The following is a 56213-nucleotide window of genomic DNA, read 5'->3' on the forward strand; positions in this document are numbered from 1 at the left end:
AGATCATCGTCTTCCATGCGCTGGGCAAGGAGGAGATCCGCCATATCGTCGGCCTGCAGCTCGATCGTGTGGCCCGCAACGCCGCCAGCCAGGGCGTGACGCTGACCTTCGATCAGACCTTGATCGACCACTTCGCGGAGGAAGGCTACAAGCCCGAGTTCGGTGCGCGTGAACTCAAGCGCCTGATCCGCAGCGAGCTGGAAACCGCGCTGGCACGCGAGATGCTCGGCGGCGGAATCGGCAAGGGCGATCACGCCAGCGCACGCTGGGACGACAAGGCCGAACGGGTGGTCTTCGAGCGCCAGGAGCCACCCGCAAAGCCGGCCGAGCCTGAGAAGCCCGATGCCGCGAACGTGGCCGAGACGCCGCCGAGCGACGCGAGCAAGCCTGCGCGCAAGAAAAAGTCAGCGGGCGGCGAATCTTGAGTCATGGGGAGGCTGTCGTGATCCTTCAATTGACCCAAGGACTTGTTCTTGATGGAAACGAAAAGTAGTAGGCGCTATTCAGAGTGCGCCGGCGGCTCTGTTCGGTGCGTCATCCAATTCGCCGGCATTGTTCAAGGAGAACCGATATGTCTGCATTGACTCCGTGGGACCCCTTCCGGGAACTGGATGAATTGCAAAACCGCCTGGCGACGATGTTGGGACGGCCCCCCCAGCGACAGGGCGCCCGTACCGGCAACGAAGCCATGACCACGGCGGACTGGGCACCAATGGTGGACATCAGCGAGGATGAGAACGCATTCCTCCTCAAGCTGGATCTGCCGGAGGTCCCCAAGGATGCCGTGCGCGTCAGCGCGGAAAACGGCGTACTCACCATCAGCGGCGAGCGCAAACTGGAAAAAGAGGAGCAGGGCAAGAAATTCCACCGCATCGAACGTGCGTATGGCCGCTTTGTGCGCAGCTTTGTCTTACCTGACAACGTTGATCCGACCAAGGTGACGGCTTCGATGAAAGACGGCGTGCTGGAAGTGCGGCTTGTCAAGGCCGAGCAAGCCAAGCCGAAGCAGATTGAAATTTCAGTCAATTAACTTCAATTGGAGTCCAACATCATGAATATCAAACAGCCCCAATACATCCGTTCCGCACTTGCCCTGGCGGTCTGCATCGGACTGAGTGGACCGGTTTTGGCCCAATCGGCGGCAAGTCCAAGCGCTGCAGCGCCCTCTGTCGCACCCAAGGCGGCGCAGCCACAAGTAGACGACAAGGCCGCCCAGGAAGCCGAAAAAAAGCGTTCCGAGCTCACTCAGGACGCCATCACGGCGCTCACCAAGACCCAGGAGGCTTTGACCCTCCTTGATGCAAATAAGACCAAGGAGGCGCTCGCTGCGCTGGAACTGGCCACCGGAAAGCTGGAACTGGTATTGGCACGCGACGCCAAACTTGCTTTGGCGCCGGTCGATGTACGCGTCATCACCCATGATATCCACGCCAACGTGGAATCGGTAAAGAAAGCGGTCAAGTTGTCTCGGGAGTTGTTGGGTGATGGCGAGGTGCAAAAGGCCCGGCCCATCGTTGCCAATCTGGCCAGCGAAATCGTGATCGAAACCGACAACCTGCCCATGGCAACGTACCCGGCAGCGATCAAGTCGGCTGCACGGCTCGTCGACAGCGGCAAGATCGACGAAGCCAAAGCAGAGCTCGCCCGAGCACTGAACACGCTGGTGGTCATCCAAGTTGTACTCCCTCTGCCCGTGCTACGGGCCGAGGCCGCGATAGCAAAAGCTGAAAAGCTGGCCGAGACTGACAAGCGCGATGCCAAGCAGAACGAGGAGCTCAGCACCTTGCTGTCGTCCGTGCGCACGGAGATCGAGCTGGCGCAAATCCTGGGTTATGGCAAGAAGGAGGACTTCAAACCCATCTTCGATCAGGTGAAGTCCATTGAGCAAAAGTCGGCTGGTGGCAAAAGCGGCAATGGATGGTTCGACGAGTTGAAGACGCGCATCCAAAAGCTGTTTTGAGGTGATGAAGGGGCCGACTGCTCCATCGGTCAGTCTCGCGATATTCGCAGTAGGCCCCAATAGATTCCCCTATTTTCACTATCTCATACGAGGCATATCACCATGAATGAGCAAACATCGAATCCCAACGCGATCAACGAAGGCACGAACGAACAGGCCGCGGTAAGCAGCCTTCCTGCCAGACCAGAGCCCAAGCCTGAAGTCGTCACGGAGGTACAGCCTGAGGTTCAGAAGGAAACGGACTCGCAAGCGGCAGACAAACGTAAACAAGTCCTCGATGAGGCCGTCTCGGCCTTGGCGCTGACCAAATCAGCGCTGGCGGCCCTGGACGAAAAAGAATCCGCGCGAGCACTGGCAACGCTGGCCGAAGTGACGGGAAAGCTGGAGCTGATCGTTGCACGCGAACCCACGCTCGCCCTGGCCCCCGTTGATGTGCGCACCATCGTGCACGACTTGTTCGCCAACACGGAAACCGTTGAGGCGATGACTGACGAGGCGCTGGATGCCCTCAAACATGGCGAGGTGCAACGCGCTCGTCGCGTGTTGGCATTGCTGGCCAGCGAAATCGTGATTGCGGTCACCAACATCCCTCTGGCGACTTACCCGGCAGCCGTGAAATCCGTCGTGCCGCTGATCGATCAGGGCAAGATCGAAGAGGCCAAGGCCGCGCTGCAGTTGGCGCTCGGCACGCTCGTCGAGACACTCAGCGTCATCCCGCTGCCCATCCTGCGCGCCAAACTGCTCGTCAAGCGCGCCGAGACCTTGACAGAAGATGGCCAGCGCAGCGAGGCGTCCGGTGAACGCCTGCAGGACTTGTTAAACGAAGCCCGGCAGCAGTTGGAAATGGCAGAACTGCTGGGCTATGGTAAAAAGAAGGACTTTGAGCCCCTGTACTCTGAACTCAAGAAAGTCAAGGAAAAGACGGCCGGAGGCGGGAGCGGAAAAGGCTGGCTCGATGAAATCAAGGCGAGACTGTCAAAGCTGTTCTAAAACCGCAAGAGAGGGGCGAATAGCCCCTCTCTTCGCCATGAAGGCTTGATTTTCCTGATCTCATGATCCATCAAGGAGATATCGCATGAATGCAAATACCATCGCCGATTCGAATGCGGATAACCCTGCCGATGCCGTGTGTTCACTGACCCAAAATTGGTGGTTGTTTGCGCTGCGCGGCATATTCGCGTTGATTTTTGCAGTCCTCGCATTCTGGATGCCACACTCGGCTTTGTTCGCCATGACGATAGTGTTCGGCGCATTTTCTTTGGTCAATGGTGCGTTCAACCTGGTTGCAGCGGTGCGGCAAATGCGGCAAAAGCAGCGCTGGGGCTGGCTGTTGTTCAGCGGCATCGTCGGCATACTCACCGGTGTCGTTGTGGTAGTTGCCCCTCTGGCTGCCACTTTGGCGTTGGCCTATTTCTTGTGGGTAAGCGTGGCATTCTGGGCAATTTTCACCGGTATGCTGGAGATATCCGCCGCCGTTCGTCTGCGCCGGGAAATCAAGGGCGAGATCTGGCTTGCCCTCAGCGGGCTGCTTTCCGTGCTCCTCGGTGCGATCATCCTATGGATGTTTTTTACCCGCCCGATCGAATCATTTCTGGCCGCGGGCTGGGTATTGGGTTTCCATGCTGCGATCTTCGGTATGACTCTTTTGCTTCTTAGTTGGCGTTTGCGCAAAGCGCGTCAGCGGTAAGGGCGTGAAAAACCAAACCGTAAGATCATCTTTGAAAATCAACATATCCAATCACCCGGGTCCACTCACCTGGGCGGACAACCCTAAAGGGCTTGAGCATGCGTATACAATATAGCTATCGACTCGTCGAAAAAGAATTTCATGAACCTTGGCGAATGTCTGTAGAAAAAGCGGTTGAACCCGCTCTCAAGCCGCTGATCGAAAAGCGCTCCGAAGATTCGGTACGTCTTCAAATCGTCCTCGAACGCGCGAAAAAAGGATCTCGCTTAACGGCCAGTGGCCACATGCACTTGCCGGGCAAAAAAATCGTCAGCGTCACTGCATCGCATAACGATCTGACGCCTCTCGCGCACATGCTAGCGCAGGCGTTGTTCCGGCAGGCCAAGAAGCACTTTGATCGGCTGAGCGCTCAGGATCAAATCAAGCGTAAGGCGCGTCGTGAACGCTTGCGCGAGCTCAAGGCGCGGATCGACACTCAACCTGCCTCTGTCGTCCAGCAAGCACGCGGGATAATCGAGACGCTGCTGCCGAAGGTTGAGGCCGTTGCGCAACGCGAGTTGGCTTATCTGCATGCCGCCGGTGATTTGCCTCGCGATTATCCGACGCTGCACGACGTGGTGGACGAAGCGATTGCTCTGGCTGAATCGGTATGGACATCCGTTCCAGAAGAAAATGCCGCTTACCTCGATCTTTTGAAGCATCTTTTTGCCGTCATTGATCGCGAAGTGGCAAACAGCCGGCAATATGGCGAGGCCGTTTCGCTGGATGCGCCGGTCGAAGCGGATGCGCAGGACATGGCGGAGGCCATGGTAGAGGAAGAGTTCTACGAGTTTTATCAGCCTGATGACGCACTCAGCCTGGCCGACGTCATGGCTGATAGTCGGCTTCCCGACCCAGCAGCAATCGCCGAACAGGAGGAAATTGGTGACAGATCGAGCGAATTCGCATTTGCATTCGACCTGATGAAGGGTATGCCGCACTTGTGGCGCCGCATTTTTCTGCTTATCCGGGTGGATGGGCTGGATGCAGGCTGCGCTGCTGAAATCCTGCGGATGCCTAATAAGATAGATGCTGTCAGAGCGGGGCTCATTCAAGCCGAAGCCTTCATTGCGGCTCACGTGGAAGATGCCGGCGTGAGCGAAGACGGGAACGATTGGATCAAAGGCGTAAATTGGTCGGCGATGTCGGTGATCCGAAGCGAGGCAACCTCACCGCAGTCCAAGGAAGCGAACCATGAAAAATGAACTCCACATCGTCTGCCCACATTGCCAGTCCATCAACAGCGTGCCGGCCGCCAAGCTCGCGGATCGTCCCAACTGCGGCCGCTGCCAGCAGCCCTTGTTCACCGGCGAGCCCATCGAGTTGACGACGGCGACGTTCTCGCGCCACGTGGAGCGCAGCGATCTGCCGCTGCTGGTCGATTTCTGGGCGCCCTGGTGCGGGCCGTGCAAGATGATGGCGCCGCAGTTTCAACAAGCCGCGCGCCAGCTCGAACCCGGGATCAGGCTGGCAAAGGTGAACACCGAGGCTGAGCCCCACCTGGCCGCGCAGTTCGGTATCCGCAGCATTCCGACGCTCGCCCTGTTCCAGGGCGGACGTGAGATCGCCCGCCAGGCAGGCGCCATGGGCTCGCAGGACATCGTGCGCTGGGCCTCTGCACAGGTGGGACGCTGACCGATGCAGGATTTGCTCGGCACTACCCTGATCCTGCTGGCGGCGTGCAGCCTCGCGGTGGTGGCGACGGCGGCGTTCAGAGTACCCGCCTTGCTGGGTTACCTCGCCGTCGGCGCCTTGCTGGGCCCCTCGGTCAGCGGTGTGATCGCGCCGGGAGAGGCGTTGACTTTCATATCCGAACTGGGTGTGGCCCTGCTGCTGTTCATGGTCGGACTGGAATTCTCGCTGGGGCACTTCTGGCTCACTCGCAAGACCGTACTGGCGTCCGGCAGCTTGCAGATGGTCGTCGTGGCCGCGCCACTGACCCTGGTGCTGATCGGGTTGGGTCAGCCAGCTCAGAGCGCTGCACTGCTCGGCGCCGCAGCGGCCATGTCGTCCACGGCGCTGGTCAGCCGACAGCTGGCCGACCAAGGCGAGCTCACCACCCGCCACGGCCGCAGTGCCATCGCCGTGCTGGTCTTTCAGGACCTGGCCAGCGTGCCCCTGCTGGCCCTGCTGGCGATCTGGGCGCGCGGCGACTCGCCGAAGATCGAGAGCGTGCTGCTCGAAGTGTTGGGCGTGCTGGTGTTGTTCGCGGCAGCGGCGGTTGCCTCGCGTCGTCTGTTGCATGGCCTGCTGGGCTGGGTGGCGCGGCAGGGCCACGAAGAATCCTTCGTGCTGGTCTCCTTGTGCGTGGTCGTGGCGGCAGCCGCTGCTGCTCACGCCGTCGGCGTATCCGCCGCCCTGGGGGCCTTTCTCGCCGGCATGGTCCTGGGCGAGAGCGACTTCCGGCACCACATGGAAAGCCACCTCAAGCCCTTTCGTGATGTGCTGTCGGGCCTGTTCTTCGTGACCATTGGCCTGCAGCTGGACACCGCGCAGATCGTGGCCGCACCGCTGGCGGTACTGGGTTGGCTGTTGGCCTTGGTGCCTCTCAAGATGGGGCTGAACTTTCTGGCGCTGCGCGCAACCCGCCTGTCGGCGCTCGACGCCTGGCGCGCAGGCATCGTGCTGGGTCATGGCGGCGAGTTTGCGCTGCTGCTCCTGGGCATGGTCATGCAGCAGCACCTGATCGCCGCCACCATGGTGCAACCGATGCTGGTGGCGCTGGTGTTGAGCATGGGGTTGGCACCGCTCCTGATCCGACACCATGACCGATGGGCGCGGGCTTTCAGCCGCTCGGGCGCACTCGGTCAGCCACCGCAGGCCGAAGAAGGCGAAGTCGCCGAGCGGGCGCGGTCGTTACGCGACCATGTGATCATCTGTGGGGCGGATGACGTCGGGCTGCTGCTGAGCCGAACGCTGCGCCTGGCAGGCATACCGCATTTGCTGCTGGAATCGGACCGCCAACGGGTCGAAGCGGGGCGTGCGATGGGGGCGCCGGTGTCGTATGGCGATGCCAGTCGGCTCGACACCCTGGCCGCCGCCGGATTGGCCCATGCCCGCCTGGTGGTGCTGACGTTTGCCCGTCCGCAGACGGCCCTGCGTATCGCTCAGGCGGTTCTCGACCGCCGCCTGAGCTTGTCCGTGGTGGTGGCCACTGAGCGCGTAACGGATGCCCAGCTTTTGCGTAATCTGCCCAATGTCAGACTGTACCCGTTGTACCTGGCTGCTGGACTGGGACTGGCCGAGCAGGTACTGTTGATGTTGGGCATCAACGCCGACCAAGTCGACCACCGGATCGAGGAATTACGGCAGACACTCAGTGAGTCAGGTGGGGATAGACCATGAACGGGCCGACCATTTGGCTGATGGTGTCGCTACTTGCCAATATTGGCATGGCGGTTGCGCTATGGCGTTTTGTTCGTACCAATCGCCAGAGGCGTGACGAGCTGAAGCATCGCCAACAAGCGCAAATCGATGACAAAGAACGGATCGCCATCGCCCTGGAGGGCGCAGGGCTGGGATTCTGGGAGTGGGATATCGCTACCGACAGCTTCAGGCTTTCTGCCCGCAGTCTGGCGATGTTCGGCTTGACCTCCGACGAGGAGGTTGGCGCCACCCATGCCGCATGGCAAGCGCGTACTCACCCGGAGGATTTGCCGGTCGCTCTGGCAAAGGTGCGCGCTTACCAAGAAAACCCGTCGGAGCGATTGGAGTGCGAGTACCGCGTTCGTCATCGATCTGGCGTTTGGATTTGGGTGCTGGATCGCGGCCGTTGGCTGGGTGGCGCGGGCAGGCAACTGATAGTCGGCACTCTGCTCGACATCTCTTCTCGCAAGGAAATGGAGCAGCAGTTGCTGCGTATGGCGATCACCGACCCCTTGACCGGCTTGTCGAACCGGCGGGCTTTTAACGAACGATTACAGCTGGAATGGGAGCACCTCAAACGCAGCCCCGAGATACAAGCAGCACTTTTGCTCTGCGACATCGATCACTTCAAGCGTATCAATGACACCTATGGACACGGATGCAGCGATGAGGTGCTCAAGCACTTTGCTTCACGGTTGAGGGAACATGTTCGCGCAACCGACATGGCTGCCCGGATTGGGGGGGAGGAATTCGCTGTGTTGTTGGAAGCGGCATCGATAGAAGACGCCCAAGTATGGGCGGAGCGATTTCGTCAGGACACTGCGGCGACAGCGGTGGTGTGTGGAGAGGTGTCGATCAGCTATAGCGCCAGCATGGGGGGAGGCTCTCCTTGACCCCCGTTTGCACTCTGTCGAGCAGGTGATGCAGCAGGCGGACAGCGCGCTCTACCAGGCAAAAAGACAAGGGCGCAACCAAGTTGTGGGTGCACAAGTATTTCAGAATTGAGAGGAGTGGCGATGAAGGAAAAGCAAGCAGACCCGATCAAAACATTTCGCGCCCAATGGGCAGTGATGACGTTCTACGAGCGCTTCGAACAGGTGATCGCGCTCGCGCTGTCCGCAATCATTGCCGTGATTATCGTGGTCTCGCTGCTGCAGCTGATCTCGATCGTCTTCAGCCTGCTGATCATTGATGCGTTCAATCCGCTCGATCACAAGGTCTTCCAGACCGTGTTCGGCATGATCATGACGCTGCTCATCGCCATGGAGTTCAAGCATTCCATCGTGCGGGTGGCCTTGCGGCGCGACAGCATCATCCAGGTCAAGACGGTGATCCTGATCGGGCTGATGGCCCTGGCGCGTAAATTCGTGATCCTCGACCCGGAGACCGGCCCCGCCAAGGTCGCGGCGCTCGCAGGCGCGACACTGGCCCTCGGGGCGACTTACTGGCTGCTGCGCGAGCGCGATGACCGGACAGCCGGGGAAAGCTCAGATGATCAGTCGTGATCTGCGCCACGCGCAGAATGTCGGCGCGCGGCATCGCTGGCTCAATCGCCTGCAAACCGCGCTGTTGGTGCTGACCCTGCTCGGGATTGCCGCCGTCGCTGGCAGCCTGCTGTTGGGTGACGGCGGGCTTTGGCTGGCGCTTGCGGCCGCGGGGTTCACCCTGCTGCTTGAACCGGCGGCCGCCTCCGGGCTGACCTTGCGGCTGTATGGCGCACGCCCCCTGCACCCGGATGAAGCGCCCGATCTTTGGGCTGTGTTGCGCGGAACTGGCGGCGCGGGCCGGGCTGCCTGCCGTGCCGGTACCGCACTACGTGCCCAGCGGGGTCGTCAAAGCCTTCGCCACCGGTTCGAAGCATCACGCGGCCATCGCGCTGACCGACGGCCTGCTGCGTAGCCTCACGCCCCGCGAGTTGACCGGCGTGCTCGGCCACGAAATCGCGCATATTGCGAACGAGGATTTGCGTGTCATGGGCTTGGCCGATTCCATCAGCCGGCTCACCCATCTTCTAGCCTTGTTGGGGCAGCTTGCGATCGTGCTCAGCTTGCCAGCGCTATTGCTTGGAGTCACGGAAGTCAATTGGCCCGCGTTGCTTCTACTGGCGGTCGCGCCACAGCTGGCCTTGCTGGCTCAGTTGGGCTTGTCCAGGGTGCGCGAATTCGACGCCGACCGGCTCGCTGCCGAATTGACCGGCGACCCGCACGGGCTGGCCTCGGCGCTCGCCAAGATCGAGCGGGTGAGCCGCTCCTGGCGCGCCTGGCTGCTGCCCGGATGGGGCAATCCGGAACCCTCCTGGTTGCGCACGCATCCGGCGACGGCTGAACGCATTGAGCGCTTGCTGGAACTTGCTCCGCCGCCCGCGATGCCGCCGTTTCCATCGGCCCGTTTCGTCCCCGAGGTGACCGTATCACCACGTCCGCCACGCTGGCGCACCGGCGGCCTTTGGCGCTGATTTCAACATGGAGAATGACGTGACCTACCCCGACCCCTACAGCCGCCCGGCGCCGGATCGATTCATCCGGCGCTGGCTCGTCATCACTGGCTGCATCGCCGCACTCATGCTGCTGTGGCAGTTCCTGCCCGCCATCGAAGCCTGGTTCAGTCCCCACGAAACGCAGGAGCGCACGGTGACGCCGCGCGGCGACCTGGCCGCCGACGAAAAAACCACCATCGAGCTGTTCGAGAAATCGCGCGGGTCGGTGGTTTACATCACCACGGCACAACTAGTGCGTGACGTCTGGTCGCGCAATGTCTTTTCCGTGCCGCGCGGCACCGGCTCCGGCTCCGGCTCCGGCTTCATCTGGGACGATGCCGGCCACGTGGTGACCAACTTCCACGTGATCCAGGGGGCATCGTCTGCCACGGTCAAACTGGCCGACGGTCGCGATTATCAGGCTGCGCTCGTTGGCGCCAGTCCTGCGCACGACATCGCGGTACTCAAGATTGGCGTCGGCTTCAAGCGCCCGCCGGCGGTGCCGGTGGGCACCAGTGCCGATCTCAAGGTGGGGCAAAAGGTCTTTGCCATTGGCAATCCCTTCGGGCTCGACTGGACGCTCACCACCGGCATCGTCTCGGCGCTTGACCGCACCCTTTCCGGCGACGCCAGTGGCCCGGCCATTGACCACCTGATCCAGACCGACGCCGCTATCAACCCCGGCAATTCCGGTGGCCCGCTGCTCGATTCGGCTGGGCGGCTGATCGGCATCAATACCGCCATCTACAGTCCGTCTGGCGCCTTGGCCGGCATCGGCTTTGCGGTGCCGGTCGATACCGTCATGCGCGTGGTGCAGCAACTCATAAAGACCGGCAAGTACATCCGTCCGGCGCTGGGCATCGAGGTGGATGAGCAGCTCAACGCGCGTCTGCAGGCGCTGACCGGCAGTAAGGGCGTATTCGTATTGCGCGTGACGCCGGGCTCGGCGGCGCACAGGGCCGGGCTCGTCGGCGTCGAGGTCACCGCAGGCGGCATCGTGCCCGGCGATCGCGTTATCAGCATCGACGGTATCGCCGTCGACGACGTCACCACATTACAGGCCCGGCTAGACGACAAGAACGTTGGAGATGTTGTGGTCTTGTTAGTGGAGGGGGCCGGCAAGACTCGCGAGATGCTTGTGGAACTACAACCGGGAGTTTGATGGAAAGTGGGTCATGGATCTGCACAGCGAAGCAGCCAAGCGACTTCAGCCTTGCGCCGAACTACGAGCCCTAGCTAGTGCAGTGGGGGGAAGGCTGTTTAGGTTAAATGGATATAAGGGTGTCATTTTTGATTGTGTTTTTAAAAGAAGGTGTTGATTTTTTTGGGTAAGCATTTAGGGCGTCCAAGGGTTGGAGCAGTTGGCACGGATGAGAGAGCTCAATGCTCGCTAGGGATTGGATCTATGTGTTTTTTCTGACTGACTGCTTACGTGTTGGAACGGGCAACATCGGAAAAGGATGAATCTTTATTTTCACCATTTACCGTATTTTTCGAGCCTGGGCGAAAATTAGGATGATACTTTAGCGCCCTTAATCATTCTCCCATGAAAGGCAAAACGATCCAGTCTCGGGTGTAAGTGCTCACAACATACTGATATAAAAGGGATTTTTTATGAATAGGAGAGCGCGCGACGTTTCTCTCTGTTTTTAGGGTTAGGATGAAACTTTATTTGCATCCCACACTAAGCACCTTAAGTCTCTATTTCCGTTGAGCTTCGCTTAACACCTCTCGCCCGGTTCGCCGGGCCTCTAACTCTCATTAGGGAATTAAGTATGAAGCTCATCGAAAACTGCAAAAAAATTAAAGCTGCTGGCATCGTTCTTAAAAAAATCAAGCGCCTGCAGGGCTTGGATGGTTGGGTGTGGTCCTGTGATGTGCATCTGTAAGCGTACGCCGAACTCACCTTGCGCGACTCAGGCAGGCGCCCACTGATGCGGCAGCAGTTGGCCGACCTCACTCGCCCGTTGCGTCGGCAGGCGTGTCAGCACGTCCTTGAGATAGGCATACGGATCATGCCCGTTCATGCGGGCCGACTGGATCAGGCTCATGATCGCCGCCGCGCGTTTGCCGCTGCGTAGCGACCCGGCAAACAACCAGTTCGAGCGCCCCAGGGCCCATGGACGAATCTGGTTGTCGGGTAGTCAGACGCGGTTACCCGCGTCCAACCCCCTAAGAACCGTGCATGCGAGTTTCCCAGCACACGGCTCAAGCCTCTGCTAAGGCGCCATTGGGCACCCGGTTATACATCGTCGACATTGGCAAATTGCACATCCCTTGGGCAACGCAGGTGGTAGATCTCAAGATTAGCGGCCGCATCCGTCCCACCATGGCTCAGCTTCACAACACGGCGGCTGTGCCATGGTGTGTCTTTGGTGACCGGTTTAAGGCATACGCAGCAGCGGCCACCTTGCTGTAGCCACACCCGATACAGCTTGGCTCGACCCTTTGGGGAGATAAGCATTTTTTTGCCCCATCGGGATTCGAAGTACTCATCCCATGCGGGGTCGTGAGGGTTGGCAGCAGCCTTGATCTTGATATGTCGCACAATTGGCGTGTCCGAGGCGTCTACTAGCGTGTACTGACGCTTCCGACCATCGGCGGATTTTTCAGCACATGAGAATACCCATCGACGCGCCCCTTGTACTTTGAAATACCGATCCTTCACCCATCGGCGTGTCTTGCGAGGGTGGCGACGTACCGCCCATCGCCAAAGCATTTCCCACACTGCGCTGTCCACCTGGTTGAAGACCTTCTTGGCGACGACATGACTGTGATAGTTCGCCCAGCCACGTAGAACCGGGTTGAGCAAACCTATCAAGTTAGCCTGCCGTATCGTTTTGTTGGTCTTGATCAACTCTCGCAGCTTGGCAAGTAAAGCCCCGATGTTCGCCTTGGACGGCTTGATCAGGAGCTTGCCGTTGTACTTGCGCAGGTTCCATCCGAGGAAGTCGAACCCGTCCCCTATGTGCGTTATTTTGGTTTTTTCTGGAGAGAGGAGAAGTCCACGTTCTGCCAGAAATTCAACCACGGCGGGCCTGACTTCATTTTCCAGCCACTCTTTCGAACAGCCAGTGATGATGAAGTCATCTGCATAACGCACCATCTGCATTTTTCGGGCTGTCCACTTTGCATTGGGAAACCTCTTCGCCAGCATCGCTTCAAACCCGTCCAGCGTCATGTTCGCCAACACCGGGGAGATGATGCCTCCCTGCGGAGTTCCGGCGTGGCTGGGGAACAGCTTGCTTTGGTAGACATAACCGGCCTTGAGCCATTTCCGTAAAATCGCCTTGTCCATGGGGATGTTAGCGATCAGCCAGTCATGGCTGATATTGTCGAAACAGCCTTGAATATCACCCTCAAACACCCACTCCGCGTTTGCTTTTCGTGACAGCACACCAAAGCACTGTGCGGCGGCATCCGCAGTTGAGCGTTCCGGTCTGAACCCATAAGAGTTCGGATCGGCGGCGGTCTCCGCGATGGGTTCCAGAGCCAGCAGATGCAGCGCCTGCATGGCCCGGCATTTCATCGCGGGTATTCCGAGAGGTCTCGTCTTACCGTTTTTCTTCGGAATAAGGACTCTCCGAAGCGGAAGCGGCGAGTAGCCTCGCCTCTTCAACGACGCAATCGCGCAGATCTTGGCCCTCGGTGTATTCCAAGTGACCTTGTCCACCCCAGGGGTATTTTTGCCTTTGTTTTCAGACACCCGTTTCACGGCCGATGCTTTGCCGCTGAACGAGTGAGTCAGCAGCCATTGCAGGGCTTTCGCCTTGTTATGCCTGCCGTCTTGCACGGCCTTCACAATACGCGCTTGCAGCCCTCTGACACGACGCTGTACGGCAATCCAATCGATGCTGTCCCACGACGTGCCGGAAGGTGCACACGCCAGTGTTGCTGCGTTCATTTGCTCTCCCTCCGTTGAAAGGGTTCTACACACTCTCTTGTGATGAGAGACCATGAGGACGTCAGCCCGCTTTCGCGTAAGGTGATGTTTCAACCTCTATCCAACCCATTACAGGCTGGCGTTCGCTTTTTCCTCGTTCCTTCGCCCGCACCGCCATGGGCAGTTTTTACAAACGGCTTTCCCTGACGGGAGCGATACGGGATTTCCACGTTCCGCTTACTGAAGTACGTCGGGTTAGGTGCCTGCTATCGACCGGGAGGCATGTGGGTCACGAACGCGTAGTCGAAAGACGCAGTTCCCACCTCCATTACCATTTTGGTTCGAGCGTGTAAGCCATTTCCGCTCGCTCAACTTAACGATCGTTGCGCAGATTCACATGCGTTCACCATACCGACTATCTAGCCCTTGTCCGGCTATGGCTGCCAGAAGGGTACGCCTCTCACGATTGGTACCCCGCACCTTGCGGTGCCTCGTTCCATTGTCGAAGGCGCTCTTGATTCAGCCTTCTAGATTCACCCGGTGACACGGGTGGTTCCCGCTGGGGGGAACAACTTCATTAAGCGACTTCGTGTCGCACCTCGACCTGGTTATTGTCGATGGGCACAGCACCATCCTCGACATAGCGAGTCAGTGCCTGCCAGCGTTTAAGGCTGTAATCCAAGGCTTTCGCCGTGGCCGATCCGTTGGGCACAAGATCACGCTGGGCCAGTATCCAGTCATGCAGTGTATCGAGGATCGGTGAAGCCTTTTCCTGTCGTATTCGCCAGCGTTCTTCATCGCTCATGTCCCGTGCTTGCCGTTCGATTTCGTACAGGCTGCCCATCGCGTGCAGTGCTTGTTCGGCCAACTGGCTTTTGTTTGCAGCGTGCAGATCGAAGAACTTGCGGCGGGCGTGGGCCATGCAGCCGATTTCGGTAATGCCTTGCTCGAAGCTGGCCTTGTAGCCAGCGAAGTCGTCGCAGACCAGCTTGCCATTCCACTGACCAAGAAAATTGCGCGCATGCTCGCCGGCACGGCTGGGACTGAAGTCATACACCACGGCCTTCAGATCGGCGAAGGGTGTGGTGCTGTAGGCCCAGACGTAAGCCCGATGGGTTTTCTTCTCGCCTGGGGTGAGCATTTGCACCGGGGTTTCGTCAGCGTGGATCACGCGTTGGCCCAGCACGGCTTCGCGCAGGGCATCGACTAGCGGCTGGAGCTGCACGCCGGTTTGTCCGACCCACTGCGCCAGTGTCGAGCGAGCGATGGCCAGGCCGGCACGGCCAAAGATTTTCTCTTGCCGATATAGCGGCAAGTGGTCGGCGAATTTGGCCACCATCACGTGAGCCAGAAGGCCGGCGGTGGGGATGCCCTTGTCGATCACCTGGGCCGGCACGGGGGCCTGGATCAGTGTTTCGCACTGGCGACAGGCCCATTTCCCACGCACATGCTGTTCGACGGTGAAAACGCCCGGCGTGTAATCCAGCTTTTCGCTGATGTCTTCACCGATGCGTTGCAGCTGGCAGCCGCAGGCGCATTGGGTGTTCTCCGGTTCGTGGCGGATCACGGTGCGCGGAAATTGTGCCGGCAGCGGTGTGCGCTTGGGCTGTTGGCGGGGTTCGGCTGGAGCAACCGGGGGATTGACAGCTTTCAGCTCCGCCTCGATGGCGGCGATGTCAGTGTCGAGCAGGTCGTCCAGCAAGCTACCCTGGTCAGGGCTCAGTTGCTCGCTACGCTTGGCAAACTTGTGCCGTTTGTACCAAGCGATTTCGTGTGTGAGCTGCTCAATGATGGTTTGATCACGGTGGATTTTCTTGCCCATCACGTCGACCTGCGTCAGCAACTGCGCGGCCAGTGTGCGCAGTTGCTCAGCTGTCAGTTGGTCGAGATTGGGCGAGGAGTTCATGCTGCTGATTGTGCCAGAGCAGACGCTCTGCGCAGATACACCGATGGGCTAATGGCCGGTGCTACAGCACTGTGATCGCGCCGCCCGCACCGACCCGCTGCCAGGGCAGCCCCAGTACCAACGCCTGAAGTTGCTCGGTGTCGAGTTCAACTTCCGAGCCGTGGCGGATGCCTGGCCAGTGAAACTTGCCCTGGTTCAATCGCCGCGCGGCCAGCCAGATACCCACGCCGTCATGCACCAGGACTTTCATGCGGTTGGCGCGGCGATTGGCGAACAGATAGGCGCAGTGCGGCTTCGCCGCACCGAACACCGCCACCACGCGGGCCAACGCGGTTTCAGTGCCCGCGCGCATATCCATGGGTTCGGTGGCGAGCCAGATACTATCGATACGGATCACTGGGCGAGCCCCCGGACAAAGCGGGCGCATCCTTCAGGATCGGAAGCTGGCCATTTCACTGTGATCGATTGCTCGCCCAGCGGTAGCTCGATAATCACAGCTGGTTCAACTGGTCGTTTTGGCGTAACTCTCGCAGGAACGAACGCCGGCAACGCCGCTGGCAGTTGATCTCGATAAAGCGGTAGCCACTTGCGAATGACGTTGGCATTGATGCCGTGGCGGATGGCAACGCTGGAAACGGTCGCACCGGGTTGCAGGCACTCCTGAACAACCTGGGCCTTGAACGGTTTGGGGTAAGAGCTTCGTTGGCGCATGGAAATCCCGGCGATAAGGGCTATCGCGTCCGCTTAAAAATGATCTGACCCCGAAATGTTGGACATCAACATTGGGGGGTGTCATGAAAAAATACACAGAGCAGACGAAATTGTCGGTTGTTGAAGATTACTGCTCGGGGAGCGCAGGTCACAGAGAGGTCGCGCATCGTCATGGGGTAGATGCTTCATCGCTTCGAAAGTGGATCGCGGCATATCAGGCGCTTGGTGCCGCAGGCCTCAAAAGTAAGAGAAAGAAGAACTACAGCCCTGAGTTCAAGCTGAATGTTTTGCAGCGCATGCGAGAGGAAGAGCTGTCCTATCGCCAAGTCGCTGCCCTGTTTGATATCCGGAAATCCGACATCATTGGCGAATGGGAGCGCAGGTATGATGAAGGCGGTTTGGAGGCCTTGTCCCGGCAGCCAGGAAGCGGACTTCACAAAAAAATGACAAACCCCATCCCGTCCATTCAGCTTGAATCTTCGGACGATGACGCTCGTACGCGCGATGATTTGCTGGCCGAATTGAGCCAGTTGCGGATGGAAATTGCTTATTTAAAAAAGCTCGATGCCTTGGTTCAAGCGAAGGAACGAGCAGCGCAGCGGAAAAAGCGCAAATCGTGATTGAACTGAGGCAGGAGCACCCTCTGGAAGGCCTTCTGAAATTGGCTGGCCTGGCCCGTAGCACTTTTTACTATCAACAAAAGGTGCAGCAATCCGTTGATAAATACGCGGTGCTGAAGTCCAGAATTTGCTCAATTTTCGACGAGCACAAGGGCCGATATGGCTATCGCCGTATCACTGCTGCCGTTCGGCGAGCTGGCCACCTCGTGAACCACAAGACTGTTCAGCGCCTCATGGGCGAGCTTCAGTTGAAAAGCCGTGTGCGCATAAAGAAATACCGGGCCTACAGAGGCGAAGAGGGTCAGGTAGCGCCGAACCTGCTGAAACGGAAGTTCGATGCCAAACGACCGAACCAGAAATGGGTAACCGATGTGACGGAGTTTCGGGTCGGGGGGCAGAAGCTTTATCTCTCGCCGATCCTTGACCTCTATAACGGCGAAATAATCGCCTTCAAGACCGCGAGGCGCCCGCTGTTCGACATGGTTGGTGCGATGCTACGGCAAGCTTTTGAGAGGCTGCGGCCACGCGATAAACCAATTTTGCATTCCGACCAGGGATGGCAGTACCGGATGCCTATCTACCGCCGCGTGCTGAACGAGCGTGCGGTAAAGCCAAGCATGTCCCGCAAAGGAAATTGCTATGACAATGCGGCTATGGAAAGCTTTTTTGGCACATTGAAATCCGAGTTCTTTTACCTGAACAAATTCAACAGTCTCGATGAGCTTGAAGCAGGTATAGAGGACTACATACACTACTACAATCATTCGCGAATCAGGCTGAAGCTAAGTGGCCTGAGCCCTGTGGAATACAGGACTCAAGCACGGCGGGCATAGAAGGCGTCCAACATTTCGGGGTCAGATCAAAAATACGCGGACACCATCGTCCTTAATGCTGGAGTTCGGAAGGTGAGTTGGCCGGACGGATACGTGCATCTAGCAGGGGTCAAGCTTGGAGGCGTGTTTGATGATTGAAACGGCGGGTGCCTTAGCGTCGAAATGACCGCTACAGATCAATCTAAGGGGTTCCTACATGGTTGAGTCTTTGCGAATTCGACGGGATGACTGGATGGAGAACGCTAGAATGTTCGCCGCCTAGTTGCTCAGCAAAAGCCCGGTGCGCCGGGCAATCTCACCAGTTCAAGGGAATGTCATGATTTACACTTGCGTCACAGATCAACCGGCTAAAGCCGGTTTGGGCCTATGACGTAGCGTAGTGAGGGCCGGCGCTAAGCGCTGGGCCTTTGCGTGGACCGGCTCAGCAATCAGAGTGTGCAAGCCTGGAGAGCGTATGAGTGAGAGTAAACCAAACGTCGTGCGCGTCGAGTGTATGAATGCCGCGCCTAGTTGGCAGCCGCCATCTAGCGACGAACTACGCAACCTGATGGATTCAATTGGATTTTCGCCCCGTGAAGTAGGCGAATTTCTAGGCGTATCGCGCAAAGCGGTCAACCGTTGGACGCTGGGTCAGGAAACTATTCCCTTTGCAGGCTGGGTGCTTCTCTGTCGGCGGGCGGGGTGGGGTTTTTCGGAATACTAAGGCGAAGGCAAAATGCCACCTTTTTCAACAAACTTGGCGGTTCATTGCGCTGTAGTGGCATTTTGAATCACAAGATTCGAAAAAATAGATAATTTTTGGTATCTGCGGAACATATCTGTCACATAAGAGTCACACATCCGGCTCAGCAGAGTTGCGGATGTGTACATTCGCGTTTGTGAACACGGACGTTTGTAATCAGAAGGTTTTGTGTCTGTGGAAAAGTGGCCTTTTTACATCAAAAAGGGTTGGCCTTCGTCGATTTAGCGGGTAATTTCGCGCACTCTTTCCGATAGATACCCAACTGCGGTATCAGATTAAACCTCCGTGCGATCCTTCAGGATCCGGCGCATTTCTACCTTAAAGCTCTCGTAATCACGGGCATTTTCGGGACGAAACGTAGCGCCGTTCTCAAGTGCGATTTCAAGCAAAGCCCTAATGACCATCGACCGTGATGGTCTGCCGAAAAATTCTTCGGCCTTCAGGGGCTCCACAAATCTGATTTCAATGTTTTCAAGCACCTTGCCTGGAAGCGTGATGTTCGTCGGGACGGTTTTAATGGCTTTGGTCATTTTGTCACCCCGGTAGGCAAAGGCATTGCCTCTGCATTCGATATGTGTATATATATGCGCATAACGTTGTGCATTTCTTCATAGGGAGTTGTAGATAAATGAGCGAGCATAGAAACCCGGACCTAGAAAATAAAGCGGTATTTACCTCTCGCTCTATGAAGTTCGGCATCCCCACGCGCGTTTTCGTAGCGATTGTGGTTGTGGTTGCCTTCAGCTCCTTCGTTTGCTGGTCTTACCTTCCAAAACTGATCGGGATCCCGGTCAGTATCGTTCTCGCCCTAGTGATCTTTATTCCGGCCTACCTCGCTCACAAGGTAGACCCAGACGCTTACATCCTTTGGATCAGAAGCCTATGGGCGGATTCCCGCCTTACCACGCTCAGAAGCCACAAGCGTCCCATGCTCGTTCTCGTTCCCGGCCCAGGGGGCGAATACATCGCACAACCCACCTCAACAGGATCCACCCGATGAAAAATCGTTATTTGTCACTCTTGGCGCTATTCGGCGCGGCCACTGCAAAAGCAGCGGATAACAACGTTGATATTGGCGCTGATAGCGACGGCCCGTTTCAGTTGGTCGGTGACCTACTGCAACAGGTAGTCGATTTTGGCGGCGGTCCCGCCGTTACCTTCGTCGTGTTCATTTCCAGCGTAGCCGCTGTTGGCCTCTGGATGATGGTTCCGAAGGAAGCCTCTAAGGCTGTGGGTTGGTTCTTCCGTGTGTGCATCGGCGCAATTCTGATTCTGAACATCGCGCTTCTTATCACTTGGTGGAAAGGCATCTAAACATGGCGAACCAGGGCAGTCCTATCAACAAGGCGCTTTATCCAGCTGGTCTATGGGATAACTTCATGCTGTCCCATGTAGGTTCGCTGATAGGTGCGTTAGAGCTCTCTGGTGTCGATCCACAGGGCTACAGCGCAGCGGACCTTGCCAGCGCTACCACGGTGATGCGGAACCTTGTTCAATCGCAACACCCGGCCACCTCGCTGACCCAGTATTACTGGCACTACGAGGGAGCCAAGGTCGCGCTCAAGGAAAGGTCCAATCCGCGTAGCCGCATGCTTTCAGAGCGCCGTGAGCAGTTCCTGAACGAAAAAAGATCCCTTTGCACCAGTCGCCTGTTTTGGATGCTGGATGTTCCTACAGAGGCGAATCTGAATAAGCTCATGTCTGCTTCGGCGCTCAAGATGATTTTTTCAGCGCCTTTTGAGCCATCTGCCCGCGCAGCGCTTAAGGCGCGTATCAGTCACTGGGGATCTTGGCTTGTCGAACGGAGCGAGCTGCGCCGTCAAGTCGATCTATTGGAAGGTGCGCTAGACGATCTGAACGTTCGTTTGCAGGTAATTTCCCCAACGAACAAGGTTCAATCACCTGAACAACTTTGGGCACTGTGTAGGGCTGCGGTCAACCTTCGTCCGGAGTACCTGGACACTGCACAGACCGAAGCAATCCCATCTGATGATTGGGACCGCTTACTAGCAGACGGCGACATTTGCGCGGTCAACATCGACGGCGTGGACATGCTGAAAATTGAGGGGCCTGAGCCCGTCTATGCACGTATCGCGTCCGTGATTGGGTACGGTGCCAGACAGACCCCTTACGGTATGTGGGGTGCTGGTGAAACAAGTCCGATCATGCAGAAGGGCAACTACCTAGTAGTCGCACGCGCTCGGCCTATGTCGTCTCTGGACAAAGGCATGATGCTCAAGGGCAAGTCCGATGAGCTATCACGCAGCCAGATCAAAATCACCCAGTTGCTAAAGGGTGAGGACGTGACCGGCGAAATTGAAAAGAAGATCAATGACAGCCCTATTCTGAAGAAAAAGCTGCTGGAACTTGAGGACGCGGCAAACTCCCCTGATCGCTCCTACTACTACCATTCCCATGTCATCGTTTTCGATAAGGATGCAACGAAGCTCAAAGCGGCTTGCCGCCAGATGCATACGGCCCTGACTCAAAGTGATTTCAATGTGGTGTGGGAGTCGGTTGGAATGGCCGACCTCTTTCCTATGCTGCTCCCGGCATATCCAAAGCGCTGCTTCCGTAGCGTCGAGTTCACATCGTCCCAAGTAGGTGCTTGCTCACTGGGCTTCAGAGCCCACAACGGTATTCCGACTTGGGGCGACCATCAGGAAGAAGCCGTATACATCCTGGAGAACGAGGACGGTACACCGTTCTACTACAGCCCTTATATCGGTGATAAGGCACTGACTCTGGCCGTAGGCCCAAGCCGTTCGGGTAAGTCATTTACCAAGAACATCATTGCAGGTCACTTCCTGAAATTCGGTTCTACAACTGCGGCGGATCCTCATACCGTGACCGCAGCTCTGGCGTCCCTGTACCACTCTGTAGATGTTGATGCAGGTACAGAAGGCGTTGCCAAATTTTTTGGCGATGAAGGCGGCATTTTCCGAATCGAAGATCCTGCAACAGATCGCGGTTTCAGCCTGTTTTGCAGTTCGCGTGGGGAAAATGACAGTGACTTTGTACACCACGCACTTTCGCAAATTCGGATCATGCTTAGCCTGAACGACAGTACGGAGCTAAAGGTTCTTCTTCCGCACGAACAGATTGAACTTGATGCTGCGATTGTGTCGGTTCAGTCGGACGATATGCCGGTTAACCTGAAAACCATGTCCACTTTGTACGACATGGTAGGGGAATCCCTGAAGCTGAAGCTTCAACGTTGGGTTAGAAAAACCAGCGGGATGTATGAAAACCTTTTCGACAACGTTGACGACGGTATTGGCAACCTGAGCAAGCGTATAGCCGTCTACAACTTGGCTGGAGTGAAGGATAAGCCTGCGCTCGCCCAGCTGGTCACTAACGAAATTTTCTTTCGCGTATCTCGGCGGTTTGAGGACCCAGCATATCGTAGCGTCCCAAAAATGATGTCGATTGACGAGGCTCAATATTTCTTCAGTATTCCAGGAGCTGTCGAGCTGGCCGTTGCAAAAGCGCGGACATGGTTCAAGCACAACGGTGGCATGGAATTCTGGACACAGGATGTTGACCACTTTGGCAATATTCCAGGCTGGAACACTTTGCGTTCATCCGCTTCGACATGGTTATTCATGGCTGACCAAGCTATGAACAAGGAATCCTATCAGCGCGTTTTTCCGGACCTTACAGACGGGGAGTGCGCCGCCATCGCAAGACTTAGGCCGCGTCAACAGTTCTACATAATCCAAAGGGAGGCAGGTATTTCTAAAGTGGTAAACGTGTTTACCGCCCCGGAGGAATATGTGTTGGCTACTAGTCGCCCAAGTGAGTCCATCATTGTTCGTGAAATGCTTGACCAATATACAGATATTGATGAAGCGACCTCTGAAATGGTTAAGCGCATATTCCCAAAGAAAGGAAACTAGGAAAATGAAGCCAACTATTAAGTTCCGTTTGAAAAAATTGTGTGCTGCAATTGTTATTGCCGTCACTGCAATGGGCCCGGCATATGCCCCGGCGAGCGGCTTCCCTGTAGTCGATATCGCGTCTGTGGCACAAGCTGTGGCCGACTATTCAAACCAGCTTTTGCAATATACGGAGCAAATGCAGCAAACCATTCTGGAGCAGAGCCAGTTGGCTCAGCTGATTTCGACTTACGAACAAACCATGACCAGCTACCACCACATGCTTTCTCAGATGCAGGGGCTGCAACGGTTGATTAGTAAGCGCGATTACATGGCGATCATGAAAAGATTCTCCAATGTCATCGACATGTATCCAGGTAACGCACCAGACTTTAAATCCAAGGAATGGATTGCCAAGGGTAAAGACCTTTCAAGAATGTATAACCGAGTGTCTGATGCTCGCGACCTGGAAGACGCAATCCGCGCTATTCCTTTTGATGCCAAGTCTCAGGAGCTTCAGGAAACAGCTGCTCAGCAGGCAAACACTATGGATCAAATGGCAGTAGGGCAGAGCCTGTTTTCTGAAGGGATGAATGATGAACTTCTTACGAACGTAGAGCGTGCTGGAGAAGTGGCGACTAAGCGTAGATCTTTAGGGCCAGAGGATCATTTGGCAACCTTGCAATTGATGGCAGAGCAAAATGAACTGACTATTGAATCAGACCAACAAGCCAATGCCATTGCCAACGCTCAGCTTCAATACTCAAACCAAATGCCAGCTCATTTTTTTGCGCGGCAGAACCTAGCGCGTCAAGCCACCTTAAAAGAAACCGAGCAAACCCTTAACAGTGAAATCGTTATTGATAACTCAAAGTTATCTGATTACTAAGGAGTAAATTCTATGAGAAATGTAATTGTTCTAGTATTGGCTCTCATGTCGAGCGCCGCCTTTGCGGCCTCAGACGCTTCCCAAATTCAACAACTACAAAATGCCACCAAAGCTTGTAAGGCCAAAGGCTTTAAAACTGTGGGCGAGCAGGAAGACTGTGTTCATGCGGCGTATGTGAAAATCAAAAGCGGTGTTCCTGAACGCGGTGCTTTGTACGCTGAAAAGAATTACAAAAATTTGAGCAAGGCCCAGGCCGAAGGGAAATTGCTTTCACTTCAAAAAGAGTACAACAAGGCCCCGAAGGGAACGTATTTCAAGGGCAGCAAAAAAGCAGGTGTTGTAGATCGAATTAGCATCATGAACGAAGGTTGGTGGATTCAGAAAAACATTCTTGGCGCTCGCCAAACCCAAGGCGATCCATGGTTCATGGAGTGCAAAAAAGGCGCTCGCTCGTTGAACACTGTAGTTCGCTGCCCGCTCGGTAAGGGAGGTGCTGAGTAATGTCAGCCGTCCTGATGACCGTTCTAATGGGCTTGGGCACGTTGTTTTCACTCGGCGGCCTACTGGTGCTGCATCTGCATCGCAAACAACGTCGCCTGCAAGCTCTGGAGCTTCAGGACGAACCCGCACCACAGTACACCTACGACTCAGCAACGATGCTGTATACGCTGGCAAATGCACTGCCCAAACCGCATGTGTACCAGGTAGGGCTTTTGAGTAATCGAAAACGCCAAGTTATAGCGCTGGCCCTGGGTATGTTCGCAATATTTATGGCGCCTTTAATATTCATGCCTGCGGCTGAAGCGGCGCTTTCAGAGAATATGCGTAGTGTATTCAGTGGCGAGCTGAAAGATTTTGTGACTGGGATTATGAGTGGCACCAACAACCCAGTTTCAAATTTTGCTTGGATGATTTTTGCTGCCTTTTCATTCATTCTATTTGTCATTGAGGTTATTAAATTCATTTGGCAGGGCAATCAAACAGAATCCCACTTACTTGCCTTGTGCATGTTTTTCATAACCTTCATGATTATGGGGTCTTATGATGGATTCACTAACGGCATTTGGGGTATCGCTGTTGGTATCTCTGATGGCTATCAAGAACAATTAGTCGGGAACACCGACAATTTCTTTCTTACCCAATGGATGCACAAAACGTTTAAAGCTGTCGTTGTTGAAGATTTAAGCATGTGGGACTCTGTAAAACTCCTCGGTTACGTTAGTGTCTGGACAGCAGCAGGAATCGTGTTGGATGCTGTCGCATACCTTGCTGCAATGTGGGCAGACTTTGGTTATGCCGTTGGTAAGGTTGTAGGTTTTGTTTTTATTCCATGTCTATTACTGCCAGCAACGAGAAGTCTTTTCGACGGTTGGTTCAAGTTCTTTACCGGCTTTGGTTTCTTGCTGATTGTGCTTAAAGCCACAATGGTTGTCGCCGCGATAGCTATTAAGGCAATTGTTGGCACATTGGGAGTGAAGTATGTCGGTTCGGGTTTCGCTGCCGAGCCAACTGCAATGACTATCACTGTCCAGGAAATGTATAAATTGGCTGATGCAGCCGCAATGCTATTCATCGCAGCGCTGTTTGTACTTTCCTCGTTTGCATTTGCTTCCGCTCTTGCTGGTGGCCTTGGGAATCTTAGTGGCGGGCTGGGTTCAGCGGCCAGTCTGGCAGTTAGGAAATTTCTAAAATAACGGGGTGTTTTATGTCTGTAGTAATGGATGAAGCTGAACAAAAACGAGCTGACAATAATAGTAAGTTACCAGCTGAAAAAGCCTCTTGGCGTGTGCTGAATAATAAATTGTGGATTTTTGCGATCCTTCTTTTATTGGTGGTCATTTATCAAGGCTGGAGCAATCGGCAGGCATTTAATGCAGCCATGCACACGAAAGAACTTGTGTGGATCAAAATGGGTCCAGACGGAAGCTCTACGGTTGATGAGTTCACTCCCAGCGATAAACCTATTTTTTACAAGGCGACAGTAGACAGCGCTTTAGAGAAATACTTGACTACGCGCTATGGGGTTCAGCCTGAGACGATCAGAAAAGATTATGGCGTTGCAGGTGTGTTCATGTCGGAACCCATGTACACAGAATTTCTTAGCACTCAGCCTGGGGGCTTTAATGCCTTGCAAAAGTCAGTCGATATACAGGCCAATACAAATAGCGTTCCGCGTGTAGAAGTGAAATGGAAGTTTCCTGACCACTACGACAGCGTGCCGGGTGTGTTTGGTAAAACGAAAGGCAGTGTTTTCCGTACAAACGTCTATTTCACGACCACGACTAAAAGTCCGAGCGGTCTTGTTATGAAAGATGGCGTAAAGAACATGATTTGGCGCGGTCAATGGCGTCTTCTTCCAAAATCACAATTGGAAAAGAAGTCTACGGCGTGGTTGCGAGCAAACCCAATCGGTTTAGAGATTATCCAAGCTGATGTAATTGAAGATCCAGCTGGATATAAAAGTGAAGAGGCTAAATGACCATGAACATTATTCTTTCTAAGGCCGTAGTCGGTGCAATGCTCTTTGCTAGTGCCGTATCCGTACAAGCCGCAAGCTGCCGGGTCATTCACTGGAAGCCGGACGCGGTTCTGACGATCAACAGTGCGTTGTACCTCGGCACGCGGGTTGAGCTTCCAGCCGACAATTTGATTCCACCAGTTTCAAGCTCTGAGCTATGGAACGCTGAAGGTGCAGCTAATCAGGTCATGATTAAGCCCAACAGCGACACGGTTCAGGGTAAGTCAGGGATCATTCGTATCTGGACCACAGACGGAAACTCCTATGATGTAGTGGCTAACCGCGCTAGTGGAGCCGCACAAAATGACGTATGCGTGAAGATCGTTGCAGATGGCATGTTTTTCACTCCCGGAGCACGTCAAGCACTCAACGGTCAGTCTTCAAATATGGCAAGAGGCGCAGCGGCGTCTGGTCAGCAGGTTCAGGTTCTTCAACAGCAACTAGCTAAGCAGCGACTTGAGGCAAAGGCCCAGTCCGACAAGGCGGTATACGAAGCACTGCGCCGCTTTCGCTATCACGTCTACACCGGCTACACCTGGAGCCAAGGCAAGGGTTTTGAAGCCGAAGGCTTAGTAACTGATGTGTACGACGATGGTCGGTTTACTTATATCCGTCTCGATAAACCAAATCGCGGCCTAATGTCGGTTGAAACTGTAGTTGGTGGAAAAACAGCGGTTGTTCCAACCAAGTACGACGACTCTTACGGCATGTATGTTGTTTCAGGAATTTATCCAAGCTTCAATTTAAAGATGGATGATTCTGAAATTGGTATCTCGCGCAAGAACAATAAAACTCTTGGCGAGTTTTAAGGGGGGACTATGACTGAAGAATCCTCACCTCGCATTGATGAACGTCCTTCGACCCACAAGAAGAAAATGCAGGCTTATTTAATGGCTGCGCTGGGTGTTGTGTTCTTCGTCCTCCTTTTTATGGTCGTCTGGAATGTTTATTCCAAGATGCAAGAGCGCAAAGCGCCGCCGAAAGAGGCTGCCGCTATTCCGGTGGCTGCGCCACCTACTGTTGACCGGCAAACACAGTTTGACGCCTTGGCTCAAAACCGTACTGCCCGTCCAGCTCCCAAGAGCGAATCAGGCAGCACGAATGAGCTTTTCGACAAGATTAGCGAAGGCATGACTCCAGCGCAGCGCCGTAGCGTAGCCCTGGGCCGTGGCACACAGACAGATGCTATTGAGGAATCGGTAGAGTCGAAGGCTGTTCGCCAGTGGCAGAGCCGCGAGGAGTTGAGAGCGTTATCAGCAGCCAATAAGGCTTGGGGTTTGACCAAGGCCACTAAAACAGGGCAGGGCGCCTTGAGCATGAATCCAGGCTCCCCGGGTTCGCGTAGCGACCTGCAATCAGCTCCGGGAAACATGAACGACCAGATTGCACATCTGAACCGTCCAATGAACGACAACGCTAGCCTTGATGAACGCCGTGCCGAAGTTAAACGCCGAATTGCTGAAGCGCAGCAGCTTCGCTTGTCCCTGCAACAGAACGGTGCCGCTGGACTCCCAGAGGCTGCTGGACGATCTGGGGCCACAACACCGGCAATGATGAGCCCGCAAATGGCTCCTACGGCCCCACAGCGCGCTCAAGCCCCTGCGAATGTGGTTGGCTATCCAAAAAAGAACCAGTACGACGCGGATACCGCTGGGAAAATCAAAGTACCGCCTGGAACCGAGATAACTACAACGCTGATGAAAAAGGGTATTTCGGATTACCCAGGCTCATCCTTGAAGGCTATCGCCAATCGTGATGTTTACGACACTACTAGACAGTTCGTAATTATTCCGAAAGGCACTGAGTTCAATATCAAGATGGTCAGAACACGGAACGTTAACGAGGCTATTTCTAACCGCGTTGGGTTCTTAGTCAAAGAAGCTGTATTACCGAATGGTAACTCTATTGATTTTTCCACCGCATCCGTTTCGGACAGGGAAGGTGTAGGCGCAATTGAAGACCAAACCAATTACCACTTGATGGCTCAGTTCTTAGGTGTTGCTGCTTACGCTTTGGTTGGATCGCAAACTAGCCGTTCGGGTACAGGCGACCAAGAAAGTAGTTATGCAGGCGATGTTGGTGAAAACTCAAGAAGTCAATTCGCGCCTTTAGCTGAAAAGTACCTGAACATTGTTCCGACGCAAACTATTCGCCCTGGACAGAGCTTTCAAATCATCACCGAACAAGAAATGTTTATCGAACCTTGGAGCGATCTTTATGCAAAATATGTTGATTAAAGCCATCTTGGTTGCGGTGATGTTTCCTGCTATCGCATTCGCTCAAGATGAAAAACCATACCCGCTCGACCCACTTGCCGTTTGGGTTAGGACAGTTTACCCCGAGGATATCACTACAGTGGGTGAGGCAGTTCAATACCTGTTGGAGCCAACCGGTTACAAAGTTGTTGGTGCTTACCCAGCTCCTAGCGATGCAATTACGATCATCAACAGCCGTGTACCTGCAATTGCAAAAGTTCACCGGACAATGCCGGTTATGGATGCTTTGCAACTGTTAATTGGCAATGACAATTGGATTGTGGTTGATCGTAACCACAAGCTGATTTCCTTTTCGGAGAATAAATCGTGAAGCATTTTATATTGCTATTCGCAACGGTCGTGGTTGTTAGCGGGTGCAGCAACACTGCGCATGTATCAGGTACAGGTGAATTTTTCAGTTTGAGCAGCCGTAACGTTGTTTATCGCGATTTGACTCGCCCTGTTGCTGTCGATAACGAGCCGGAGCAAAAAAACTATGCCGTACTTCCAGCCCCGACTAAATAAGGCACTCAGTGCCGCTGTACTCGTCCTGGGCCTGATGGCCCACGCGAATGCAGCAGAGCCAAGTGTCCCGGATGAACAGGAACTCTACGAGTACCTGTTTCCCGAGGCCGGAAAGGCGCGGGCTCTGGTGAGCCCTGAAGATATGGCTATCCACTCAGCCCCGGCCCAACGCGAGCGTTCGGCCTGGGGTAATGACCGTCCTCAAGCATGGTCCGATGCTCAAAGACAGGCCATGCAGGATGCGTTTAAGGCCAAGCCGAAACCGGTTGAACCGCCTGTGCTGTTGTCTGTTCCTGACGATAGCGGTTCGTTCAGCTACTCGGCTATTACCGTTGACGGTCAGCCTTATGCTGACCTCATTCAGACCTACGCGAAAAAGCGGAACCTGAGCCCTTTGCTAGTGCAACAGATCATTAAGGCCGAGTCGCGGAATGATCCCAATGCGATAAGCCCCAAGGGCGCTAGTGGGCTGATGCAACTAATGCCTCAGTTAGCAGCGGAATTCAATATTGACCCGTTTGACCCTGAAATGAACATCAATGTAGGCACCCAGTATTTCGCGCAAATGCTAGCGAAGTACAAGCGAGTTGATTATGCACTTGCTGCTTACAATGCTGGCCCTGGAGCGGTTGATAAATACGGCGGTATTCCGCCGTATCCAGAAACGCAGAATTACGTTAGTTCCATTCTTGCTGGTGTTGCTCAGCTGGAGGCTAAAAACTGATGAAAGCCATTCTGATAACCGGCGCTCTGTTATGTTTTTCCGCTTCGGTAAGTGCCAGTGAATTTGATTTTGACTATAACGACAAAAATGATATGCGCGGCGCTTACTTTATGTGCTCAACCACCGGTTTCACCCAAGGTGACTGCCCGAAGGTTTATCAAAAATGTTGGTTGCCGCCAATGATCTATCGCAAAAAACATAAGACCAAAACCTACTGTGTTGATGCACCCAATTTTAGCGTTAGCGATAGCGATAAAGATCGCTACTTGGACGAAGGCGCTAAGCGCGCAGAGAAGATAACTGGCGAGTAAATCGAGTTTTTTGCAATGGACTGCTCGCAGATTTTGCCCAGCAGTTGCGTCACCTGCTTAGTGGTGAGCTGGCCGGGGCATCTGGCACCAATTTGGAATAATCAGGAGTCATGCATGGCGACGAAAGACCGAAAATGGCTTGAGCAACGTGGACCGATCTGGTTGGGCCGCTCGATCCAGTTAGGACATACGACCAAGCTTGGCGACCTGACCAGGTTAGGTAACACAATTGAGCTAGATGCTTTGCTTGACCTTATTGATGAAAGGCTTAGCGAATTTGCAGCTCAGGATAACGGTCATTCAGGGACCGTATTACTAAATTATGTTGCGGACCGCCTTTTAGATCCTGCGGACAAAGCAGCTTACTTGGCAGCTGCAAACGAACGTTTTATTGGGGACTAATTCCCCGGAAGCATTTATTTCTTAATAAGGAAAAGACACATGGCTACTGAAACTAAAACTCCGAAAGTCCGTTATGACGCTCTTGTTGCACACGAATACACCGTTGGTGAAGACAAGCGTACGGCCTGGACCAAGATTGGTGCCGCGTTCCCGACTCAGGATGGCAAGGGCTTCAATCTGGAAATCACCCCAAATATTTCGGTCAGTGGACGAGTTGTGCTGCGTCAGTACGAGCCTAAAGCAGCAGCCTCCGAGTAATCCAAATGGAGAGCGGTCAAGGGGTTGGTGCGGCCCACAGGCGCGCAGCGCCGAGGACTCGGCCCCTTGACGGCGCGGAATGCTCCCAAGCCTCCGCTCGGGTGTGTGGGGTAGCTTCACCGCCCCGCGCACCTGAGCCCTCGGCGGCAAGAGCGGGTTTACAAGGGCAGAGCCCTTGGTTTGCTCTTGATGCCGATAGCAACCGCATAATGGCGGTTAAGAATAAGGACAGAACGTGCGTTTGAAGATGTTGAAAGAGCTTTTCAGCGCGGGTGTGCTTAGCGGCGCGACCGTAATTCCTAGCGGCAATGACCAGAGTGCCTGGAAGCTCATGGTTCACAAGCTGAGTGGGGAGTCTGTTGCCGTGACAGTGGCAGCGAAACCAGAGGACAAAATCTATATCCGTCTGAATGCTGCGCTGATGGATGCCCATCGTTTGGGCTTTCGAGACGTGGCAGTCCAACTGCCCGAAGAATTTGAACGGGAAGACAGCCAACGGACCGGACCCCTTCGCTAGACATTCATGAATCTACATAAACCTGTGCGAAAAGGTGTAAGTCGGCGCCTTTTTTCGCAATTTTACTTACATGAATTTGCTTTTTCATGCAGCGAAGATTAGGCTCCAATCGGTTCTAACCACATTGATTGAGGGCGTAATGGCCGTGGATCTATCCGCAATGCGAAAGCTGTACAAGGACGGTGCCTTAAAGGCGGCAATCGTCTCGCCTGCACCGATGGAAATCGGAGCGTGGGTGCTTACGGTCGAGCGTACCGATGGATCGCATGAATACATGACCGTTGCGAGAAAGGACCGCCACAAGATTTACAAGAGCCTGGAGTCTGTCAGCGCTGATGCAGCGCGAGTAGGGTTCAGCGAAGTGAAGGTAGTGAATTTGCAGGTCGCGTAATCAAAACGCAGGAACCAAAAAGCCCGGCGTGGTAACCGGGCTTTTTGGACAATCCAGAACAGGTTTTCTCTTTCGACGGTAGAAACCTGTTCTTCAACAAGGTGAGCTGATTATGGCTGTCACTTCGGGTTCGTGCAAGCCGAAGAAGGCAGATTGTTATCAGCTTCCCGCCGATTGGCTGGGAAAATGGATTCAAACTCAGTAACTTCAGGAAGACGAAAAAGGCCGTATGTTCCCCGTGTGAATCACGGCGGGAACTATTGCGACCACTCGCCCGAGTCTCCCAAGCTTGCGCTGCTTAAGCCTGTGACAAGCCCAGACAAAACCCTGCCCAGGATTTTGCTCGAACTCGAAGAACGTCTGAACCGCTACTACAGCTCGCCCAATACACTCCCGTCTCTGCGGCACGCAAATCGTAGTGCCAAAGGGCGGGGGATGCGCAGCGAGCGTCGTGAAGCATGCCTGTTACTGCTAAAAGCCATCATTGCTCACACAGACCTCGTTTCACTGCGCTGCGGCTTCCCTAGCAAGCAGGGCTTTATCTCGCTCACACTCCAGTGGCTTACAGACTTTACCGGCTTGGGCTTCCGTCGCGCCGAGCGCGCACTTGCTGATTTAAAACGTGCGAACCTGATCACCGTCAGTCAGCCCCGACAGTTGCAGGAGGATGGCACCTGGAAGGGGCTTGCGGCGGTAAAGGCTGTAAACCGGCTGCTATTCACTGCTTTCGGCCTCGGGCGTCGATTGCAGTTTGAGAAACAGCGTGCCTCGGATCGACTTGCCAAGAAGGTCAAGAAGGTAGGCGGAACGTTGACGAGCTGGGCGCGTAATGCGCTGGTGATAGGCGGGATAATGGCCCCCAAGACAGAATCAAAGGGCCCACTGATACGATCATTCCGGCCTCCCCGGTCGGAGGAGCCCCCAGGCGACCCAGAAGCCTATAGCCGGGCGCGGACTGAGCTGCTAATAGCGCTCATGCAGGCACATCCGGGCAGGTCTTCTGTAGATTTGAACGCAGATGCAGACAGGATCTTTCAAGAGCGACAGCAGAAGCGATTCACGGCCTAGCCAACACTGGCAGGCACTCCCACGCCTACTAGGCAGCCATAACGCCCAAATACCCTCACTGTGGCCACGAAACAGCAATTACTCGTTGGATGGAGTGGTTTTCCTCTCCCCGAAACCGATGCTACCCCCTCGAAAATCCCCAAATGCCCCCCTAGGAAAGTTATCCACAGAAGCACAGTTGGCCAGCTCCCCAATAAAAGAACCTAAGTGTCGGCAAGAAGTTTTTTAAGTGTCGGTCATTAACCAGCGGGTTTAAAAGAATCAGAAGGGAGGTGTTGCTACGCAACCCCTATATGACGCCCTCGCATTTCGTGCCTATGGCACGGCTCGGCTCCAGGGCTACTCGCCCCGTACCTGAGGCAAGGGCCTACGGCCCCTGCACCCGTAGATTTCAGTATGACCGCGTAACAGCCAGTCTAAGCGTCCCAGGCCGGTGAAGCTGGCCTGAGAGAGCCTACGGCTCCCCTTCGGGCGCAAGACCCGGATAAATCACCCCCTGGCGGCTTCGCCACCCGAGGGCTCAACCGGGCGCGTGTGCGCGCTGACTGACCTGATTTCTCCGATTCTTCAACACCGCTTTGTGCCTTCGGTGAAGGCATCGGTTTTGAAATCTTCGCTCAGCAGGGTTAATGGGTGAAATGCTATCAAAAGGCGTAGCCGGCAGCAGCGATCGAGTGTGGAATTGCTATCACTCGCGGGTAATGAGAACAAACCACGACAATCGGTCTAAATTAAGACTTGATTTAGACCGATTGTCGTGTACAATGTCCCTGACGGGCACTTTCCGCCCGTGGATGCAGTCGTGTGTAGCCTTTTAGCTGCATGCAAGGAGATTTAACTCATGAGAGTTGAAACAGTTAGCTTTTTAAAGAAACACGCAGCCGACCTGCCTCTAGATGAGCCAATGGTTGTTACCCAAAACGGTGTACCTGCATACGTGGTGGAGTCTTACGCAGAGCGTAAACGTCGCGACGAAGCAATTGCCCTTGTGAAATTACTCGCAATCAGTTCCCGCGATTATGCCCAAGGCAAACACTGTTCAAGTGATGAACTGAAAGCACGCCTAAGCAGGAGATTTGCCAACAACTAACCATAAAGGAACCAATTAATGACATCACTAACAGACCGCTACACCATCGTTTACACCAACACTGCTCAACAGAGCATCGAAGACCAGATTGAACATCTGGCCATCTATCAAGGCAATGACCTCGCTTTAAAGCGAATGAATTGTTCGATTGACGTTTTCGAGCCGAAGCTCAAATGCAATCCACTGGCCTATAAAATCAGCCCTCAAGCCAGTGAGTTAGGTGTTCTCCATTACCACGAACTCAACACTGAAAAACTCAGGATCCTCTACGAAGTCTTAGAGGATGATTTGATTGTGGTCGTTCACCTGGTATTAGGCGAAAAACAGAGCGTGGAACAGGCCCTTATCAACAACTGCCTGTTGCAGCCATTACGACCTAAGTAGCCATTGTTAGTGATTCAGAACTCGCTGAAATGATCCCGCTTGCCCGCTCTGCTGTTCCCCACTCAGAGTAGGCGTGCGTAGCTTCAAAAAATCCCTTCGCTTCCTCCCCTTTACAGCCCTCATTTTTGCGAAAAGTCGCAATCTGAAGATAGCTGTGTGTGAATCTGCGTAAAAAGCAGTTGGGTAAGGGGCTGAAAACTCCTCAGATTTCAATGTAGCGGTCGCTTCGCGGTGGAACTGTCGCCGTTCGTCGCAGCGAATCGCAGGCAAAAAAAAACCGCCTTTAGGGAGGCGGTTTTTCCATGAGTGCCGGTTAGGCCAGCACTCAACACCCTCATGGGATGCGTTGGTACACGGTCATAGTACGGCTCACACTGGTTGTCATCAAGCGCGTGTGGTGCCTGTGGTCTGTTTTATATGCAATGCAGTAAGCACTGCCTGAAAATATGCGACAAACGGTCAAATGCGCTTCTAGCATCATTTATTCCACTTCTAGCATCATTTATTCCACTCCTAGCATCAGTCAGACCTAATTCTCTGGCGTTTCGTCGCATCCCCTGAAAAAAAACTGGCTGAAATACCCCGAACAAAAGTCGTATAGTGGCTGCATCCCATCGGTATGACCGTGGGATGTGGGAGCCTCTACACGGCCTTAGGAACCGTGCTGGATTTTGTTAGAGGACCTATAAATTTGCCGTCTTATGGGATGCGTTGGTACGCATGCAAACCCAGCTATGTGTGAATGCCAGGCAGGCACATAGTCAAAGGCTGGTATTGCTAGAGGACTGTCAGCATGAAGATCATTTTCTTCGCTGTTCAGCTAGCACTGTGCTTGCATCAGGCGCTCAGCCTGATCGAGCAAGTGATAGATGAAATCCGTAACTGGCTATAAGGCATGAATAAAAAACCTCGGCCCCGGTCGAGGTTATTTTTTATCAAATTATGGGACTGGGGCATTGCCGCTGGCAGCCAGGGGGAGCCCCCTGGACGGCAGACCAAAGCAAACCAAGGGCTCTGCCCTTGTAATCCCGCTCTTGCCGCCGAGGGCTCAGGTGCGCGGGGCGGTGAAGCTACCCCACACACCCGAGCGGAGGCTTGGGGCCACTGCGCACCGTCAAGCAGAATACGCCTGCGGCGGTCCTGCGGACGCGGAACCCACCCCCAAGGGGGCGGGGCCCCCGCCATTCAACTTGACCGCGCTTCGTTCAAGACATATGTCATTGGCCCTATTCAGCTGCTGCGAGAGCGGGCCGCTCTGATGCTCGTTTGGGATGAATACAGAACGGATAGCCACTCGCCATTACACTCAGCCATTATTTTCGATAACCTTGCACCCCTTATAGTCCAATGAGAAGCGTGCAAAATGGAGATTGTCGTTGTAGTAATTGCAGTGGTTATTGGGCTGTTCGTGTTCAGCATGAGCAGAGGTAAAAAGGCTGTAAGGGCTTATGTCTACCTTCTGTCACGAAGTGATGGCGCAAGCGAGGCGGAGGCGAACCTAGTTGCATCGAGGATTGATACGCATAGAGCAGGTCAGCTAAACGACGCAATGCTCATGTTCAATCGCCAATGCTACAACGGCAAGCAACTGGCAATGATTTCAGATGCAAGACTCGATGGGTTTCACGGATAGACGATATAGGCTTGCCTCATGTCGGCATTGCTGAGCCGAATACTTACCTTTCTGTTAGGACAGTCAAATGCTTCCACATACACAAGAAGAAAAACAACATGTTGAAGATTACTACTTAGGTCAGTCTTCTAACGCTACGATTAAATTTCTCCAAAAAGTGTACTCGGAAAATATAATCGGCCATCGCCATGATGTGTGGGATGTACATGCAAGCGATGGAAGATGGTGGGTAATTACGAATCCGACCAATCTGTATTCCCAAGATCAGTTTCCGAACATGGACTATGCTGTAACTTTCCATATGGGGTTGTGTCTTCGAATCCCACGAACTGAGGAGCAAAAACAAAGCGACTTTAATATTAAGCCTTTTGCCGATACATTAAATCAAATAAGTCGGCTTTCCGACGCATTAAGGCAGGCTCAGAACTTAGATGATTATCAATCTATTGGCGTGCGTTGCCGCGAGTCTCTGCTTAGCTTTGTAGGTGCGGCTCAGGATATTGCGGAATGGATTACCCAAGATGCCCCTAAGCGGGCGGATTTTCGTGCATGGACCGATATCTTATGCAATGAGATTCTAGGTGGCCGGGATCAAAAAGAGCGGCGGCATTTATTAAAAACGCTGCTGGTAGAGTCCTGGACATATTCTAACTGGCTAACCCATGCCAAGAGTTCTTCATGGCACGATGCGGAAATGGCTCAGACGACTGTCGAAAGCGCGATAGGTATGGGCGTAAGCACTATCATGCGCCACATCCGAATGGTTCCTGATGCTTGTCCGAAATGCAGCTCTCCAAACTTGTTCCCAGAGACAGGTGTACGCACGGATATGACGAATGTTTTGTGGGAGCGCCCAGTTTGCGAAAATTGCGGATGGGCTGGCACACCCGTTGTCGTCCGGGAGCTAGACTCTGAAGAGGCCGAAATTATCACTCATGAAGGTGGAGAGAATACGGGCGATTGTATTGTTCCTGATGTTCCTCTCTACAAGCTAGAACGTCCGGTCGAAAATAGATAATTTAGGCATGCACCAGGTTCGTGAGAAATGACCACTTCCAGACCTGGAGTGGCGGGTTTGTAGGGTGGAGCTGTCAGTCTGATTTTACTAGCTAGGGGCCTTATGAGTGGGCATAGCCCCTGCTTTTCGCAGTTTTTGGACCAGATCCTGAACTTGCTCACGCATGTACCCCATGTTGGTATTGGCGGTTATCAAATCTGATTGCAGTTCAATTAAACGGTGATGGATCCGTTGATTTATTGCGATTACCCGACGCACGCTAGAGCGTTCGCGCTCGGCGTCGGCCACGTCAAAGCAATCGCCGCGGTCAAAACGATTCTCGAGCTTTTCCAAAATATCCGCAGGTATTTCAGGAATTTCGTCAGACAGAAACCAAGACACAGCAACCCCCTACAAGGCTGTATAAGCATACAGTATTATGAATTATCCTGTGCTTGGCTTCAAGGCTGAACGCATATTGCTAATTGCTATCATTTAACCTGTAAAAGCTTAGCGTGAATTCGTTTTTGATAGCAATAATGCTGATTTTTTGCTATCATTATCTTTAATGATCGAGCTGGCCAACGCTTAAAATGATAGCAAAAGGTGAAATGATGAAGAGCGATAATCCCGACACTACAACACTCACCCTCCGTGATACCCCATACGCACTCATTCAAACTGCCAAGCGCTTAACTGGGAAAGCTACTGGTAGCCAAGCCTTTTTGGCGGGCATAGCGAAGTTGGACGAATTATCAGATCAAGTCGCAGATCAGCGCGAAGAAATACGCCGATTGCGTGAAAACCTGTGCCGGTCACAAACGTTGTTGCAGCAGTTGGCACCCCTTTGTATCCAGGTGGCCGAGGCGGCAGGCCAAAAGGACCTGTTTGAATGAGGGGCGAAACGCCCGATTAACGTGTACTTCAAGCCGAAATCTGAGGGCTTCCCTACAATGGCTTAATGGCTCGTTTAGGGGGGTTGATGATGCTGGTCGTAAACGTTTTAGTGATCCTTTTTGTTCCCTTCACCACGTATATTGTTTTCACATTAATAGTGAAGGGGGCTAAAAACAAAATACTGACCCTAATATGTGGCGCAGCAGCTTTTATGCTGGTCGTTTATCACTTACCTGAGTCTGAAAAGGCCGGTCGAAACGTTAGTACCGCCTCTAGCGCAGGCTCCACCGTTGCCCCAAGCGAGGCTCCGTCCAAAGTGGTTGTCCTTACTAACTTCAGAGAGAAAGACGATAGCCTTCAGCTTGAATGCTCAGGCACCACCGGCAATATCACGTGCAAGCCTAATAAGTGATATTGCTTCATCTACATCGTGCCCAATGAAAGTGATAGCAGAATGTCCTGCAGGACAGATCCGATAAACTCGGAATTGCCATCATTTTTCAATTCACGGGCGCAAAGCGCTCCCTTTCCTCCCCAAAGTAAGCGATAGCATTTTTCGGTGGCCAACTGCGGCACCAGGTCGAGAAGTGATAGCAGTTTTCGGCCCGGGTTTAGATCCTCGATCTTTGGATTGATAGCAATTTTGAAAGTATTTTAGGACTTATGATCCTAAATAACTGTACACATAGGATCTTTGATCCTATAATGGTTTTGTGGTGGCACGCAGAGAGCCACTCGTTTCTGAGAAGGCTAGTCGTTGCCATCGCGGAGAACGGGATGAGACTTTCAGAGGTTGCGACTATCCGCACTAACTTTCCAGAGGCACATTTCTGGCTTGTTAGACGGGGCTCAGCGAGTCGATGCGGTGAACCTGGACGAGAGTTCAACCCCCAGCACATCGGGATACAGGTACACCGCACCGATATTCTCTTGCCGGATTATCTTTTCTACGCGCTGGTTCATGTACACCAGCAGGGTTACTGGGGAAAGCTGGCAAACGGAACGCTAAGTCTGGTCAATATCCGTGTTTCAGACGTTCGACAAATCGAGCTGTCGCCACGGTGAGCAAGGGGGCCATAGGGCCCCCAGTCTCTACCAACATAACAACCGTATGGAGGTGCTTCACGATGCCAAGGGAACAAATTTTCGGCGCGTATAAAGCACCTTACGAACCTATGGACACCGTATGAAAATCGACCTGCCCAATATTCAAGATCAGCAGCGCTTTATATACGAAGAAGCTACGAAAGAAGCGATAGCTCAGCTAAAGGCTAACCTGATGGCCCCGGAATACCCGGCGCAGGATTTGGTAGACGAAAGCCTTTATTCCCGTGCTCACTTGTTGAGAGAAAGCGAAGGTTGGGAAGCGCCTGCCCCTGAAATTGTGAAAGCCTACTTTCGGCATTTTCAAAACTATTTCAGCGACTACGGGACGGACGCAAAGCTAGCAGTCCTCCTGGGCATTACTGGGGGCGGTAACGACCGGCGTATACGTGCCTTTAAGGATGGCAGCAAGAAGACCCCATATGGCATCTGGAGGCGGTTTTTGGTCCTAACAGGGCGAGTGCCGCAAGAGATTATCCCCGTCATGGGATTCATGCGTTGAGTTGCTGTGTGCAATAGCGGCACAGCGGTCGGAAGCTGGGCATTGCCCTCAATTGATTAAGCAAAAAAAACTGGATGCGGAATTATATGGATGATTTAAAATTTATAGCGACAGTTGTGGTGTTGTTTGTGGCCGTGTTAGCGTTCCATATCACCAGCTATAAATGGCGGAAGGAAGACGCCGAAGCGCAGGCTGAATGGGATAAAGAAAAAGCTTATCTGGAATGGATGCATGCTGAGCCTAGTCAGGTTGGACCAGTTCAGAGTAAGTACCTATGGCTGATAGGGCCACTAGCTTGGGTGTTTACAGTAGCTCTTGGAATTTTGTTACTTTCCAGGAACTCGGGAAGCATTTGAAACCCAGTACACGCTAAACATCCCTCAGTGAAGCTGTATGGCAAGGCACTCATAGCCCAATAGTTTTAGGTTTGCAGGGAACAGTCTTTGAGTGCCTTGCCATACAGCTTCGATACGGTCAACCAGCCGCCTATCATTTATCTATACCTATCGGAGAGTCTGATAGAAACTCACAAGCGACTATCATTTCACATTTATTAGTACCCATATGATAGTTTATCTATGCACTATTGATTTTATAGGTATGTGATAGATATGCGAGGTTAGATCGGTGAATACGCACATTTACTTAAGAGCTTCGACCAAAGACCAAGATGCAGGCCGAGCTAAAGGCATGCTCTTGGAGTTTGCGAAGGTCCATGATTTGGCAGTTGCGGAGATATATAGCGAAAACTTCACCGGGACGAAGCTAGACCGCCCTGAGCTGATGCGGCTTTTATCTCAGGCCCAACCTGGAGACGTTCTGTTAGTTGAGTCAGTAGACCGGCTGTCGAGGATGGAGCCGGAGGACTGGGCGCAGCTCAAACTTATTCTCCAGCAAAAACAGCTTCGATTGATTGTAGAGGATCTACCGACAACTCATCGGCAAGCCGATAAGAGCATATCTGGACAGCTCATGGCTGTTATCAATGACATGCTGCTAGACCTCACCGCGACAATGGCACGCCTAAGTCACCAGAAGCGTGTTGAGCGTATCAGGCAGGCATTGGCCAACAAGCGAGCGGCTGATCCCCAGTGGTCACCTCCAGGTAAACAGAAGAACGCAAAACTGTGGGAATCAATCGAAAGTCTTTTAGTAAAGTTTCCCGAAGCGTCAGCAGATCAAATATCGACGTTGGCAGATTGTGGAGTCGCAACAGTCTATCGAGTGAAAAAACAACTTAAAAATAAGGTGTAGATGCTATGGAAGCTAAACGTTTGAAGGTTCTAGCAAAAGCGATTGTGATTTGTGCTGTATTCGTTTCAATACCGGCGAAAGCAGAATTTCAATTGCGCGATATAACGGACGCTGTTGGACAAGTAAAAAAATCCTGCCAAGCAGTAGTAACTCACGAAACAGCGCTAGTTATATCCCCCCTGGAATGGGGATTACATTGGAAAATGGTCAGCGTGCTAAAGCGTACGGATTCGATTGCCAGCTGAATGAAAAGCAGCCTTGCGGGTCAATCAAAGTTACGGCAGGATCCTACAAGGTAATGATCGTTCCTGTTTCTGGAAAATCGTTTAATGAGCGGTGGACTTTCAAACGATTAGACGGAAATAGTATGGTTGCGGTTAGACCTGATGGCACAATATTAGAAGCTAAAATAAAGTAAGGAACAAACATGGAAAGGTATCAAGAGGCAAGAAGGTTTGACCCGAAATTTGCTATCGTAGTGTTGGTGCTTGCTGGATTAGTAGGGTGGAGTATTTTGGACAATCTATCGAAGTGGTTAGGTGTTGATAAGACCGCCGCTGCAACGTTAGTAACTGGTTTAGTGTTCGCTATTGCAGCATTGGGCATTGGTCTATGGTGTCAGCAAACAGATGAGTGGCCGATAACTCTTGTAAACATGTTACCTCTGGCTTTATCGGGTTTAGTTATGGGGTTCAGCCCATTTCTATATCAACATGGGTGCATAGGGCCGCTAGATATGTGCTTTGATTTGAAGTGGTGGGGCCGCACATCAACGCATTATGGCCTGTCGTTCGCTATTCTAATTATTGGTTATGGATTTTTGTATCTCCGGCGCGACAGATAATAATAAGATGTAAGGGGCCAATACGGCCCCTTTTTCAATTTGGTTGCTGCTAAAGCCTTGAGTTCGCAGTTTGAGTATTGAAATGCTATAAAACGGGGTGGCGATTATCTAGGTCCGGGCTGGAAATTGCTATAACTTTAAATAGAAGCCAAGAACTGCTGAACAGCTTTTGCTCTCTTAGATGCATAGTTGTAGCTATTAATAACAGACTCCAGATAACTCTTTGAGTTTATGGGCATATGGTACGACCTTAAGCAGACACCTTGAGCAAATTTTCCAATTCTTAGCATCATGCCCATCTTACCTTCTTTCGTGAACTCTCCGCCAATTGGGATAGAAGATTTAAGCTTCTCGAACTCTTCCCAATTATCACGAAAAGCCGAAATATAGCTTTCAATATGTGCTTCGGGCACCACGACAAATACACCGTTATGTCTCAGATCTGGCCCAGGGAAGTAATAGTTTATTTCCCAGGAATCCTTTTTCACTTTCAGCTTGCCCCCGCATGATAGGGTTTCCTCATAAAATCCAGTGCTCATTAGTGTTCCTACTCCAGAAAAGTTCGTTTTTTTTAATTATGGGGCGTTTTTTTAGAGCGTTTCGATTAGCTGCTAGAAGCGTGCTTTACTCCAGATACTAGCATCTCTTCTTGGCCGATTGCAGTCAGTCGCGACCGGCTTTTTTCGACCCTTTTCTACCGTCCCCTGTTCTGCCAATGCGAAGCTCATGGAGACGATTGATCCACCAGGTTTGGCAAGGGAGCGGTGAGGTTGGGGATGGTCTGGCTGGAAGATGAGAAGGGAGATGCTGTCGCCTACGTATACCGAGAGCTGCCGAGGTTGTCTTAGACGAGTCTGTGATATTGTTTTGCTATTTTTTGAAATGGACGAAGAAGAATGGACACATTGGAGAGCGCAGTTCGCAAGCATCACAAAACAAGGTTTGTATTTGCTAATGTAAATAATGACCTTGGTGACTGGTGCGCTGAGATTGATAGTCATACCAGCCTTGTAAAAATGGCTTATGGTTATGCAAGACGTATTGCTGTTGATGCGCTCTACGCACAAGGACTTGTGAATAAAGATGTACGTGAGCACGTGCTGATGATTTTCAAAGCCCTACAAGCTCAAACTGGGCAGACAGTCGAGTTTCAGGAAGCTGCATATGCCCAAGCTGTTGAGTTTCTGAAGGGGTACAACTGGCAATTTACATCAATCTTTGCTAAAAGCCTCAGTGTATTCGCGTCTTCCCGAGCGCCCGACGGGATTTTAGCAGATGCAGATCTTTTCACTGAAGTTCTTGTGTTTTCATATGCACAGGTTAAAGAAGATTTCGAAGTTGCAGAAGCTATAGATGCAATGTTTCGGCAAGACAGTTTGAGTCGTGATCAAGCTTTTGAAGATGCATATGCGGAAATAAATAAAGAGATATTTGACGATCTGCCGCTTTATCATATAAATCTTGAAGAAGCCGAAAGATATGCTACAGAAAACGGCAAAGTAGTTTATAAAGATAGCAGCGGCTATTTCACGGCTAACAAAAATTATGTGCCGCCACCGCAGTTCGGGCTTGATGATGAAAATATTAGCTTTTGAATTAATTTGCCTTGTTTTTAAAACGAGAGTTCGTAAAAATCCTTGATTAGAGATGCCGATCACCCCGGATCCGGCCTCTAAAACGAAGTGCGGTCAAGTTGAATGGCGGGGGCCCCGCCCCCTTGGGGGGGGTTCCGCGTCCGCAGGACCGCCGCAGGCGTATTCTGCTTGACGTTGCGCAGTGGCCCCAAGCCTCCGCTCGGGTGTGTGGGGTAGCTTCACCGCCCCGCGCACCTGAGCCCTCGGCGGCAAGAGCGGGTTTACAAGGGCAGAGCCCTTGGTGTTGCTTAGGTCTGCCGTCCAAGAGGCTCCCCTGGCTGCCAGCGGGGCAAAAAAAACGAGGGGCATATGCCCCTCGGGTTCACGCAAGTCTGAGTGCTGTATCTCGTTAACGGCTCATGTTTCCCCAAGCCGCGACCCACCTGTCAGGTAGATAGATCCCAAAGCTTTGTAAGATAGCCTTATATTCATCCAGGCTACTCAAATTAGTCGGTTCATTCAGGCTTGAGTAAAGGCATTCACCATCTTCGGTAGTAATGCTCATGAAATACTCATGTGTTTGTGTCAGCCAGTTCATAACTACAGCATGGCAAATATCATTAACATAAACGGCATGTATATGCATGACCGATATCCTCAATAATTAGTAGTGGGCTATAACGCAGCAATATGCCCTAACGCTGCTTTTAGATATTAATAAGATAGAAAAAAGAAAGGAACCATAAGGTTCCTTTCGTTATTCGGACAATTAATGTCTATCGGTCGTGATTCAGAACGGTATCCGGTCAGAATCTATCTGCAATGAATCAAAGTTTAAATCCAATCGTTCGCAAATTTCGCGACGATAGTTTTCTTCATCAATTACAGACCATGCTTCGTTATATTCATTTGCCTGATGGTGGGTGCCAGCAGAATCAAACTGAACTACTTGAATTTCCATAGTTGGAACTCCGATATCGATTAGTGGTGAGCATTTCATTCAGCCGTGTGCTCTAACGCTGAAGCCTGAATCATAGCCTAAAGTTATTCTGTAGGCAAAAAAAAACGAGATAGCAAAAGCTATCTCGTCGTGTCAGCATTAAATCAGTAGATTAGAAATCTAGCAGATCCAATGTAGACATTCGTTGATGCGACTCAACAATTTTAACTGCATCTACAAAACGCAGTTCAGTTGGTGCATAAAATCGGAAAACTTTAGAGTCGTTATCAATGGTGCGAACGACATAAAGATAATGTTTATCGTAGAAAGCCTGAATTGCTTCAGTTTTCAAAAGGTTCGCTTTAACGTACTTTGAGTGAACATGAATATTACCAAAAGCGTGAGCTTTTAGATAATCCATGAAGGCTGATGCGAAAGGAGATTTACATTCAGCAAAATCCCCCAAAACATCCGGCGCAAATTCAAAGATCGGATTAAAAGATTGGAAATCGAGTTCAATACCAGACATGGTATATATCCTTGTAAAGTTTAGTAGGAGAGCGTTTCAGTCAACCGTGCGCTCTTAAAGTTGACGAGTTAATACTAACGTATAATTTCTCATATGCCAATCGCGTGCACAAAATCAGGATAAAAAAAAGCCCCCTAGTTAAGGAGGCATATAGCGTTAGTTTTCGCTGTTACTAAGGGACCGCTTCAGCTTTGGCTTTCGGCACCCGAGGGGCAGATAGATCTGGTTCGCCATTTTTATCGGGAAAGCTCAGCTGACAACCATCTTTATGACCCGAGCAACCGAAAAATGACCAACCGCCCTCCCCTTCTTTTACCCGGTGAATCAGCGGCTTACCGCACCCTGTACAGGCGAATTCGGTAAGTATAGGACCGGAGGTTTTGCCCGGTTTGCCGTCTGCATCCTCTGCCATGTAATCGCAGCCGCTGTCATCTTGGGTGTAGCCGCTGCATCCCCACCAGGACGAAGACTTTTTGTTCTTCGCAGGGTTTAGGGTCAATCCACGGGAGCATTTTGGGCAAGGATACGCAACGGGCACCTTCGCTTTGAATGCTTCCAGCTCGCCAAGCAAGCGTTTATGCACTGCGCCCAGGAGGTTTTTGTAATTTGCTTTGCCGGTCGCAAGACCCTCAAGCTGTTCTTCCAGAATTTTAGTGAAGTCGTAATTGAGAAATTGAAAGTTATCGCGAAGGACATTCATTAAACGAATGCCGCGAAAAGCCATTTTTAGCTGTTTCTTTTTCCCAAAGCGCTCCACATAGTTTCTATTGTCGATAATAGTTTCAATGACAGCGCCGTAAGTAGCTGGGCGACCAATGCCCAAGCGTTCCATTTCTTTAATCAAACTGGCTTCGGTATAGCGTGGGCGTGCCTTTGTTTTTGTTTCAATTAACTTACCGTTGTCTGCATCTAAATAATCGTCAACTGTCAGTGTTGGTACAGGGTTATCCGAGTCTTGATCTTCAAGACTTGCTTCGTCTTCTAGATCCTCTGAGCTGTCAAACGGGGTTAACTCTTTCCAGCCTTTGTAGATAAGCTTTTTGCCGCGACCCTCAAAAACGATAGTGCTGTCACCTACTGGACTCACTGCTTCAAGCCTGGCAACTCTCACCGCAAAGCGTGCATCCTGGAGCTGGCAACCAACTGTTCTCATCCAGATCAGGTTATACAGCTTACGTTCGTTCTCGTTCTGTCCAGCTGTAGTCGCAGATATGTGCGAGGGCCTTATTGCTTCGTGCGCGCCCTGGGAATCATCCTTTTGTTTCCAGGTCCGGGCCTGTTCAACAATAGGTAAGGAATTTTCTTTGCCGTAGGCAAAGATTTCATTGAGAGCATCATCTGAAAGCGCGGTGCTATCTGTTCGCATGTACGAGATTGCGCCCTGCTCATAGAGCTTTTGGGCGATTTCCATCGTTTGCTTAGGGCCAAAGCCAAGCGCGTTGCTGCCTGCAGCTTGAAGGGTAGTGGTTGTGAAAGGTGCAGGCGGTGAACTGGTGGACTCACTGTCGTCGCAACTCAAGACCTTAACGCTTCTGACTGCGGCAACCAGTTCTGCAAAGTCTTTATCGGTCCAATGCTTTTGCCCGTCGAGAAGTGGCTTTGCATCCCATGATGCTTTCCAACTGCCAAAGGTCAGCTCGGCGCCGTAGTGATTGAGGCTAGAGTGGCCTGCAATCTCCTTTTCCCTATCGTCTACAAGCCTCACTGCTACGCTCTGTACACGTCCAGTAGAGGCGTTCTTATCGCCCATCGCCTCTGCGATAACTGGGCTAACCATGTAGCCGATAAGTCTATCTGTAATGCGTCGTGCTTCTTGGGCGGCGACTTGCTTTAAATCAATGGCCCGAGGATTGGCCAGAGCTTTTTTCAAAGCTGTAGGTGTAATCTCATTGTATGTAATACGGCGTTCGTCTTTAATTCCAAGGACTTGTTTCAGGTGCCATGCAATAGCCTCCCCTTCCCTATCCATGTCGGTAGCGAGAATTACACCGTCTTCGCATTCTTGTTGTAAGCGCTTCAGACGCGCTACAACTTCCCGACCTTTCTCTGTATATACATATTCAGGTTTGAAGTCGGGTGCATGCACGCCCATTCCAGCTTCAGGCAAGTCTCTAATATGGCCCACGCTTGCAGCTACCCGATAACCGCTTCCAAGATACTCTTCGATTATCTTACCTTTGGACGGTGACTCAACAATTATCAATGTGGTCATTGCGTTCGCCTTTATTTAGGCAAGCCAATACCATAATTGGCAATTAATGCCGGTATAGCCTGCAAATAAAACAGTGGCTCCGTGGAGCCACCGAGAGTTACTTAGAAGTCAGCGACTTACGCTGTTCGTGATACAACTTGATGGTCTGGTTCATGTCGTGCATGAGTTTGCGCAGAGGTTTAATGTAACGATCTTCGCGTTTCTTCCAATCCTTTTTGCTTATCGCACCTTTGAAGTGAAGTTCTTTCAAACTTGCAACAATCAAATCTGCAATGACGAAAAGACGAACGAATGCGTTAACAAGAGGTGTACCCTTCCCTTCCTTGATGGTCAGTGGGTATTCAGTTTGCGCAGATGTAACAATATCCATCGCCTTAATAAGCGGATCAGTGAGTTCTTCAGTAAGCGCCGAGAGACTTTGCTTCATGTCATCTTCGACAGCTTTGAGGTTGTCACTTAATACCGGCCTTACTTTTTCTGCCAATGCCTGGGCAATGGCATATTCAGGCTTAGAATTACTTGCAAATGCTTCTATGGAAAACAGGCTATCTGCAATGCGCACACCGCAGATTCTTTTACTTTCTTCATGGCCTGGGAAGTAGTTGGTATCCCAAAGAATGATTAAGTACAGGTCGTGCACTTTTATTCTCACGTCAAACCGTGGCTCATCCTTGTCACTCATAACTAACTACCTGTATTAGATTCTGTAGCTGCATGACCTGGGCAGCAGCTAATAGCCGAATCTGTTCTTTTAGAAAAGCCAACTCATACCGATACCCAAGTCCCGGTTCGGCATAATCTGTATTGCTGAATTCAAGCCCCACTACATAACCCGCGTCACGGTTCGCTTTAACCAGTTCTTTTGCCAGATTCACCCTATCGAGCGAATCAGTGGCTAAGCACCAACTAACTATCGCGGCCAGCTTTTCGGATGGGCCCGGCAGGTTATCTAAACCCGCCGCGACGGCGCATTGCCATTCGTTAAACAGCTCAAGTCCTATGCGGGGGTCTTCAGTGGGGCTTCCAGGGCAAAGTGTGGGGCACCACGTTATTTTGAACATGGTGCGTCCCAGCACATCTACGGACTCGTAGTCATTTAGGTTTGCCAGACGCACCAAGGCCATTATTCAGCGCCTTCTTTGAGGTCTGAGGCCATGGCTTTAATTGCTTCAATAAGAGCCGCTTGAAGTGACTTCGGATCCAAGCTAGCTGGTACATCGAGAAATGCAGCGAGAGCTTTAGCCGCATCTAAACCAATGGTCAGGGAGATAAAACTTTCCGAATCGGAAAGTTTTAGATCCCCTGCCCCGGATTCTTTGCCGTCACCAACACCGTTTTCATCCGCATCGCCGGGAGTTTTATCCTCACTTTTAGGTTGTTCTTTTGGCTGCTTAGGCTCTTTAGGAATAAGGGCTTTAATCGCTTGCTGAATGGATTCGCCTTTGGCAATTCTTTTTTCAAGTTTGGTCAACTGGTCATCGTCGAGTTTTTTCAGCTCGTAGACCAAGTTAACGTCCTGGAACGTGCCTGAACGCACCAACTCTTTAGCTCGATCACCGAGCTTATGGATTGCCTTGTACTTGCTCAGAGCTGTTTGGTTTGGCAGGCCGTGAACAGCAATAATTTCTTCAGTGGTGAGCCCGAATTCTTTTTCGTCTCGCTGAATAGACATGGCGGTTTGAAATAGTGTCAGCCCTTTACGTGCGCCATTGGATGCGGTGTGGTCTAGGCGTTGCTCTTTCTTGCTGCCAGTACGAACAATGCAAGGCAGCATCTGGAGTTCTTCAGGCAGTGACTCAACTGACCGCCACCGGCATTCACCGTCGATAATTGGGAAATTACCGTTTTCATCTGGCGAGCCTACAAACAATGGATAGCGAATACCGAAATATCGACCGTCTTCAATCTTTATTTGAGCGGATTTGCGAATGGATTGAATGTTCGCAATGGTCTCAGGATTATCCCAGTCGTCACGGTCCTGACCTTCCGTTGGTATGATTTTCGAGCGGTGAATAAGTGTAATTGCTTCGCCGGTGATTGGATCATTCTCGCCGCTACGCAGAAGTTCGCTGATACTGTTCGTCATTAGATTTTCTCCATCAATTTCTTGCAAAAGTTTTCAAATTCAAAGGATGCGTCTTGTGCCGAACCATCTTTGCCGCTGATCCACTTGCCGCTACTAATCGAAGCTTTAATAGGGTCGCGTAGGCCAATTACGCCTAGTAGGGCAACGTCACCGTAAGCGGTTACTAAGCTCTCATAGATCGCTCTGTCACCAAGTGAGTGCGGAACCTTTTTACCTAAGACGCTAACAAGCGTTTTCACGCGATTGATAACGAAGCCACCCCATTGGAGGTTTTTGTTCAGGCCGCGTTTTACAGGCTTCAGAACCTTTGTTAGCTCTTTCAAAGACCCGATGGCGTTGTGGTCCAGGTCAATAGGGGAGTAGATCAAGTCGGCACAAATCAATGTGGCCAACAGTGTGTTGCCATTACCCGCAGGCGTATCAATCAGGATGTAGTCATAGCTTTCGATGTTCGGCACCCTCATATGAAGGTTGTCTTTAAGTGCCGTAACAATCGTCAAATCGTTTGAGCGGTTAATTTCGCTAACGCTGGAATCGCCCTGGATCAAATGAATATTGTCCGAGATAACGCTTACAGTAATCGGCGCAGCTTGTTCGTCTTCAGGATCTTTGAACAAGTGAGTAACGTTGCTCAAATGTTCGTACCTTACTTCGGCACCTTGCAGGTTGTTGGTCAAACTAGCGATGTTGTCCAGATCAATAAATAAAACCTTTTTGCCCTGGAGACTCAGATACAGGCCCAAGCCAGTGATGGTCGTTGATTTGCCAACACCCCCTTTAGGGGTGCTTACACCAATCACTTTTGGAAACGGCGCTTCGTTGGTCATTGTTAGATTCCTTCGATATCGTCCAGGGAGGACAGATCCACCGGAGCGGCGGGTTTTGGTTTAGGCGGTCGTGGGCTTGTGATGGCAATTCCTGCCGCCTCAATTGCTGCTTTTTGGTCAGCGGTCAGCTTAGCTTTTCCAGCTGGTTTTTGTGGCATTGGTTCTGGTGTAAAACGTTCATCATCATTTGCGTTTGTTTGAGCAAACGGGTCTTCAGAAGGCCCGGTAATTTCATTTGTGTCAATGCTGGCAAACGGATCTTTTTCAGCGTTTTCAAGCGCAGCAAAAGGGTCTTCCTCATTAACATTTTCAAGGCTTGCAAATGGATCTTCATTAGTCGCGGAAGGGGATGTAAATGGGTCTTCCTCAGCGACTTCGCTAGTCGCCTTGAGGGCGGTTACGGCGTCAGCAGCGATTATCGCTTGCGGGGCAGGGGGCTGCGCAGGGTTGCGAGGTGGAAGGCCCTTAAACTCTTTAACGCTGATCCAGCACGTATAGATAATTACGGCTAGGTGATTCGGGCGAATAAGCGCGCTTACCCTTGCTGGAAGTGCGAGAAGTTGATTGGTGGTAACGGTCGTTTCTTCCACCTGCCCTACTGAGCGTTCATCCCCCCATAATTCAGCACCGCCTTTATTGATTTCCACCTTCTCCATTTTAGTGACGGTTTTTTGCGCTTTGCCGGTCAGGCTTGCTAACCACTCTGCGGTTTCAAAATCGTTTGCGCGGTAGGTCAAAGTAATTTGGGTATTGATATCAATCCCCCCCTTAATTGACTGCGCATTGAGTGTTTTGTCCGGCAGGTTCAAAAGGTCGGTTAGTGCTTGATAGGTCAAAGCCATGAACACGTTTTTGGAAAGTACAGTGGCCAGAGCGTCTGCCAATGTCTGCGAAACGATAAATCTGATTTCGTCCAGGACAAGATATGTTGGGTGAGCCAGTGGTTTTTTAAGAGCGATTTGCACTAGCTCATCCAGCAGGGCAATACATGCTTTTCTAACGATAGTGTCATTGATATTTGAGCGGACATAAACAACTGCCCCCGAGCGCAAAGCTTCTTCAACCTTGAAGCTTTCCTCTACAGTTGCGCGCAGGGTATCGAGCTGCATGAACTCACTTACGTTCGACTCAATGCTACCGTTTTTTTCTCTAACCCAGCTTTTCATTACATCGTTGATTTCAGGGTGATTACCCTTCAACAACTTTGCAAGCTGGCCCAGTGTGCCGTCCCAAAGAGGCATGAGATAGTCCAGCACTTTTCGTTCTTCGCGTTTGAAAAAGTCCGCGTTTGTGCCGTTGTCGGCCATGGCGAAAGTCTTTACAACGCGCTCCCTTCGTTCTCTACGGCTACCGCCGATAAAGGGGCCATATGAACCTGGACCAACACCGTTTAAATCTAGAATAAGCGGGGCAGGGCGGCCATGACGTTCACAGCTTTCGCGCATAATGTCGTAGATAAAATCATCGGGTTTTTGATCTACAAACCATGCTCCCCAGCCTTTCATGATTGCTTGGTCGAGCAGTACGCCAAGCATGATGCCCTTACCCGTTTGGGAAGGGCCAATTACCTTGGAGTGGTTTTTTCTAAATAGTTCGTCGGCCATATAGATGCCAGCACCGGTGTCGTCCAAACCTAAAAACATCTGCCCTTCAAGATAAAAATCTTGTGGGTTGAAGTCTTTTGCTTTGAGCTTATCCATGTCTACGCGGATATCACTAAGCGCATCGCCGCTAGCTTGAACCCGAAATTTCCGCTTCCAGCTATTAATTTTTGGGCGTACCCAGCGCAGCATTATCATGCGTAAAAACATTGGTGCTGATAGCACCACTAGAAAGCACCACCAAAGGTCTGCAATGGATTTTCTAAACTCGCCATACCACAGGCTCATGAACTGGGTAGCTCTGTCACCATCGTAGCCGTAGACGGAATACGCATAGATGTACATGCCTACAACCAGTAAAGGTCCGCAGGCGAAGATTAGAATCATTGCGCAGCGGCGCACATATAGAAAAGCAAGATCCATTACCGTTGCGTCATCTGATTCTTTTACTGCGCCCGTGACCGCAAGCAAAAGAAGTACGCCGATTAAAAAACAAAATACGGTTGTTAAGCCTGGGTCCGTATTGAGCAAAATAAAGCGTAAAATTTCCATTTACTATCCTCTAACGACATCCATAAACCCGAGCATTATTGCTTCCCTTTCTGACTTTCCGATTCGGAAAGTTTCTGTATTCCGGGGCTGACTTTCCGAATAGGAAAGTTTTAACCCACTTTCCGATTCGGAAATTTACCACGCTTCCGGCCTGACTTTCCGAATCGGAAAGTTTCCGGCCTCCTTCTTTCCTGCCTTCCTAAATCGAAAGACTCTAGAGACTTTCCGAATCGGAAAGTTCCTCTAGCGCGGATTTATGGTCGTTCCCCTTAATCCTGCAATATCGTTATGCGCATATCAATGTGCATTATCCTATTGCCTTTCTATTGCTTTAGCAATAGGCTAAACAATAGAAAGACCAATAGAACAGGGCATAGAAAAAAAATGTTTTTTCTACAAATCAAAAGCGCTAAAAGCCGCCATCCGATGGATGATGTGGGCGTCCTAAAGGACACCCATAGACCGCCGGGGGAGCGCCCCGTCAGTCTTTTAGGGTTCCAACTCGCTGCGCGAGCTTCCACCCTCTTTCGCATCCTGCGCCCTGAACGGGCTTGTCTACGAAATTCACCCGCGCGGGCGTCCGATGAAGCCGGACCAACCTGCATTCTGCTATTGCGCGACGTCTCGTTGCGGTCCTTCGTCCCTTTCTCGACTGCTACATCGCGAATCCAGGTTGGTCCGGTTTCACCGGACGCCCGCGCCGCTTTCGCTAACGGATGCTGCGCACCCTGCCTCCGCCCTGAACGGGCTGCGTCAGGGCAGACCGGGAAAATTGGCATGGGGGCCATTTCCCCTCACCCCCCTCGTGGGCTCGGGGGGCGTCTGTCCTTCTCGCTGTTTAACGCACGACTCTTCGCTTCGCTCATCGCTGCGCTATTGAAAAGCAGCCAACCCCGTGCCGGGCCTGGCGCCTCCCTTCGGTCAGCAGAAGCAGGCGAGCGCTCCCGCGCTGCCCACAGCAAGCAACGACTTTTGGTCGTTTGCCTCAAGCCTTGCCTCCCTTCGGTCAGCAGAAGCAGGCGAGCGCTTCCGGGCTGCCCACAGCAAGCAACGACTTTTGGTCGTTTGCCTAAAGCGGCCAGCGGCTTTAGGCCGTTGGCGGCGTTTACAACGCCTAGCCCCTCACGCGGGGCTAAAGGCTTCGCGGCGTCAGTTCGCCTCTTTCCTAAACGCATGCATTGGCCTCGCCCGACCTTCGGTGGGCTGGCCTTGCATACATTTAGGAAAGGGCTCGTTCTGCGCTCCAAAGCCGATGCAGTCTCATGCTTTCGCGTTGCCCTACCTTCGGTGGGCTCGCTGGCATGATCCTGCAACGGCTTGGTTCGCTCCGCTGAATAGGTCAGCCTTCACCCTTCCTTCGGAGGGCGAGGCTGACCTATTCAGGGGCGAACAATAAACACAAAGTGTCCATGCTTAGCATCCGGAGACTTATGCAATGTTATCGGTGGAGAAAGATTTTGGACGAAGGGAAAACTACTAACGCTGTGAGCGGCTGGGACCGCTCGGCAGCTATAAGCCGGAGCCGTGAAAAGCTTGAGTCGGTAGTCAGGTGGCTTGCATGGTTTGACTACTCCGACAGGTCAACTATTGCCGCAATGCTCGGCGTCGATGCGGATGGCCAGCGCGCCTTTTTCAAGCGGTTGGAGGACTCCGGTTTTCTCTTGGTAGATCGTGCACCTGGGATCGACAGGAAAATCTACAGCCTCGGGGAAGCGGGGTTTGACTACGCGCTCATGCTTGCGCCTGAACTTAATTTAAAGAGGCGGCGCAGGCTGCCTTCTTGGGTGTCGATGATTCACAGCTTTTCGGTCCAAGCGGCAATTATTAAGCGCATGCCGGATATCCAAATACTACGGCCAGAGAAGACCTTAAAGCACCTTCGCACCGTGCGATTACCAGACGCAATCCTGACGATGAAGGACGGAACATCGGTCGCCCTGGAGGTTGAGCTGAACCATAAATCGAGCCCCCGGGTTTACAACATTTTCCTATCGCATTTGAAAAATATTCGCGGCGGGCATTACGACAAAGTTCTGTATCTCTTTCCGAATGAGGGCTTATGCAACCTGTATCTGGAGAAGTACAACCAGCCAATGTGGCCGATTTATCGGCCACTCGCTGGCACGACTCGGCTAGTTCAGGATAAAGATCGGAGCTTTACAGCTAGCCCCGTGCATGAAAGCAATCTGATGCAGTTTCAAGTCGAGGTCATGTATACGCTATGAGCTATGAAGATACCGTTTTCGGGTCAGTACCCGTCAAAGAGGCAGGAAGCTGGGAATTGCTTGAGCACTTCCTTAAACCGGTTCTACCTCATTTCAACAATCCATTGGTCACTGAGATTTGTGTTAACCGTTATGACGAAATGTACGTTGAAATTAACAACGTGCTTGAGCGAGTTGATAGCGGGTTTGCCTCAGAGCAGAAGCTTGTTGAATTCATTCGTCAGCTAGGGATTGTTCTCAAACAGCCGGTCGGTCCCGACAATCCAGAGCTTGATGCGCGGTTTCCTAACGGTGCACGCATTAGCTGCACGTTGTCTTTAATGACCCCCGCGGGTGCAACATTTAGCCTTCGTTGCAAACCAACAAAAGCGTTCACGATGGCCGAACTGGTCGGGTTAGGGGCGCTCACAAGCGAAATGGCCGACTACATTGCAGAGCGTGTTCGTGGTGCTGCGACAATGCTTGTCACAGGCAATACAGGAAGCGGAAAAACCGCAATGCTTCGGGCTTGTGGCGGGTTCATAGATAAGCGTGAACGGCTGTGTACAGCAGAAGATACCCTTGAGCTTGGGATGCGTGAAATGCTGCCCAATGTCGTCGCTTTTGAAGCTCCTTACAGGGAGCCTAAACCCGGCGTGAGGGTTATCAATTTGGCGTCTTGTATTCGCAAATTTCTTCGTTATCGGCCAGACCGTGGCTGGGTTGGTGAAATTCGTGATGCTGCGGCTTGTGACGCATTTTTTCAGTTCATTTATACCGGGCATAGAGGGTCAGCTGCTTCGTTGCACACGAATGGTCCTGACGATACCGTGCCTCGATTGCAGTACCTCATGTCCTCGGCTGGACTTATCAGTTATGACCTTGCCGGCCGAATGATCCTTGGCGTTCTCGATTTGATGATTCATTGCTCGCGTGATCCGCGCTACGGTCGGAAAGTCACTGATATTGTCGAAGTCCGTAATGGTGAACTGCACCCGATCTTTGTATATGACGTTGAAGCCGGGAAACATCGACGGGTTGATTAATGCCGCTGGCAGCCAGGGGGGCCCCCTGGACGGCAGACCAAAGCAACACCAAGGGCTCTGCCCTTGTAAGCCCGCTCTTGCCGCCGAGGGCTCAGGTGCGCGGGGCGGGGAAGCTACCCCACACACCCGAGCGGAGGCTTGGGGGTACTGCGCACCGTCAAGCAGAATACGCCTGCGGCGGTCCTACGGACGCGGAACCCACCCCCAAAGGGGCGGGACCCCCGCCATTCAACTTGACCGCGCTTCGTTTAAGGGCCCGGATCCGGGCCAGGGATCAGACTACAAGCCGTTCATCTACACCAGGGACGTGTCCTCGCTGGGTCGCTCCCACCGCCTGCCTGGCAGCAAGACCCGGCGTTTACACCATCTTCTATCCGATCTTGAACTGGCCATCTTCCTGACCTTGGATCGGTCTCCCCATGTCACCGATATCCGTGAACAGTTTCCGATGCGGGTCGAAGATACGGTGCGCATCGCCGAGGAGCTTGGCCTGCCCCACGGTTGTTACAAGGGTACCCAGCAGGTACTGACCAGCGACTTTCTGGTGGATTTCGAAGATCCTCAGCGCCCGAGCATCGCGATTCAGGCCAAGTACAGTACCGACCTGCAGAAGCCTGAAGTTATCGAGAGGCTTGAACTTGAAAGGCGCTACTGGCAGGAAAAAGGTATTCCCTGGGTCATCGTCACTGAGCGCGAGGTATCCAAGGTGGCATTTGCCAATATCCAATGGCTCTATCCTGCCCATGCTGAAGGCGACATCGCTCAGGACGATCTCGCCCATTACCAGCAGCTGTTTCTGCTCGAGTTTCAGCGTCACCCAGACCGGAAGCTGACCGCTATTGCCCAAGGACTGGATACCTCCGGCCAGCTGGAGGCCGGTCAGGCGCTCTATTGGCTACGCCAGTTGCTGGCCCGGCACTGTTTCCTTTTCGATCTTGACACTCCTTACCGGGAGCTGAAGCCGAAAGACCTGGTTGCCAACTCTCATCAAATGCATCAGGAGCTGAGCAGTGTTGCCCGTTAATCAGGTGTTCCGGATGGGGGAACTGCGAAAGCGCCTGCTTTGGTCCGGTACCGAGCAGGCAATCTGGATCGATATCGATTCGGACACGGCGTTGCCCGAACCGATATCGATTGTAGAGCTGGAGCGTCTGATCATGGAGCGGGAGCTGGAGAGCATTGCCGATCCCTTCGAGGAAACAGTCCTACGGGAGGTTGAGGAAGGTTCCCTTGATCAGCAGAAGCGTGATGAAGCTTGGGGAATGCTGGCGGATTTTGTGCACGACCCCCAGCTTTTCGTGCGGCGCCCCAGAGGGCTCATTGTCAGAGGCATCATGGAGCGCCATGGTGTCACCAATCAGACGGTGTATAGGTTACTGAGGCGCTACTGGCAGCGAGGCATGTGCAGGAATGCCCTCTTGCCGGACTATGTCAACTCGGGCGCCCGTGGCAAGCGCAGAAAGCCGAACCAGGCCAAGCTGGGCAGGCCCAGAGTGGTGATGGAGGGGAAAGGGAGCAATGTCACGCCGGACATCGAGCGCATTTTTCGCCGGGTCATCGAGGAACGTTTGCTCAAGGAAAAACATCCGTCCATTCCTGATGCCTACGCCGCCGGGCTGAATCTGCTCCGTGCTGTTCTGACGGAGCTGCCGACCTTCGAACTGCCTACATTGGGGCAGTTCCGTTACTTCTATGGGCGCGAATATCACTTCACCGACACCTTGCCATGCAGGGTGTCCGCAGTGGATTTTGCCAAGGACTTCCGACCGCTCAGCAGTACATCGACGACCGAGGCACTGGGGCCCGGATACCGCTACCAGATCGATGCCACCATCGCCGATATCTATCTGGTTTCAGAACATGATCGCAGCCTTATCGTCGGCAGGCCTGTCGTTTACATGGTGATCGACGTGTTCAGCCGCATGGTCGTTGGTATGTACGTCGGATTCGAGGGACCTTCCTGGGTCAGTGCCATGGT

59 protein-coding genes and 4 pseudogenes (1 of these 63 running past the window's edge) are annotated in these 56213 nt (G+C 52.6%); 46 read left to right on the forward strand and 17 right to left on the reverse strand.

Annotated elements, in window-relative coordinates; all coding sequences use genetic code 11:
* From FJD38_RS23020 to FJD38_RS23080, 13 genes and pseudogenes are all read left to right on the forward strand, one after another.
* Positions 1-425 (forward strand): annotated as a pseudogene (locus FJD38_RS23020) (ATP-dependent Clp protease ATP-binding subunit); the annotation flags it as partial.
* 146 nt (positions 426-571) lie between these two features.
* The gene (gene hsp20-GI, locus FJD38_RS23025; RefSeq protein ID WP_016782889.1) at positions 572-1030 is read left to right on the forward strand and encodes a small heat shock protein sHSP20-GI; all 459 of its coding nucleotides are present in this window, start codon (positions 572-574) and stop codon (positions 1028-1030) included.
* 21 nt (positions 1031-1051) lie between these two features.
* Positions 1052-1960, forward strand: coding sequence for a heat resistance protein YfdX1 (gene yfdX1 / locus FJD38_RS23030; protein WP_016782890.1), 909 nt, complete (start codon positions 1052-1054; stop codon positions 1958-1960).
* A gap of 102 nt (positions 1961-2062) precedes the next feature.
* Positions 2063-2950, forward strand: coding sequence for a YfdX family protein (locus FJD38_RS23035; RefSeq protein WP_016782891.1), 888 nt, complete (start codon positions 2063-2065; stop codon positions 2948-2950).
* An 85-nt stretch (positions 2951-3035) separates the two neighbouring features.
* Positions 3036-3647 (forward strand): HdeD family acid-resistance protein, encoded by a 612-nt coding sequence (locus tag FJD38_RS23040; RefSeq protein WP_000993372.1) that lies wholly within the window; start codon positions 3036-3038, stop codon positions 3645-3647.
* Between the two features lie 98 nt (positions 3648-3745).
* Positions 3746-4891, forward strand: a complete 1146-nt coding sequence (locus FJD38_RS23045) for a hypothetical protein (protein WP_029611654.1) — start codon at positions 3746-3748, stop codon at positions 4889-4891.
* Complete coding sequence (gene trx-GI, locus FJD38_RS23050; RefSeq protein ID WP_000787151.1) at positions 4881-5321, forward strand: heat resistance system thioredoxin Trx-GI; 441 nt, start codon at positions 4881-4883, stop codon at positions 5319-5321. Before FJD38_RS23045 ends, trx-GI begins: the two co-directional genes overlap by 11 nt.
* 3 nt (positions 5322-5324) lie before the next feature.
* Complete coding sequence (locus tag FJD38_RS23055; RefSeq protein ID WP_034113490.1) at positions 5325-7031, forward strand: cation:proton antiporter domain-containing protein; 1707 nt, start codon at positions 5325-5327, stop codon at positions 7029-7031.
* On the forward strand, positions 7028-7945 hold the full coding sequence (locus FJD38_RS23060) for a GGDEF domain-containing protein (RefSeq protein ID WP_208727541.1): 918 nt from the start codon (positions 7028-7030) through the stop codon (positions 7943-7945). The genes FJD38_RS23055 and FJD38_RS23060 overlap by 4 nt, the downstream gene beginning before the upstream one ends.
* Positions 7946-7973: 28 nt before the next feature.
* Positions 7974-8057 (forward strand): hypothetical protein, encoded by an 84-nt coding sequence (locus FJD38_RS25040; RefSeq protein ID WP_193759561.1) that lies wholly within the window; start codon positions 7974-7976, stop codon positions 8055-8057.
* Between the two features lie 11 nt (positions 8058-8068).
* A complete protein-coding gene (locus tag FJD38_RS23070) occupies positions 8069-8557 on the forward strand; it encodes a phosphate-starvation-inducible PsiE family protein (RefSeq protein ID WP_047290147.1) in 489 nt (162 codons plus the stop codon).
* Positions 8544-9507 (forward strand): annotated as a pseudogene (locus FJD38_RS23075) (zinc metalloprotease HtpX). The gene FJD38_RS23070 and the pseudogene FJD38_RS23075 overlap by 14 nt, the downstream one beginning before the upstream one ends.
* Before the next feature lie 19 nt (positions 9508-9526).
* Positions 9527-10690 carry a S1C family serine protease gene (locus FJD38_RS23080; protein WP_146387822.1) on the forward strand — a complete coding sequence of 388 codons (1164 nt, stop codon included), beginning with the start codon at positions 9527-9529 and terminating at the stop codon, positions 10688-10690.
* A 754-nt stretch (positions 10691-11444) separates the two neighbouring features.
* Here the strand turns inward: FJD38_RS23080 and FJD38_RS23085 are convergent.
* The 5 genes and pseudogenes from FJD38_RS23085 to tnpA form a co-directional block, all read right to left on the reverse strand.
* Positions 11445-11666, reverse strand: a pseudogene (locus FJD38_RS23085) (transposase domain-containing protein); the annotation flags it as partial.
* Between the two features lie 104 nt (positions 11667-11770).
* Positions 11771-13432 carry a group II intron reverse transcriptase/maturase gene (gene ltrA, locus FJD38_RS23090; RefSeq protein WP_054925775.1) on the reverse strand — a complete coding sequence of 554 codons (1662 nt, stop codon included), beginning with the start codon at positions 13430-13432 and terminating at the stop codon, positions 11771-11773.
* 577 nt (positions 13433-14009) lie between these two features.
* Positions 14010-15317 (reverse strand): annotated as a pseudogene (tnpC, locus tag FJD38_RS23095) (IS66 family transposase); the annotation flags it as partial.
* A 61-nt stretch (positions 15318-15378) separates the two neighbouring features.
* Positions 15379-15744, reverse strand: coding sequence for an IS66 family insertion sequence element accessory protein TnpB (gene tnpB, locus FJD38_RS24915; RefSeq protein ID WP_132774008.1), 366 nt, complete (start codon positions 15742-15744; stop codon positions 15379-15381).
* Positions 15711-16028 carry an IS66-like element accessory protein TnpA gene (tnpA, locus tag FJD38_RS23105; RefSeq protein WP_003282986.1) on the reverse strand — a complete coding sequence of 106 codons (318 nt, stop codon included), beginning with the start codon at positions 16026-16028 and terminating at the stop codon, positions 15711-15713. The genes tnpB and tnpA overlap by 34 nt, the downstream gene beginning before the upstream one ends.
* 83 nt (positions 16029-16111) lie before the next feature.
* Between tnpA and FJD38_RS23110 the strand changes: the two genes are divergently transcribed.
* Positions 16112-17481, forward strand: a protein-coding gene (locus FJD38_RS23110) for an IS3 family transposase (RefSeq protein WP_146387824.1) whose coding sequence is annotated in 2 segments (ribosomal slippage) — positions 16112-16580 and positions 16580-17481 — 1371 coding nt in all. Because the reading frame shifts where the segments join, the coding sequence is not laid out codon by codon here.
* Positions 17482-18498: 1017 nt separating this feature from the next.
* Here FJD38_RS23110 and FJD38_RS23115 read toward each other — a convergent pair.
* Positions 18499-18753, reverse strand: a complete 255-nt coding sequence (locus tag FJD38_RS23115) for a hypothetical protein (protein WP_146387826.1) — start codon at positions 18751-18753, stop codon at positions 18499-18501.
* 466 nt (positions 18754-19219) lie between these two features.
* Here FJD38_RS23115 and FJD38_RS23120 point away from each other — a divergent pair, with 466 nt between their 5' ends.
* From FJD38_RS23120 to FJD38_RS23220, 20 genes are all read left to right on the forward strand, one after another.
* Positions 19220-19537 carry a hypothetical protein gene (locus FJD38_RS23120; RefSeq protein WP_140672067.1) on the forward strand — a complete coding sequence of 106 codons (318 nt, stop codon included), beginning with the start codon at positions 19220-19222 and terminating at the stop codon, positions 19535-19537.
* Between the two features lie 2 nt (positions 19538-19539).
* On the forward strand, positions 19540-22122 hold the full coding sequence (locus FJD38_RS23125; protein ID WP_146387828.1) for a VirB4 family type IV secretion system protein: 2583 nt from the start codon (positions 19540-19542) through the stop codon (positions 22120-22122).
* A 4-nt stretch (positions 22123-22126) separates the two neighbouring features.
* On the forward strand, positions 22127-22990 hold the full coding sequence (locus FJD38_RS23130) for a hypothetical protein (RefSeq protein WP_095026035.1): 864 nt from the start codon (positions 22127-22129) through the stop codon (positions 22988-22990).
* Positions 22991-23002: 12 nt separating this feature from the next.
* Positions 23003-23491, forward strand: a complete 489-nt coding sequence (locus FJD38_RS23135; RefSeq protein WP_095026034.1) for a hypothetical protein — start codon at positions 23003-23005, stop codon at positions 23489-23491.
* Positions 23491-24684 carry a type IV secretion system protein gene (locus FJD38_RS23140; RefSeq protein WP_146387830.1) on the forward strand — a complete coding sequence of 398 codons (1194 nt, stop codon included), beginning with the start codon at positions 23491-23493 and terminating at the stop codon, positions 24682-24684. The genes FJD38_RS23135 and FJD38_RS23140 overlap by 1 nt, the downstream gene beginning before the upstream one ends.
* An 11-nt stretch (positions 24685-24695) precedes the next feature.
* The gene (locus tag FJD38_RS23145; RefSeq protein WP_094991418.1) at positions 24696-25469 is read left to right on the forward strand and encodes a hypothetical protein; all 774 of its coding nucleotides are present in this window, start codon (positions 24696-24698) and stop codon (positions 25467-25469) included.
* Positions 25466-26317 carry a TrbG/VirB9 family P-type conjugative transfer protein gene (locus FJD38_RS23150; protein ID WP_244302800.1) on the forward strand — a complete coding sequence of 284 codons (852 nt, stop codon included), beginning with the start codon at positions 25466-25468 and terminating at the stop codon, positions 26315-26317. The genes FJD38_RS23145 and FJD38_RS23150 overlap by 4 nt, the downstream gene beginning before the upstream one ends.
* Before the next feature lie 9 nt (positions 26318-26326).
* Entirely contained in the window at positions 26327-27745 is a 1419-nt protein-coding gene (locus tag FJD38_RS23155) for a TraB/TrbI/VirB10 family type IV secretion system protein (protein ID WP_146387832.1), read from the forward strand.
* Positions 27726-28094, forward strand: a complete 369-nt coding sequence (locus FJD38_RS23160; protein ID WP_095026031.1) for a hypothetical protein — start codon at positions 27726-27728, stop codon at positions 28092-28094. The genes FJD38_RS23155 and FJD38_RS23160 overlap by 20 nt, the downstream gene beginning before the upstream one ends.
* A 165-nt stretch (positions 28095-28259) precedes the next feature.
* Complete coding sequence (locus FJD38_RS25045) at positions 28260-29012, forward strand: lytic transglycosylase domain-containing protein (protein ID WP_208727542.1); 753 nt, start codon at positions 28260-28262, stop codon at positions 29010-29012.
* The gene (locus FJD38_RS23175) at positions 29012-29323 is read left to right on the forward strand and encodes a hypothetical protein (protein ID WP_095026029.1); all 312 of its coding nucleotides are present in this window, start codon (positions 29012-29014) and stop codon (positions 29321-29323) included. The genes FJD38_RS25045 and FJD38_RS23175 overlap by 1 nt, the downstream gene beginning before the upstream one ends.
* A gap of 114 nt (positions 29324-29437) precedes the next feature.
* Positions 29438-29725 carry a hypothetical protein gene (locus FJD38_RS23180; protein WP_095026028.1) on the forward strand — a complete coding sequence of 96 codons (288 nt, stop codon included), beginning with the start codon at positions 29438-29440 and terminating at the stop codon, positions 29723-29725.
* 39 nt (positions 29726-29764) lie between these two features.
* The gene (locus FJD38_RS23185; RefSeq protein ID WP_146387834.1) at positions 29765-29983 is read left to right on the forward strand and encodes a hypothetical protein; all 219 of its coding nucleotides are present in this window, start codon (positions 29765-29767) and stop codon (positions 29981-29983) included.
* 235 nt (positions 29984-30218) lie between these two features.
* A complete protein-coding gene (locus tag FJD38_RS23190) occupies positions 30219-30500 on the forward strand; it encodes a hypothetical protein (protein ID WP_095026027.1) in 282 nt (93 codons plus the stop codon).
* A 139-nt stretch (positions 30501-30639) separates the two neighbouring features.
* Positions 30640-30891, forward strand: a complete 252-nt coding sequence (locus FJD38_RS23195; RefSeq protein ID WP_094991429.1) for a plasmid replication protein RepB — start codon at positions 30640-30642, stop codon at positions 30889-30891.
* A 435-nt stretch (positions 30892-31326) separates the two neighbouring features.
* On the forward strand, positions 31327-31959 hold the full coding sequence (locus FJD38_RS23200; RefSeq protein WP_146387836.1) for a hypothetical protein: 633 nt from the start codon (positions 31327-31329) through the stop codon (positions 31957-31959).
* 841 nt (positions 31960-32800) lie between these two features.
* Positions 32801-33049 (forward strand): type II toxin-antitoxin system Phd/YefM family antitoxin, encoded by a 249-nt coding sequence (locus tag FJD38_RS23205; protein ID WP_095026026.1) that lies wholly within the window; start codon positions 32801-32803, stop codon positions 33047-33049.
* A gap of 18 nt (positions 33050-33067) precedes the next feature.
* The gene (locus FJD38_RS23210) at positions 33068-33433 is read left to right on the forward strand and encodes a type II toxin-antitoxin system RelE/ParE family toxin (RefSeq protein ID WP_095026025.1); all 366 of its coding nucleotides are present in this window, start codon (positions 33068-33070) and stop codon (positions 33431-33433) included.
* A gap of 1363 nt (positions 33434-34796) precedes the next feature.
* Positions 34797-35066, forward strand: a complete 270-nt coding sequence (locus FJD38_RS23215; protein WP_095026070.1) for a hypothetical protein — start codon at positions 34797-34799, stop codon at positions 35064-35066.
* 67 nt (positions 35067-35133) lie between these two features.
* Positions 35134-36084 carry a hypothetical protein gene (locus tag FJD38_RS23220; RefSeq protein WP_146387838.1) on the forward strand — a complete coding sequence of 317 codons (951 nt, stop codon included), beginning with the start codon at positions 35134-35136 and terminating at the stop codon, positions 36082-36084.
* 87 nt (positions 36085-36171) lie between these two features.
* Here FJD38_RS23220 and FJD38_RS23225 read toward each other — a convergent pair whose 3' ends face one another.
* On the reverse strand, positions 36172-36465 hold the full coding sequence (locus tag FJD38_RS23225) for a hypothetical protein (protein WP_095026068.1): 294 nt from the start codon (positions 36463-36465) through the stop codon (positions 36172-36174).
* A gap of 212 nt (positions 36466-36677) precedes the next feature.
* Between FJD38_RS23225 and FJD38_RS23230 the strand changes: the two genes are divergently transcribed.
* The 7 genes from FJD38_RS23230 (at position 36678) to FJD38_RS23265 (ending at position 40664) form a co-directional block, all read left to right on the forward strand.
* Entirely contained in the window at positions 36678-36959 is a 282-nt protein-coding gene (locus FJD38_RS23230; RefSeq protein WP_146387840.1) for a hypothetical protein, read from the forward strand.
* A gap of 86 nt (positions 36960-37045) precedes the next feature.
* Entirely contained in the window at positions 37046-37372 is a 327-nt protein-coding gene (locus FJD38_RS23235) for a hypothetical protein (RefSeq protein WP_146387842.1), read from the forward strand.
* 774 nt (positions 37373-38146) lie between these two features.
* A complete protein-coding gene (locus FJD38_RS23245; RefSeq protein ID WP_120266827.1) occupies positions 38147-38566 on the forward strand; it encodes a hypothetical protein in 420 nt (139 codons plus the stop codon).
* A gap of 86 nt (positions 38567-38652) precedes the next feature.
* Positions 38653-38922 (forward strand): hypothetical protein, encoded by a 270-nt coding sequence (locus tag FJD38_RS23250; RefSeq protein WP_120266826.1) that lies wholly within the window; start codon positions 38653-38655, stop codon positions 38920-38922.
* Positions 38923-39193: 271 nt separating this feature from the next.
* Entirely contained in the window at positions 39194-39820 is a 627-nt protein-coding gene (locus FJD38_RS23255; protein WP_146387846.1) for a recombinase family protein, read from the forward strand.
* A gap of 5 nt (positions 39821-39825) precedes the next feature.
* Complete coding sequence (locus FJD38_RS23260; protein ID WP_146387848.1) at positions 39826-40065, forward strand: hypothetical protein; 240 nt, start codon at positions 39826-39828, stop codon at positions 40063-40065.
* A gap of 182 nt (positions 40066-40247) precedes the next feature.
* Positions 40248-40664: a hypothetical protein gene (locus FJD38_RS23265; protein WP_146387850.1), complete on the forward strand. Its 417-nt coding sequence runs from the start codon at positions 40248-40250 to the stop codon at positions 40662-40664.
* A gap of 137 nt (positions 40665-40801) precedes the next feature.
* Here the strand turns inward: FJD38_RS23265 and FJD38_RS23270 are convergent, their stop codons facing one another.
* Positions 40802-41203, reverse strand: a complete 402-nt coding sequence (locus tag FJD38_RS23270; RefSeq protein ID WP_146387852.1) for a hypothetical protein — start codon at positions 41201-41203, stop codon at positions 40802-40804.
* A 357-nt stretch (positions 41204-41560) separates the two neighbouring features.
* Here FJD38_RS23270 and FJD38_RS23275 point away from each other — a divergent pair, with 357 nt between their 5' ends.
* The gene (locus FJD38_RS23275; protein ID WP_146387853.1) at positions 41561-42259 is read left to right on the forward strand and encodes a hypothetical protein; all 699 of its coding nucleotides are present in this window, start codon (positions 41561-41563) and stop codon (positions 42257-42259) included.
* 388 nt (positions 42260-42647) lie between these two features.
* On the opposite strand, the gene FJD38_RS23280 is transcribed toward FJD38_RS23275, so the two are convergent.
* The 9 genes from FJD38_RS23280 to FJD38_RS23315 all read right to left on the reverse strand — a co-directional run bounded on the left by FJD38_RS23280 (position 42648) and on the right by FJD38_RS23315 (position 50985).
* Complete coding sequence (locus tag FJD38_RS23280; protein ID WP_146387855.1) at positions 42648-42884, reverse strand: hypothetical protein; 237 nt, start codon at positions 42882-42884, stop codon at positions 42648-42650.
* A 144-nt stretch (positions 42885-43028) separates the two neighbouring features.
* The gene (locus FJD38_RS24485; RefSeq protein WP_158637872.1) at positions 43029-43199 is read right to left on the reverse strand and encodes a hypothetical protein; all 171 of its coding nucleotides are present in this window, start codon (positions 43197-43199) and stop codon (positions 43029-43031) included.
* Positions 43200-43350: 151 nt separating this feature from the next.
* Positions 43351-43707 carry a hypothetical protein gene (locus FJD38_RS23285; protein ID WP_095026050.1) on the reverse strand — a complete coding sequence of 119 codons (357 nt, stop codon included), beginning with the start codon at positions 43705-43707 and terminating at the stop codon, positions 43351-43353.
* 172 nt (positions 43708-43879) lie between these two features.
* Entirely contained in the window at positions 43880-45919 is a 2040-nt protein-coding gene (gene topA / locus FJD38_RS23290; protein WP_146387857.1) for a type I DNA topoisomerase, read from the reverse strand.
* Positions 45920-46016: 97 nt separating this feature from the next.
* Positions 46017-46601: an AcaB family transcriptional regulator gene (locus tag FJD38_RS23295; RefSeq protein WP_146387859.1), complete on the reverse strand. Its 585-nt coding sequence runs from the start codon at positions 46599-46601 to the stop codon at positions 46017-46019.
* Positions 46594-47043, reverse strand: a complete 450-nt coding sequence (locus tag FJD38_RS23300) for a hypothetical protein (RefSeq protein ID WP_146387861.1) — start codon at positions 47041-47043, stop codon at positions 46594-46596. Before FJD38_RS23300 ends, FJD38_RS23295 begins: the two co-directional genes overlap by 8 nt.
* Entirely contained in the window at positions 47043-48005 is a 963-nt protein-coding gene (locus tag FJD38_RS23305) for a ParB/RepB/Spo0J family partition protein (protein WP_146387863.1), read from the reverse strand. Before FJD38_RS23305 ends, FJD38_RS23300 begins: the two co-directional genes overlap by 1 nt.
* Positions 48005-48832 (reverse strand): ParA family protein, encoded by an 828-nt coding sequence (locus FJD38_RS23310; RefSeq protein ID WP_094991485.1) that lies wholly within the window; start codon positions 48830-48832, stop codon positions 48005-48007. Before FJD38_RS23310 ends, FJD38_RS23305 begins: the two co-directional genes overlap by 1 nt.
* Positions 48833-48834: 2 nt before the next feature.
* Entirely contained in the window at positions 48835-50985 is a 2151-nt protein-coding gene (locus tag FJD38_RS23315) for a TraM recognition domain-containing protein (protein WP_146387865.1), read from the reverse strand.
* A gap of 1457 nt (positions 50986-52442) precedes the next feature.
* On the opposite strand from FJD38_RS23315, the gene FJD38_RS23320 reads away from it, so the two are divergent.
* The 4 genes from FJD38_RS23320 to FJD38_RS23335 form a co-directional block, all read left to right on the forward strand.
* Positions 52443-53210 carry a hypothetical protein gene (locus FJD38_RS23320; RefSeq protein ID WP_094991407.1) on the forward strand — a complete coding sequence of 256 codons (768 nt, stop codon included), beginning with the start codon at positions 52443-52445 and terminating at the stop codon, positions 53208-53210.
* A complete protein-coding gene (locus FJD38_RS23325; RefSeq protein WP_094991408.1) occupies positions 53207-54235 on the forward strand; it encodes a TadA family conjugal transfer-associated ATPase in 1029 nt (342 codons plus the stop codon). Before FJD38_RS23320 ends, FJD38_RS23325 begins: the two co-directional genes overlap by 4 nt.
* Positions 54236-54542: 307 nt before the next feature.
* Positions 54543-55259: a TnsA endonuclease N-terminal domain-containing protein gene (locus FJD38_RS23330; protein ID WP_233609200.1), complete on the forward strand. Its 717-nt coding sequence runs from the start codon at positions 54543-54545 to the stop codon at positions 55257-55259.
* Between the two features lie 13 nt (positions 55260-55272).
* Positions 55273-56213 carry the 5' portion of a DDE-type integrase/transposase/recombinase gene (locus FJD38_RS23335; RefSeq protein WP_240518114.1) on the forward strand. It continues 748 nt past the right edge of the window, so only the first 941 of its 1689 coding nucleotides appear in the window; the start codon lies at positions 55273-55275; its stop codon lies beyond the right edge, outside the window.

The organism is Pseudomonas saxonica (genome assembly GCF_007858365.1).
Lineage (GTDB): Bacteria > Pseudomonadota > Gammaproteobacteria > Pseudomonadales > Pseudomonadaceae > Aquipseudomonas > Aquipseudomonas saxonica.

Bases quoted from the DNA above. Each gene is read 5' to 3' on its own strand.
- FJD38_RS23245 (WP_120266827.1), top strand. From the start codon at position 38,147: ATGAAAATCGACCTGCCCAATATTCAAGATCAGCAGCGCTTTATATAC.
- FJD38_RS23130 (WP_095026035.1), top strand. From the start codon at position 22,127: ATGAAGCCAACTATTAAGTTCCGTTTGAAAAAATTGTGTGCTGCAATT.
- FJD38_RS23140 (WP_146387830.1), top strand. From the start codon at position 23,491: ATGTCAGCCGTCCTGATGACCGTTCTAATGGGCTTGGGCACGTTGTTT.
- FJD38_RS23280 (WP_146387855.1), bottom strand. From the start codon at position 42,884: ATGCATATACATGCCGTTTATGTTAATGATATTTGCCATGCTGTAGTT.
- FJD38_RS23235 (WP_146387842.1), top strand. From the start codon at position 37,046: ATGATGCTGGTCGTAAACGTTTTAGTGATCCTTTTTGTTCCCTTCACC.
- yfdX1 (WP_016782890.1), top strand. From the start codon at position 1,052: ATGAATATCAAACAGCCCCAATACATCCGTTCCGCACTTGCCCTGGCG.
- FJD38_RS23195 (WP_094991429.1), top strand. From the start codon at position 30,640: ATGGCCGTGGATCTATCCGCAATGCGAAAGCTGTACAAGGACGGTGCC.
- tnpB (WP_132774008.1), bottom strand. From the start codon at position 15,744: ATGCGCCCGCTTTGTCCGGGGGCTCGCCCAGTGATCCGTATCGATAGT.
- FJD38_RS23145 (WP_094991418.1), top strand. From the start codon at position 24,696: ATGTCTGTAGTAATGGATGAAGCTGAACAAAAACGAGCTGACAATAAT.
- FJD38_RS25040 (WP_193759561.1), top strand. From the start codon at position 7,974: ATGCAGCAGGCGGACAGCGCGCTCTACCAGGCAAAAAGACAAGGGCGC.
- FJD38_RS23135 (WP_095026034.1), top strand. From the start codon at position 23,003: ATGAGAAATGTAATTGTTCTAGTATTGGCTCTCATGTCGAGCGCCGCC.
- FJD38_RS23125 (WP_146387828.1), top strand. From the start codon at position 19,540: ATGGCGAACCAGGGCAGTCCTATCAACAAGGCGCTTTATCCAGCTGGT.
- FJD38_RS23060 (WP_208727541.1), top strand. From the start codon at position 7,028: ATGAACGGGCCGACCATTTGGCTGATGGTGTCGCTACTTGCCAATATT.
- FJD38_RS23325 (WP_094991408.1), top strand. From the start codon at position 53,207: ATGAGCTATGAAGATACCGTTTTCGGGTCAGTACCCGTCAAAGAGGCA.
- FJD38_RS24485 (WP_158637872.1), bottom strand. From the start codon at position 43,199: ATGGAAATTCAAGTAGTTCAGTTTGATTCTGCTGGCACCCACCATCAG.
- trx-GI (WP_000787151.1), top strand. From the start codon at position 4,881: ATGAAAAATGAACTCCACATCGTCTGCCCACATTGCCAGTCCATCAAC.
- FJD38_RS23265 (WP_146387850.1), top strand. From the start codon at position 40,248: ATGGAAAGGTATCAAGAGGCAAGAAGGTTTGACCCGAAATTTGCTATC.
- FJD38_RS23205 (WP_095026026.1), top strand. From the start codon at position 32,801: ATGAGAGTTGAAACAGTTAGCTTTTTAAAGAAACACGCAGCCGACCTG.
- FJD38_RS23295 (WP_146387859.1), bottom strand. From the start codon at position 46,601: ATGAGTGACAAGGATGAGCCACGGTTTGACGTGAGAATAAAAGTGCAC.
- FJD38_RS25045 (WP_208727542.1), top strand. From the start codon at position 28,260: ATGCCGTACTTCCAGCCCCGACTAAATAAGGCACTCAGTGCCGCTGTA.
- FJD38_RS23215 (WP_095026070.1), top strand. From the start codon at position 34,797: ATGGAGATTGTCGTTGTAGTAATTGCAGTGGTTATTGGGCTGTTCGTG.
- FJD38_RS23180 (WP_095026028.1), top strand. From the start codon at position 29,438: ATGGCGACGAAAGACCGAAAATGGCTTGAGCAACGTGGACCGATCTGG.
- FJD38_RS23270 (WP_146387852.1), bottom strand. From the start codon at position 41,203: ATGAGCACTGGATTTTATGAGGAAACCCTATCATGCGGGGGCAAGCTG.
- tnpA (WP_003282986.1), bottom strand. From the start codon at position 16,028: ATGCGCCAACGAAGCTCTTACCCCAAACCGTTCAAGGCCCAGGTTGTT.
- FJD38_RS23230 (WP_146387840.1), top strand. From the start codon at position 36,678: ATGAAGAGCGATAATCCCGACACTACAACACTCACCCTCCGTGATACC.
- FJD38_RS23045 (WP_029611654.1), top strand. From the start codon at position 3,746: ATGCGTATACAATATAGCTATCGACTCGTCGAAAAAGAATTTCATGAA.
- ltrA (WP_054925775.1), bottom strand. From the start codon at position 13,432: ATGAACGCAGCAACACTGGCGTGTGCACCTTCCGGCACGTCGTGGGAC.
- FJD38_RS23200 (WP_146387836.1), top strand. From the start codon at position 31,327: ATGCGCAGCGAGCGTCGTGAAGCATGCCTGTTACTGCTAAAAGCCATC.
- FJD38_RS23175 (WP_095026029.1), top strand. From the start codon at position 29,012: ATGAAAGCCATTCTGATAACCGGCGCTCTGTTATGTTTTTCCGCTTCG.
- topA (WP_146387857.1), bottom strand. From the start codon at position 45,919: ATGACCACATTGATAATTGTTGAGTCACCGTCCAAAGGTAAGATAATC.
- FJD38_RS23220 (WP_146387838.1), top strand. From the start codon at position 35,134: ATGCTTCCACATACACAAGAAGAAAAACAACATGTTGAAGATTACTAC.
- FJD38_RS23310 (WP_094991485.1), bottom strand. From the start codon at position 48,832: ATGACCAACGAAGCGCCGTTTCCAAAAGTGATTGGTGTAAGCACCCCT.
- FJD38_RS23035 (WP_016782891.1), top strand. From the start codon at position 2,063: ATGAATGAGCAAACATCGAATCCCAACGCGATCAACGAAGGCACGAAC.
- FJD38_RS23305 (WP_146387863.1), bottom strand. From the start codon at position 48,005: ATGACGAACAGTATCAGCGAACTTCTGCGTAGCGGCGAGAATGATCCA.
- FJD38_RS23150 (WP_244302800.1), top strand. From the start codon at position 25,466: ATGACCATGAACATTATTCTTTCTAAGGCCGTAGTCGGTGCAATGCTC.
- FJD38_RS23040 (WP_000993372.1), top strand. From the start codon at position 3,036: ATGAATGCAAATACCATCGCCGATTCGAATGCGGATAACCCTGCCGAT.
- FJD38_RS23250 (WP_120266826.1), top strand. From the start codon at position 38,653: ATGGATGATTTAAAATTTATAGCGACAGTTGTGGTGTTGTTTGTGGCC.
- FJD38_RS23070 (WP_047290147.1), top strand. From the start codon at position 8,069: ATGAAGGAAAAGCAAGCAGACCCGATCAAAACATTTCGCGCCCAATGG.
- FJD38_RS23185 (WP_146387834.1), top strand. From the start codon at position 29,765: ATGGCTACTGAAACTAAAACTCCGAAAGTCCGTTATGACGCTCTTGTT.
- FJD38_RS23120 (WP_140672067.1), top strand. From the start codon at position 19,220: ATGAAAAATCGTTATTTGTCACTCTTGGCGCTATTCGGCGCGGCCACT.
- hsp20-GI (WP_016782889.1), top strand. From the start codon at position 572: ATGTCTGCATTGACTCCGTGGGACCCCTTCCGGGAACTGGATGAATTG.
- FJD38_RS23285 (WP_095026050.1), bottom strand. From the start codon at position 43,707: ATGTCTGGTATTGAACTCGATTTCCAATCTTTTAATCCGATCTTTGAA.
- FJD38_RS23115 (WP_146387826.1), bottom strand. From the start codon at position 18,753: ATGACCAAAGCCATTAAAACCGTCCCGACGAACATCACGCTTCCAGGC.
- FJD38_RS23275 (WP_146387853.1), top strand. From the start codon at position 41,561: ATGGACACATTGGAGAGCGCAGTTCGCAAGCATCACAAAACAAGGTTT.
- FJD38_RS23155 (WP_146387832.1), top strand. From the start codon at position 26,327: ATGACTGAAGAATCCTCACCTCGCATTGATGAACGTCCTTCGACCCAC.
- FJD38_RS23160 (WP_095026031.1), top strand. From the start codon at position 27,726: ATGCAAAATATGTTGATTAAAGCCATCTTGGTTGCGGTGATGTTTCCT.
- FJD38_RS23315 (WP_146387865.1), bottom strand. From the start codon at position 50,985: ATGGAAATTTTACGCTTTATTTTGCTCAATACGGACCCAGGCTTAACA.
- FJD38_RS23300 (WP_146387861.1), bottom strand. From the start codon at position 47,043: ATGGCCTTGGTGCGTCTGGCAAACCTAAATGACTACGAGTCCGTAGAT.
- FJD38_RS23055 (WP_034113490.1), top strand. From the start codon at position 5,325: ATGCAGGATTTGCTCGGCACTACCCTGATCCTGCTGGCGGCGTGCAGC.
- FJD38_RS23260 (WP_146387848.1), top strand. From the start codon at position 39,826: ATGGAAGCTAAACGTTTGAAGGTTCTAGCAAAAGCGATTGTGATTTGT.
- FJD38_RS23210 (WP_095026025.1), top strand. From the start codon at position 33,068: ATGACATCACTAACAGACCGCTACACCATCGTTTACACCAACACTGCT.